We start from the raw sequence: 57,671 nt of genomic DNA, 5'->3' as shown, positions 1-57,671 counted from the left end.
TTAGAGCGGCGGACTGTTAATCCGTAGGTCGTTGGTTCGAGTCCAACTTGGGGAGCCAAAACACTCAATTCAACTGTTTTTTCTGTAAACCGTCGTTAATTATTCCTTTCTTGGTATTTTTTTGATTTAATTAGCTTTCTATTCTTTTTAGCTACACTATATTAAGCGTAAGACAAGGAAGAAGTTTATGTTTGGTGGTCAGGGCTTATGAAGATCTTTAAAACGTTATTGATGGCGCAGTTATTAACTGCTCTGATACTGGCAGTTTTAACAGTGTCAGCGCTTGTGGTATATAGCCAGCAACTGGTCGAAATTCGCGAACGGAATGCGCGTAATACTATAGAACAAATTTTATCCCATCACCTGTCAGGTGATGCAAAAGTACTCAGCCGGCAGTTAGATCGGAGCTTTGTTTTGCAAAGCTTGCGCATCAGCCAGCTTGACGGCACTGTTTTGCACGAGCAAAACAATGCCCGCGCCTCTACCACTGCAGCAATGTGGGCTCTGCAAACTGCTGGCAGTCAGTTCAGGCCGGTATTATTGCGCAGTGAAGAGCATGGCATTCAACTCAGCTATCAGCTTAATCATCAGCCTATGCTGGCCCCATTACAAAAGCTCGGCTTAGTATTATTACTGGCACCTTTTGTTTTTAGCTGGCTTACAGTGATTATTGCTAAAAGCAGCATTAACCGCAGTTATCGTAAAACCTCGCAAGCCGTTAACCAGCTGATTGACGGTTTTATTCAGGATCCGCAAAAAGCAGAACCGAACTGGAATAATATTCCCCCTGAATTTTCTGAGATTAATATTGCATTGCAAAAGCTGGCTAACTTCAGCAAAAAACAATATAGCGAGATGACGTCGGCAGCTTATCAGATAGCTGAAGAAGCCTATAAAGATCCGGTAACCGACTTACCCAATCGCAATCGCTTCGTGCAGTATTATGAAGACCACTGCAAAGTATCTAAAGAAACCGATTTTGGGGTTTTTGCGATTACCCGTTGTACCGAGTTACAAAGCTTAAATCAAACCCGGGGTTATCAGGAGGGTGATCAGTACATAAAAGATGTTGCTGATATTGTGCGAAAAGTTGCCGACGCCTATAAAGATGCGAAATTATTCCGCTTAAACAGCTCTGATTTTGGCATTTTACTGCCCAGAATCACCCCGAAAGAGGCAGAGAACTTCGCCCTGCAATTGCAAAGCCGGTTTAACGAATATCAGAAAAATGCTGAACTTGATTCTATAGCCTATACCGGTCTGGTTACCTACGAAAGCGGCAAAGCGCTGGGCGAGTTACTGGCTGTAGCCGATACCTCGATCAGCCTGGCGCAAACTAAACAGACCAACGCCTGGCACTTACAAAAAGACTCTGCCGGCCTGGAAATGGCAAGCAGTGGCTATGGCAATCAAAACTGGCGCAATGTTATTGAAGATGTCATAAACAACAACCGGATTACCTTACTTGCTCAGCTTATTCAGCCATCAAACCGTTCAGCAAAAGCCTATTCGGAGATCCTGGTTCGCTTTAAAACTCAGGAAAATCAGGTATTGCCGACTGCGTCATTTTTAGCGATGGCGGAAAAGCTCGACAAAATAATAGCCGTAGACCGGCTGATTATTGAAACTGCCCTGACGACTATTAAAAACCGTAATTTGCAGGATCAGTATTTTGGCCTGAACTTGTCTCCACGCTGCGTGCATGACGATCAATTTGTAATCTGGCTGGAGCGCAGACTGTTAAAAGATGCCCATATTGCCGCTAAACTGATCTTTGAAGTATCTGAGTTTGGCTTACAGCAAAACCTGAAAACCAGTAAGCGCTTTATCGATATGGTGCACCGCGCAGGTTCGCGCATTACTGTGGAAAAATTTGGCGTCGGTATCACCTCGTTTAAGTTTTTCCGCGACTTAAAGCCTGACTTTGTCAAAATGGATGGCAGTTACACCCGTCATATCGACGAAGATAAAAATAATCAGTATTTTATGCGTTTGATGATAGACCTGGCACATCGGATTGGGGTTGGTGTTTTTGCTGAAAGTGTTGAAACACAGGAAGAAAAACATATGCTGGAGTCATTGTTTATCGATGGGAATCAGGGTTATTACGTCGGAAAACCCGCTCCAATGTAGTCAGGACAAATATCAGGCAGTTAATCAGCACACCGTAAGCTGGTTAACTGCCAGTAAAACCTGACAAAGCCGTTAGCTGCTGCAATAACCCTACAGTTTGTTTGGTTGTAACCACTTTGACATCATTGCATAATACCCGCCTGTTATCTGTGTTAGCCCTATTACTTAAGCTCAACTATGACCGAATTTTTGCTCTTACTAATCAGTACGGTGTTAGTTAACAACTTTGTGTTGGTTAAGTTTCTCGGGCTGTGCCCATTTATGGGTGTATCTTCAAAGCTGGAAACTGCTATCGGCATGGCGTTGGCAACCACTTTTGTGCTGACCCTGGCCTCCATTTGCAGCTATCTGGTAGACAGCTTTTTATTGGCACCTTTTGATCTCCTTTATTTACGCACCCTGAGCTTTATTCTGGTTATTGCTGTAGTAGTGCAGTTCACCGAAATGGTAGTACATAAAACCAGCCCGACTTTGTACCGCTTGCTTGGTATTTTTTTACCCTTGATCACAACCAATTGCGCGGTACTGGGCGTAGCACTCTTAAACGTTAACGAACGGCACAACTTTATCAACTCAGTGGTATATGGTTTTGGTGCTGCGGCTGGTTTTTCTCTGGTGTTAATTTTATTTGCTGCCATGCGTGAACGATTGGCTGCTGCTGATGTGCCAGTGCCTTTCAAAGGTGCAGCCATTGCCATGGTTACTGCCGGCCTGATGTCGCTGGCATTTATGGGATTTACCGGTTTGGTGAAAGTCTGATGAGCTTACTGACAGCATTATTGATCCTCGGAGGAATGGCTCTGATCTTTGGTGGCTTACTTGGTTTTGCCGCTATACGCTTTAAGGTACAGAGCGACCCACTGGTTGAACAGATAGATGATATTTTGCCGCAAACCCAGTGTGGCCAATGTGGCTATCCGGGATGCCGGCCTTATGCCGAGGCAATAGCTAACGGCGATGACATTAATAAGTGTCCGCCCGGTGGCGACAGTACCATTCGCAAACTTGCCAATTTAATGGGTGTGGAGGCCAAACCGTTACATGCAGCCCAAACCGTTGCAATAAAGCGGGTGGCCTACATTCGCGAGGACGAATGCATTGGTTGTACTAAATGTATTCAGGCTTGCCCGGTTGATGCGATAGTAGGCGCATCAAAGTTGATGCATACCGTTATCGTCGATGAATGCACAGGCTGTGATTTGTGTGTCGAGCCCTGCCCGGTTGACTGTATTGACATGTTGCCCGTGACCCCAACCCCAGAGCGCTGGAAGTGGGATCTGAAGGCTATTCCGATAACCCAGGTGGAGTAACAGGTGCCGAGTTTATTTCAGCAAATTCAGGCCGGAAAATTGTGGGACTTTCACGGAGGGGTTCACCCGCCAACCCGAAAAGCCCAGACCGCGCACAAACCGATAGGCTTACTGCCCCTGCCCGATCGGCTTTATATACCACTGCGTCAGCATATTGGTGTCGCTGGCCATCTGCTGGTCAGTGCCGGTCAACGAGTATTAAAGGGCCAGCCACTTACCAGCGCTGATAACTCGATGGCCGTGCCGGTACATGCGCCTACTTCAGGCACTATTACAGCCATTGGTGAACATACCAGTGCTCATCCCTCTGCCTTACCAGAAACAACCATTACCCTGATACCGGATGGTCTTGATGAATGGCGGCAACAGCATCCGCTCAATCTGAGCAGTAGTGATAACCTCACTTTACTGGAGCGTATTCAGGAAAGCGGTATTGCCGGGATGGGAGGTGCCGGGTTTCCTGCTCATTTAAAAGCAGGGTTAACCCAACCGGTTGACTACCTGATTATTAACGCTGTTGAATGCGAACCTTATATCAGTGCTGACGATGCATTAATTCAGGAAGGTGCCATAACTATTGTTAAAGGCATTGATATTCTGTGTAAGTTGCTGAACCCTAAAGCAGTATTAGTTGGCATTGAGGATGACAAACCACTCGCCAGTGCCGCCTTAAAAGCCGCCTGCAGCCAACGCGATCATTATTACGTGCGTGACGTGCCAACCAAATATCCGTCTGGTGGCGAAAAACAACTGATCCAGCTGCTAACCAATAAAGAGGTGCCCGCGGGCCGCCGGCCAATCGATATTGGTATTGTTATGCTGAATGTCGGTACTGCCTTTGCCATCGCTCAGGCAGTACTTGATGACCATCCCCTGTTGTCACGTATCGTTACGGTGACAGGTGAAACCCTGAGTCAGCCACAAAATGTTCTGGCATTAATTGGTACCCCGGTCAGCGATCTTCTGACATTTTGCGGCTATCAGCAGCAGAAAAACTACAAAGTTATTATGGGTGGACCAATGATGGGCTTTAGCCTGCCCGACCTCGCCGTGCCCATAATAAAAACAACCAATTGCATTCTGGCACCAAGCGAGCACGAATTACCACCGCCGGGTAAAGAAACCGACTGTATTCGTTGTAGCGCCTGCGCCGATGCTTGTCCGGCCAGCCTGCTACCCCAGCAGTTGCTGTGGTACAGCAAAGCCAAAGACCCGGCTAAACTGGCTGAGTATAATTTATTTGACTGTATTGAATGCGGTGCCTGCGCTTATGTTTGCCCCAGCGAAATTCCGCTGGTGCAGTACTACCGGGTGGCTAAAGCAGAAATCAGAGAACAGCAACGCGAAGCGGTAAAAGCCGAACAGGCCAAAGCCCGCTTTGAAGCCCGCAATGCCAGGCTGGAGCGGGAAAAACAACAACGAATGGCACGCAATCAGCAGCTTGCAGAGGCCCGTGAACAGGCTCAGCAAACCGGTGGCAACAGTAACGCCGTAGCAGCTGCATTAGCCCGGATTAAAGCGAAGCAAGCTGAACAAACCGCAGTACCTGCCGAGCGCGAGCAAATTCTGGCCGAGCGGGCAGCTAAGAAACAGCAAGCACGTGAATATCAGGCGGCTAAGGCTGCCGACAGCCAGCAATCAGACTCAGCTCCGGCTCTGGCAACAGCAACACACCAGGCAGCAGCCAGCAGCGCACCGCCGGCTAGTGAGCCAGCAACTGTTGCGCCAACTGGTGCAAAAAACGCTGCAGTAGCAGCCGCCATTGCCAGGGCAAAAGCAAAAAAGGCAGCCCAGGCGCAGGCTGAGCAGCAGGAAAAGGTGGTTGCAGCCGAGCAAACCAAGCAACCTGAAGCAATAGAAGCCGCGCCCCAACAGGCTGAGACAGATCCGCGTAAAGCTGCTATTGCTGCTGCTATTGCCCGGGCTAAAGCTAAAAAACAAGCAGACAGCGAGAAATCATGAGTTTTAAAATTGCCAGCTCGCCGCATAACAGGATCAGCCGCAGTACCTCGGAAATCATGCTGTTAGTGGTCGTGGCCTGTATTCCGGGTATTGCGGTCCAGGCTTTACTATTTGGCTATGGGGTATTGATTCAGTTAGTTCTGGCTATCAGCACCGCCTGGTTGGCTGAGGCACTTATTATGCGGCTGCGGGCTAAACCTGCACTCAGCCGGCTGAAAGATCATAGTGCCCTGCTGACCGGAGTATTGCTGGCAATTTCAATTCCGCCTTACGCGCCCTGGTGGCTGATTGTTATAGGGACATTCTTTGCAATTGTTATTGTTAAGCAGCTATATGGCGGCCTTGGCAACAACCTGTTTAACCCGGCAATGGCCGCTTACGTGATGCTGCTGATTGCTTTTCCGCTGCAAATGACCCAGTGGCTGCCAAGTGTCAGCCTGCAAGCTGAATCGCTCAATGTGCTGGATGCGGTCTGTGCGGTTTTCACTCAGTATAGCTGCAGCGGTTTTAGTATTAGTCAGTTGCAAAGCGGCATCGATGGTGTGTCAATGGCAACGCCTCTGGATACCTTGCGTACTGATCTGGCGGCCGGTTTAACCTTAACAGAGAGCATGCAGCAGCCGGTTTTCTATGGTATCGCCGGCGCGGGCTGGCTATGGGTCAACCTGGCCTATCTTGCCGGTGGCTTAATGTTAATTAAGCTAAGAGTCATTAGCTGGCGCATCCCGGTTGCGGTGCTCGGCAGCCTGTTTCTGATCAGCACGCTGAGCTGGCTGGCAGCAGCAGACAGCAATCCCAGCCCTTTATTTCAGTTGTTCAGTGGTGCAACTATGCTGGCAGCCTTTTTTATCGCCACCGATCCGGTGTCGGCATCGACTACTGATAAAGGCCGCATTCTCTATGGCGTACTAATTGGCTTTATGATTTTTATTATTCGTAAATATGGTGGTTATCCGGACGGTGTGGCCTTTGCAGTACTGCTGGCAAATATGACCGTGCCACTGATAGATTATTACACCCGGCCACGAACTTACGGCCATAAAGCCAGAGGCGCTGATAAATGATATTGCCGGTATCAAAAAATGCTTTGTTGCTGGCGCTGATCGCGCTGGTTTGTGTCACTATACTAGGCTTGGTGAACCAGCTGACCCAACCCAAAATTGCCGAGCAGCAACTTGCCAATAAGTTAGCCATTCTGAATGACGTTCTGCCCGAAAACACTGCCAGCGAGACCTTGCTGGCCGATTGCATTCTGGTAACCAACCCGCAATTACTGGGCCGCCCTACCCCACAAGCGATATACCGCTTGCGTGACGGCGGGCAAATCAGTGCTTTTGTGGTGGAAACCACAGCGCCTGATGGCTACAGCGGCAATATTGATTTAATGGTGGCAGTGACACCAGCGGGCACGGTGTTGGGCAGCCGGGTATTAACGCATCAGGAAACACCTGGCCTGGGCGATAAAATTGAGCGGCGCCGTTCGGCCTGGATTGACAGTTTTAAGGGCGTGCAGATAAGCCCTGACAACAGCGTAGCCTGGGCGGTAAAAAAAGATGGCGGCCAGTTTGATCAATTCACCGGGGCGACTATTACCCCGCGGGCGGTGGTCAGCGCTGTTTATAATGCTGGCTTGCTGATTATTCAGCAGCCCGGGCTTGCCAACCGGCCAGCAAATTGTGGAGCAAGCCAATGAGTGACAATACCAACAGTATCCGTGAGCTGGCCGTACAAGGCTTGTGGCGCAATAACCCGGGGCTGGTGCAGTTACTTGGTTTATGTCCGTTACTGGCCGTTACCGGCACCGTAACAAACGCTCTGGGGCTTGGCCTGGCCACCTTGCTGGTGTTACTTGGCTCGAACGTGGTGGTGTCGCTGGTACGGACCGTAGTGCCATCAGAAATTCGCATTCCGGTGTTTGTATTAATTATTGCCAGCTTTGTTACTGTGGTTCAGTTGCTGATGAACGCTTATACCTTTGGTTTATACCAGTCACTGGGCATTTTTATCCCGTTAATTGTTACCAACTGCGCCATTATTGGCCGCGCCGAAGCTTTTGCCTCGAAAAACGCCGTCTTGCCGTCGGCGGTAGATGCGCTGATGATGGGCCTGGGTTTTCTGCTGGTACTGGTAGCCCTAGGAGCTATGCGTGAGATCCTGGGCCAGGGTACGTTGTTCGATGGCGCTGACTTACTGCTGGGCGACTGGGCAGCGGTGCTGCGGATAGAACTGTTTGCTTTAGATACCCAGTTTTTACTGGCAATGTTGCCACCGGGCGCCTTTATTGGCATGGGACTGTTAATTGCCCTGAAAAACCTGATTGATGCCCGCTTGCAACAACGCCAGCAGCAGGCGGTGGGTATTACCCGGGCCCGGGTTACCACCCAGTAAAATATCAACTGACGCTTTAGCAGCGTTAGTTGATACAGTAAAAGGTCAGGTACGTGAATAAACAAAAACGAATTGAAATGCTAAGCCGCCTGCGAGCGGCCAATCCACAGCCCACCACTGAACTCGAATACAGCTCACCCTTTGAGCTGCTGATAGCCGTGTTGTTATCTGCCCAGGCTACCGATGTAGGTGTTAACAAAGCCACCCGTCATTTATTTCCGGTAGCGCGCACCCCGCAAGCGATGCTGGATTTGGGGGTCGATGGTGTCAAGCATTATATAAAAACCATTGGTTTATTTAATACCAAAGCAGAAAACGTAATTAAAACCTGCCGCATTTTAGTAGAACAGCACGCTGGTGAGGTCCCGGAAAACCGCGAGGCATTAGAAGCCCTGCCCGGTGTCGGCCGTAAAACCGCCAACGTGGTGCTCAATACCGCCTTTCGCTGGCCTACTATTGCCGTTGATACTCATATTTTCCGGGTGTCGAACCGGACTAAACTGGCACCGGGCAAAAATGTTGATTTGGTAGAGCAGAAGTTATTAAAAGTGGTACCAAGCGAGTTTAAGCTGGATGTTCATCACTGGCTTATTCTGCACGGCCGCTATACCTGCATCGCACGTAAACCTAAATGTGGTTCTTGTATCATTGAGGACCTCTGCCAATTTAAAGATAAAACTGAATAATAACAGAAGTAATTCATTTAACTTTGTTACAAAGCCCTCATGTAATCAGGATAAAAACGAACTTAGCACTAGATAAATAAAACAGTCGCAGTCAGTTAAATTGTAGCTGTCTGCAGTAGAGGCAAAATAAGTAGCTGATTCTGCAATTTAAAGAACAAGCCCTGATGATCTTTGCAAATAAGATCGCAAATATAATCGCTTTAATCACACGGTCAATGCCGCTGGCGGTGATATTGCAATTATGTGATTTGCCTTTAATAATCTGTGTTGCCGCTTTTTTCAGGCATAGTCGCTTAACCGGCTAAATATGTTCTATGCTTGCAGAATAATATCCGAAACTCTAAAAAGGGCGTTTATGCAACATCAAGATCAGCTGGCAGTACTTAACAATAATGACAGCTTGATATTAAAATTGACCCACTTGCACAGTTTGATTAAACGGCATCATCCTTTTATCGAGCGGGTAGCTTTGGCCCTGTATGATAATGCAACAGATATTGTCCGGACCTTCGTCTACAGTGGTGAGCAAAGCAGTCTAAACCATTATCAGGCGAAATTAGCCAACTGCTATTCATTACAACAATTAGCAGCGAAACAACAACCCAGGGTCGAAAACGATTTATCAGTATTTAAAGACAGCACCCATCGCCATGCGTTGCAGATTTACAAAGCTGGTTTTCGCTCCAGCTACACCTTGCCAATGCTTTGGAACGGTGAATTGCTCGGCTTCGTGTTTTTTAACGCCAAAAGCGCTGATGTCTTCACTGAACCCTGTATGCAGGAGTTGGATGTTATCGGACATTTGCTCTGTCTGGTGCTGTTAAATGAGATGACTAATGTACGTACTTTACTGGCGACATTACGTTCAGCATTGGATCTTACGCATTCACGTGATCCCGAAACCGGCTATCATTTGGAGCGAATGTCACGTTATTCGCGTCTGATAGCACGAACCACAGCTGAGCATTTTGCGTTAGATGATAACTTCATCGAGCATGTATTCTTGTTTTCGCCATTACATGACCTTGGCAAAATGGCCATCCCGGATAGCGTGTTGCTAAAACCTGGTAAGCTAACAGAGCAAGAATATCACGTTATGAAAGGTCATTCAGAAGCAGGGTTAGCACTGATTGATAAACTGTTAATTAACTATGGCCTGGATGGTGTAGGCTATATAGCCATGCTGCGTAATATCGTATTACATCACCATGAAGCTTGGGATGGTAGTGGTTATCCGTTAGGCTTATCAGGTGAAACTATCCCAGTTGAAGCCAGAATCGTTGCTGTTGCAGATGTATTTGATGCATTAACCAGTGAGCGACCTTATAAAAAAGCCTGGAGTAACGCAGATGCGTTTGCCAAATTACAACAGTTAGCTGCTGTTAGTCTGGACCCGGTATGCGTTGCGGCGTTAATCAGTAATGAAGCTGAAGTATTAGATATTCAACAAAGCTTTAAAGAACGTCAGTTTGGATAGCTATCCGCCTTCTTTTGTCTGATAAGTAATGTTGGGTCTGAATAAGTGTATTGCTGCTAAACCACATCTCGTCAGCTGTATGATTGAAAGTTTTTACAAGTACAAAACCAAATAGAATCTTTTATGCGAATGCTCCATACCATGCTGCGGGTAGCTAACCTGGAATTGGGATGCCGACAACTACGATTTAGGTAATGCTTTTGGCCATATTGCACTGGAGTTAGACAATGTTTATGACACCTGCAGTGTCATAAAGACAAACGCCGTTGGCGTCAATGCTGGAAGATTATCTGTCATTGGCAGGGCTCTGTCTGTTCGCTTGCCAACACGAGCGCGCTAATGTAATACTCTTAAAGCAATAAATAGGAACGGAGGCATCATGTTTATTGATTGGCTATCAAAAAAAGATTTAAAGGATTCGGATAGTTTAATCATCAGGGTCGCAGCAGTTGTTTTGTTTGCAGGCTCAGTCTTCATACTAGATGAAGTCTTAATATGGAACTTAAGCTTATTATCACTAACTGGTATTTCTGTAATTGCTGGAAGTATCGGATTTTTTGTCGCAAAAACCTCTCCCATCGTCATTAAGGCTATTTCACCCGTTGTATTCTTCTGCGTAACAGCACTACTTTCGATAGAGCTTTACGAGAGCTACTCATTCCAAAAAGAGAGATCCGTATTTTTAACTGAAACAGATAATTGTAAAGCGTTAGGCCTGCAGATTGTAAACAAAGGTTCTCGGACTCCTGTATGTATGAAGAGAGATACACTCGCCAACGAAATATATTGTAATTATTTTATGGATAATGAGTGGTTTTGTAAGACATATACCCACTCGGATGTAATAGCCATGCCTGAAGGGCATGAACTTCCCCTGCCTGTAATTATCAAGTAAAAATTGCCACGGTTTTATAGTGCAGCCAGGTTCTTTTATCTGACTCATTTGGGGTTAAACCGCGGTTGTATTGATGCCGCCTCAGCTAACAAAAAAGAGGTATCTGCGAATACAGATACCTCTTGCTGCTGCACTTGTATTACCGGTAAGCTGTGCTGCAACAGCTGTATTATTGAAAAGTTGCGTGAATACAACCAGTAAACTGAAGAGGAAATGCCATGAGAATGCTCCATACCATGCTGCGGGTAGCTAACCTGGAAAAATCCATCGCTTTTTATACTGACGTGTTAGGCATGAAGCTACTGCGTCAGTCAGAAAACACCGAGTATAAATATACCCTGGCGTTTGTTGGCTATGGTGCTGAAAGCGAACATACCGTGTTGGAACTAACCTGGAATTGGGATACCGATAGCTATGATTTGGGTAATGCTTTTGGCCATATTGCACTGGAAGTAGACAATGTTTATGACGCCTGTGAGGCCATCCGGGCTAAAGGTGGGGTGATTAGCCGTGAACCCGGGCCGGTTAAAGGTGGTACTACTGAAATTGCCTTTGTGCGCGATCCCGACAACTACGCTATTGAACTTATTCAAAAGAAAGCCAGCTACCAAACCCTGTAACCAAGCGGAGCCATTATGCCAGATTTGAACATCAGAGCGGCAACAGCCGATGATGCAGCCACCATTTTACAGTTTATTACCGAACTGGCCATTTTCGAGAAAGCTGAGCATGAGGTACTGACTTCAGTTGAGCTGATTAAACAAACCTTGTTCTGCAGTGATGCCAAAGCCCATGCCCTGATTTGTGAACAAGCAGGCAAGCCTATTGGCTTTGCTGTGTACTTTTATAACTACTCTACCTGGCTGGGCAAGTATGGCTTGTATCTGGAAGATTTATATATTACACCGGATGCCAGGCGCAGCGGCGCAGGTAAAGCGCTGTTTAAAGCACTGGCTAAAATTGCCATGGCGAATAATTGCGGTCGCTTTGAGTGGAGTGTGCTGGATTGGAATACCCCGGCAATTAAGTTCTACCAGGCTTTACATGCTCAGGAAAAAACAGAATGGATAGGCTACCGTTTAACTGAACAACAAATCGCCGCCCTGGCAACCCAAACAGATTAAGCTCCCGTTTATCGCGGTTGCGGCAATTATTGCTGCAACCGGTTTTGCTGCAACTGTTTTTGCTTCGCACTGGCAAACTGCTCTAGGCGAGCAATCATTTGTTCGGGGTAAAGCCCCTGATAAAGCCGACGCATGCTGCCATCAAGATAGCTATCTTCCAGCACCCGTTGCCAACGGGCTATAGTGCTGTCATCAATATCCCGGGAAAAAGCCAGATACAACTGCACCTCTGTTAATTGTTGCAACATCACCAGCTGCTGGTCGCTTTGCTGCATTTCTAACTGCAGCTCGCTAAAAGCCGCTTCGTTCAGCACCACTAGATGCACCCGCCCCCGCCTTAACAATTTAAAGCAGTCACCGTGGTTGACCGTCAGAATTAAATTGCGGCCGTCGTTAAAGCCCATTCTTTGCAAATATTTTACATGCACAGACTCGCGGTACACACATGCCAGATGTCTGCTGTTTATACCGGGAGAAAAGTTACCGCCCGGGAAAAAATCACTAAGGCCATACAAACCTATGCTATGCATCTTTAACGGCCCAACCCATTTAAACAGCGCTTCGCGCTCTGGGTTACGTACTGTTTCAAATAAGCCACTATTAGGTTGGGTCTTCGCTAACTCCAGCGCCCGGGCCCATGGCAACAGTTCGATAGTGGCTGGCTGATCAAGCCGTTGCAACAATAACCTGATTAAGTCAACGGTAACCCCAGCCACTTCACCCTGTGCGTTAAGATATTCGCCTGGCGGGCTGTGCTCGGTATACAAATTTAATGGTAGCGGCTCAGATTGCGCAGCAGTTACCAGCAAACTAAGGGGTAAAACCACAACCATAACAAACAAACTAAGCACAAACTGTGGCATACAAGTCACTCCGGTTTGACTTCCCTAAAAATGCATAGCAAATTAGTAACACATTTAACTTTAGAAAAAAACCAATAGAAACGAGTAATTAATCCAGGGTGATCAGCACTTTTTCATTTAGTGACATCGCCAGGTTGTTATCATAGTACGCCGCTTCATTGATAAACGTCGGGTATACCGTCTGCTCGCCTTGGTAATAAATTTCAGTGCCGTCAAATAACATAAAAATCGGGTCACCGGGATTGATCGGCTGGTAGTCTTTGTCCTGCACGTTTTTATGTACCATACCAATCCGTTCGCCCTGCTCGTTCATTGGCAGTTTAATACTGTGTAAATAGCGAAACGCTGCAGTTTGTTTTGGTAGCGCAGGTAAGTTGCCACTGTTATACAGCTCGACAAAATCCAGAATATGGCGGGTCATCCGGTCCATCAGCTCTAAAATATCGTGGCGCAGCACCGATTGCGGCTGTGGCCCCACTTCCACTAACACGCCATAACGGCCAAGCGTACACATCAGCGCATGCTCTGCAGCGGCAAAATGGTCTTCATCGCGTGAAATAATGGCCTCTGGCATCACCATTTTAACGTAGGCTGCCAGCTGATTATAAAATGGCCCGGCCTGAGTCAGAATTAAACAAGCGCCCATATTGCTGGTGGTATTGTGTAAATCGATCAGCAAGTCAGTTTTGGCCGCCCCTTTTGGGCCTAACTCTGCATTAAGCACTTTCGCCCGGCTTTGCTCATAGTTGGTAAGCGCCGGGTTGGCCAAATCAGCATTTTTAAACTGGCGGTTTAAGTCACTGTGCAAATAACGTTTATTAGCATAATGTGCTTCAGGGTTGGCCCAGACACAACGGCAATCAAAGCTGTCTCTGGCAATAAGCTGCGGCCTGGCCAGGTACTGTTTAACTAAATAAATGCCAGAGAACTCATTACCATGCACACCGCCAACAATGGCTACCTGCTTTATCTTATCCATAACCACTCCATCAGAAATACTGTCAACCTTTACTGCTGTTGACTAAGCTTAGCCTATCATCAAAATGGCTATTATGGCGTGACTAAAATGGTGTTAATGACAAGAAAATAACAACGGAACTACGGCAGAAATACCGAATTTATTGCAACAGCCAGCAGCTTAGTCAAAGACAGATAAGTGGTCGCTTCAAAGGCATAATCAGGCTGCGGGTTTAGCCAACTCATCAATATCACGCGGTTGCTTTACCAATTCGTTATGCAAAATAGCACTGGCCTGACATACGCATTTACCACACTGGCTACCAACACCCAGCTCAGCTTTCAATTCGCGCATGGTACAGGCGCCCTTGGCGATGTGTTGCTTTATGGCTTTATCTGACACTGCTTTACATAAACATACGTACATGGCGCTGCCTTTGCTCGACAAATAGTTTAACAAAACAGCGCCATCTTAATCTAACTGCGAATTGTTATCAATACCATTTTGAATAAATGGCTGGTATTTCCAGCCATTTACCAGGCTAAATTTAACGAAACAATACTTTTTCCTGCTGGAACCAGTGTACGCAAAATGCGATAAGTGCTGCAGCCAGCGCAGTGGTAGAGGCAAATATTAATGCCAGTAAGCCATAGTCCGCGGTACCTTTTAGCAGCTCTTTAATGGCCAGCGCGATATTAGTCAGCGGAATTAATGCCGTGGTGACGTCCAGCTCCATACCCGGCGCCATTGCTATCATTAATGGCACTATTACCAGAATCGTCAGCGGGCTCATATAGTTCTGTGCTTCTTTAAAGGTGCGGGCATAGATAGAAATTGCCAGCAACAAGGCAGCAAATATCGCCGCTGTTGGTAACAGTAATGAGAACATCAGCATTAAATCAACAATAGTAATGCTGGCCAGTGCTTCAGATACTTTGGATAAGTCAGCAAAGGCACTGATAATGCCGCCCCACACGCCTAAGCTGACCACCGTTATCAGTGCCGTCATTAGTGCAGTAGTTAATACCGTTAAAAACTTACCTAACACGATAGCGGTGCGGCTAACCGGGCAAATCAGTAAGGTTTCCAGGGTGCCGCGCTCTTTCTCGCCTGCACCCATATCTACCGCCGGATACATGGCACCACTTAGGCAGAGTAACACCAGGGCATAGGCTAAAATCGCGCCCATGCTCTCACCAATATTTTCCCGCTGCTCCGCGGTATTAACCCGGGTCAATTCTACCGGTTTCAATATCGCGGTCAGGTTCGTCGGGTCAACACCTAACTGACTCAAGGTGCCGCGTTGCAACTCCTCAGTATAGGTTTTCAGCATCTCGTCGAAATAGTTGTACATAAAGTCCAGTTGCGACGAGCGGTTATAGATCAGCTGCCATTCTGTTTGCTTCACAGCGGCTTTACGGTTGGCAAAATCAGCAGGAATTACCAGTGCCACGTCAAACTCTTCGTTGCGAATTGCCGCGATCAGTTCTTGCTCAGTGCTTAATGTCGTTTCAACTTTTTTAAAGTTTTTATGGTAAAACAGCGCTTCGGCAAACTCGGGGGCCTGCTGCTCGTTTACAATAACGTAACGATGTTGCTCTTCCATCGCTTTACTGGTGGTGGTTGCCATTACCAGGCCGACAATCCCGAATAACACCGGGAAAATAAGGATTGGCAATAAAATAACAAAGATAAGGGTTTTCTTATCGCGCAATAATTCAGTTAATTCTTTAAAGTAAACCTGCCACATATCAGGCTGCTCCCTGCTCTGGTTGATTAGCAATAACGGCTAAAAATGCCTGACGTAGATCACCATCTGGTGTCAGCTGCTTAAACTGTTCAAGGCTGCCAGAAAAACTGCTTAAGCCTTTATCAATAACTACCACCCGGTCACACAAAGCGCCTACTTCATCCAGATGATGGGTAGAAAAGATCACCGGGGTACCCTGGGTTTTTAATGACTTAATAAAATCCAGCACGGTTTGCACTGTCATAATATCCAGACCAGTGGTGGGCTCATCCAGAATAACGACTTTGGGGGAGTGCACCACAGCGCGGGCAATAGCGGTTTTTTGCTTCATACCGGTCGACATGGTATCCACCCGCCGGTTGGCGAAATTATGCATATCAAGCAGGGTAAACAGCTCATCAATCCGGGTTTTTATCGCGGCTTCTTTCATACCGTGCAAGCGGGCAAAATAGGCAATGTTTTCAAAGGCCGTTAGTTTGCCATACAGCCCGGTATCTGCGGATAAAAAGCCGATTTCTTTGCGGGCCTGAATCGGCTTTTGCAATACATCGATACCATTAATAAACACCGAACCGCTGTCTTGCTTTAAAGCAGTGGATAGCATGCGCAAGGTGGTGGTTTTGCCGGCACCATTAGGCCCGAGCAGCCCGAGCACTTCGCCGGAACCACATTGAAAACTAACGTCCCGCACCGAATGGAATGCTTTCTCGCTGTAGCGCACATCCTGTTTTTCAGTATCCGATAATTTATTGCCTTTGCTGATAGCAAACGCCTTAGCTAACCCTTTTATTTCAATCATGTAAGCTTCCTATCGTTGCGTGGTTTTTCGCTCTCATATTATTTGTACTTATTTTTTTGTACTTATGTTTTTTGTACTTAGCGCCCGGAAATACTCCGTATTTAGGTAAAATTCTGCCCGGCGATTATCATCCCACCAGCCTGGCACCCCAAGTAGTGGCAACGGGGTCAGTTGTTGATTATCAAGAAGTAACCCGCCGTTAGCAATTTGTTGCAGCAGTTTTTGGTCAAGAAAACTGTAAGCATCTGTTAAAGACCACTGGCAAAAGCCTGTTGGCACGTTAATAAACAAGCATTTGGCGGTTAAGCCCAGAAAGGGTGAGGTGGCCATTTCATAGATTGCATGGCCAAAAATAACCGGCCTTACAGTATGCCACCAATCAGCGCGCCGGCTGACAAAACTTTGCTGCCACTGGTGGGTCCGTAACAAGTCGGCATGGTGCGCGGCTTCTGGCTCAAGGCAAATTACCACCCCACACTCATCAAATAAGGTCAGCTTATTGCGCAGTTTACTGCGCTGTTTCAGGCCATGTTGGGTTATTTCAGCCATATGCAGTTGGTTAAGCAAGGTTTTGGTCTTGGGAAACAAACACCAGATTAAAGCACCAAAAAAGTCATGCCAGTTATCTTTACGGGTAGGTATAGTGTTAGTTGCATAAATATATTCTTCATAATAGCGGCCATCCTCCGCCAGCGCGTCGTCAGCCACAAAACGAAAAGGCGCATTACCGGCCCATTGATTCAGCCTGGCGACATCCGGCCATTGATGTTGCTGACTCAGGTCAATATGCTGGCACAGATCAGCAAATATAGTGCTAGCGGCTAACAGCGAGCTGTCCCAGCGAGGGGGTGGCGTAAAACGGGTTTTTAGATCATTTTTTTGCATAACCAGTGTTTTCTGTTGCTGTAGCTGAAGACTATCAGCCTTAATTACTTATCAAAAGCGTGAAAAAGCGCTTGCATTTTTGCCATGGCATGGCACATTCAAGGGGTACGTTTAGACGTACATACTGCCAAAATTACCCTTCGTCTTTCAATATGCACGGGTGTTGGCTGCGCCAGTTTACCCCTGTCACTTAGTACAGCTAAGCTCAAGGGGCCGGGCTGGCGTTCCAGTGGGTTACCTTGCCGCCTACGTGCATCTCGAAATCCATTGGGTAAAAATGTGTTTATTTGAAAATTATTAATAGAGGTTATCATGTGTTCGATATTTGGGGTGCTTGACATCAGTACTGATGTTAAAGCGTTGCGCCAGCAGGCGCTGCAGTTATCTAAGTTATTACGTCATCGCGGTCCTGACTGGTCAGGTATCTGGAATGACGAAAATGCCATTCTGGTGCACGAGCGTCTGGCCATTGTAGATACTGAAAATGGAGCCCAACCTCTTATCAATGATAATCGAAATCACATTCTGGCAGTGAATGGTGAGATCTACAATCATAAGCAACTCGAAAAAGAGCTGGCTACGCCCTACCCATTCAAAACCAAGTCTGATTGCGAGGTGATCCTGCCGCTATATCTGGAGCACGGTGCCGATTTTATTGATCAGTTGCATGGCATGTTTGCTTTTATTTTGTATGACGCAGAGCAAAGCCGTTATCTTATTGCCCGGGACCATATTGGCATTATTCCGCTGTACTATGGCTATGATGAAAATGGCCAGTTATTTGTCGCCTCAGAATTAAAAGCGTTGGTGCCGGTATGTAAGCAAATTAAAGAATTCCCACCCGGCCACTATTTTGACAGTAAAATTGGCGAGTTGCGCAGCTACTATAAGCGCGACTGGCAAAGTTATGACGCCGTGAAAGACAACCCGGCCAGCGAAAGTGAATTAAAAGCCGCACTGGAACATAGCGTCAAAACCCACCTGATGTCAGACGTACCTTATGGCGTATTATTATCTGGTGGTCTGGATTCATCACTTATTTCAGCCATCGCCCAGCAATATGCTAAACGCCGGGTAGAAGACGATGATCAGTCTGAGGCCTGGTGGCCGCGCCTGCACTCTTTTGCGGTTGGCTTACCGGGTTCGCCCGATTTAATTGCCGCCCAGAAAGTGGCCGATGCGATTGGTACCGTGCATCACACAGTGCATTTTACTGTGCAAGAAGCATTAGACGCGCTCAGAGACGTTATTTACTTTCTGGAAACCTATGACGTTACCACCATCCGCGCATCAACCCCGATGTACCTGATGGCCCGTAAAATTAAAGCCATGGGTATTAAAATGGTGTTATCTGGCGAAGGCTCAGATGAACTTTTCGGCGGCTATTTGTATTTTCACAAAGCACCTAACGCCAAAGAGTTTCATGAAGAAACCTTACGTAAGTTAGACCGCTTACATATGTTCGACTGTAACCGGGCCAATAAAGCTATGTCGGCCTGGGGTATTGAAGCACGGGTGCCATTTCTTGATAAAGAGTTTATGGACGTAGCAATGCGCTTAAACCCACAGGCTAAAATGTGCGGTGGCGGCAAAATGGAGAAACATATTCTGCGCCAGGCCTTTGATGGCTTACTGCCGGATGAAATTTTATGGCGGCAAAAAGAGCAATTCTCAGACGGTGTTGGCTACAACTGGATTGACAGCTTAAAAGCCCATGCGGCAAAAGAGGTCAGCGATCAGCAAATGGCCACCGCCAGCTTCCGCTTTCCGGTCAATACCCCGGATAGCAAAGAAGCCTATTACTACCGGGTGATTTTTGAAGAACATTTCCCGCATGCTGGCGCCATCAGCTGTGTACCGGGAGGTAAGTCTGTCGCTTGCTCTACGCCGGAAGCACTGGCCTGGGATGCGAAAATGGCTGAAATGACCGACCCTTCAGGCCGGGCAGTGCGCGACGTTCACTCGCAAGGCTACTAAGTTGTAACTGATTAATCTGGCCACCTGCGGGTGGCCTTTTTTATTTCTGCCGCCTGTATAGGCGATGCCGGAATTAACTGGCACAATAAACTGTAAATATGACTATGATGCAAAGTTATCGCGGCGCGGTCTCTGATAAAGCAACCGTCGATAATTGCCAGGGACAGACAGTATGCACGTTTTATCATTTATTTTATGCACCAGCCTGACGCTGCTCACTTTAAGCCTTTACCCGGCAGCGGTTGCTGGTGAGCTGCATTTGCGTGGCCAGTGGCTGACAGATCTTAGCGGCCAAAATCTGGTTGACCCGCAAAGCTCAGGTTTAACCCTGCGCCACGGCGAGCTTATTCATATAGGCGATAACAGCGCTGCGCTGCCTATGCGTAATATATTGCTCAAAATTAACCCGCAAAACGGGCAGCTGACAGCAGCACCGGTTAAGCTGACAGTAGCCGAGCCGCTGAGCAAAGGCTGTTTTGGCGAATTGTTGACCGGCTATCCGGATTGGGAATCACTGACCTGGGATCGCCAGGACGATACGACCCTTATAACGGTTACCGAAGATTCCTCAGGCTATCAACTTAGCCCAGAGTGTGCTGCACGCTATGCTGATACTCACTCAACCCCCTACCCGACACTATTGGTTAAAATTAAAACGGATAAAGCGCTGACTCAGGCTGAAATTGTTGCAATAAGGCCAGTGCAGTTTCCAGAGTCTGCGCGGGTAGGCAGTTTTAGCAATGATGGAATTGAAGGCCTAGCCTTTGACAACAACGGCAATTTGTATCTGGCACTGGAAAAGAATCGGGCTAATGCACCAATGATCTTTGTCACACCATACTCTGCTGATTTCTGGCAGAGCGACGATTTTATTAAAGTTGCAGACAGCGGTTTTAAGCTGCCGGTGCCGGATGCCAATAACCACCCGATTAACGGCCTTGATTATTTGCCTCATCCTGACAGCAGCCATCCGGGCTATTTAGTCGCCGCGGCGCGCAACGATGACCAGCTCTGGATTATTGATATCAGCCAGCAGCAGGCGCCCTTTGTCCAGCAAATGCATTTCTACGCGCCAACCTACCGCAATAATGCCAGCAATGATTGCCCGGCCTATGAAAAAATGCGCAACACCTCCATTGAAGGCGTTGCAGTAGCCGGCAATCAGCTTTATCTGATCAACGATCCCTGGCAAAGCCAGTATCCTAAAAACATCCGGTGTCAGGCTAATGCGGTTAACTTTAACCAGTTTTCGCCGTTGTTGTTTCAGTTGAACACTGATCCGCGCTGGTTTGTCCAGCCATAACAAAATGCCGGTAACCAGCACTAGGTGGCCCCGCCGCCTTCTGCTATGATTGTCGACCAGCCGCCAGTGCAATTAAGACGGCTGGACATACCGCCTTAACAATAGTGTTGCAGGATTTCATATGATCAACCATTTTCGCGTGCTTGGCGTTAAAACCAATGCCAGCGATGAAGATATTAAAAAGGCCTACAAGCGCCTGGCAAATCGCTATCATCCCGATAAACTGCTGGGGCTGAGTGATGACGAAAAACAACAGGCAGCTATCCAGTTGCAACGGGTTAAGCAGGCCTACGATGTACTTGCTGATCCGAAACAAAAGTCGGCATTTATTAAAGACTTTAACAACGTTATCGTAACTGATCCCGCTGCTGCCATGCAGGAATTATGGGACCAGTATTACTGAGTAACTTGCTATTGTTGCCGGCTTTTATTAATACTTTAATTAACGCTGTATAATCTGGATAAGGTCGTTAGCCTCTTATGACTGCAAAACTGAATTTAAAACGCATTCGCGCTCTGCAAACCGATGCCAGAGAAAATATCGAGTCATACTCAGACCCGGAAACCCCGAAAGCGCTGGAGCAATATACTGCCAAAATGAAAGCAGTATTGCTGCGTGATCCACAGCTGCTGGAGTCATTGCCTGAGTATTTGCCGGTTGCCTTATATGGCCGGGTGAAATTTGTACCAGAAGCTAAAGTGAAATGGCAACAATGGCTTAGCACTGGTATCGCACCAAGCTGGGATGAGTTTAAAACCTCTGCTGCTTTTAATAATGCCGATATTGAACTGGTAAAGGCGATCCGCGCTTTTTCTGAATCATTGCTGATTGAAAGCTGTGCTGTGATATTTCTGATGGAACATGGCGATAGCATGGGTAACGAGGGCCAACGCCGTTCGACTGATGCTAATGACGATAATGATGCCGATGACGACGATTCTGGCAGCGATAACTATAACAGCGATGATTACAGCAGTGATGGTTATAACGACAACGACGACGATTCAGATGAGCCCGGATACGACAACCAGTACGATGACATTCGCTTTAACAGAGAGAAACCTGAATGACCAATTTAATTGAAATTGCGGTTGCCGAGATTAAAGAACTGGCGGTAATTGAGCCCAAACAGGCCAGTAAAAAATTTGAGCTGATTGCTAACACCATGAGCGATGAGCAGTTGGTTGAAGTTATTGAAAATATTGATATCGTTACCCTTACCCAAATGAACAGCCAGCACGATATTTCTTTTCCGTCCATTATCTCTGAACTAATGAGCCCGGAGCGTATTCGCGATATCGTTTGTCAGCAGCCGTTATATTGGGAAGAGAAAATAAAAAATAATGCGGATGAGTTACAGCAACACACGTTCGACTTTTTAACCTATCTTATTCGCAGTCAGGACAGCGAAGACAAGCAAGCTGAAATTTTAGAATGTGTTGCTGATGATCCGGCCGGTTTATTCTATCTATCTATCCCCTTTATAGAATTATATCGCAGTGAAGCCATACCTGATGATGAAGGCCTGCACGATATGCTGCATGATGAAGAGGAAGATTTGGAAGAAGCAGTTCGCTATACCGAGCGGCAGATGAACGAAGATGCCCACGGTTTGGGCATTGATGATCCACGCAGCTTGCTGGCACTGATCCGCCAGTTGGCGCCTGCTGTTGAACAAGCAATTAAAGCCCTTATTCGCAATGAAAACTCAGGTTGGGAAGGTATCATCAATAAATTTGCTACTGAGCTGGTAATGCAGGCTAAAGAGAAAAATCAGGCAAGTGATGAATTTGCCGAAGTAGACGACATGTTTAGTTTTCTCGACTAACTCCCGAAAAAGTGCTTTACCGCTAAATCCGCAGTAAAAGTCCATTAACAGGAAAACATCGATGCAGTTAATAGTTCGTGACGGTAGCACCGGCCCTTTTTTAAGCCAGGTTATCAATAATGCCGTTGCGACTGAGCAGCTAAGTACTGTCCAGTTGCAGCAAATTAAAGGCAAAGCCGTACTGATGAGCCTGAAATTTGCCGATAAGTTTTATAACAAATATAAAATGCACCTGCTGGAGCAAGCCGCGCACGATGTCATTGGCGTAGTTAGCCTGGGGTTGCTGGAACTGACAGATAAAGACCAGCAGCGCGCGCTGGCCCTGCTGCTGGCACCAGAAGGCCTGGTGAAACCCTTTCAGAAAGGCTGGAGCATGCTAAGCACAGTTAGCCTGCAAGGCGGCACTAAATCGCTGTATGGTGAAGTAGACGAACAACTGTTGCAGCAATTGTCGAGCCCACCTGATGCCGAGGACTGGTCAGGCTGGCAGTATTATCAGCAGGCATTAACCGAACACCGGCGCAGCCAGTCGATGCAACTGTTGCAACAACAGTTTTATGCCCGCAGCCATTTTGATGAGTTCGAACATTTCAGTCTGGAAGAAGTATTGGCAGAGGTGGTATTTTATCGCGCCCTGACAGGCGGCGACAAAGTACGGCAAGATTTGAAAAAGCGGCTGGCGCAGATAAAGCTGCAGCCACACTGGTTTAATGAAACCTTTTTTGCTCTGCAAACTGAAGCCACCCTGGCCGAGTTGCCTGCGGCAAATGCCGATGCTATTCGCCACGACTTAGGCCAGCATTTTATTCCGGCACTGGTAAGAACGCTTATTTTTGCCAAAGATTATCAGGCATTAGCAACAAAAGACGCCTCACCGGAAAAGCTTGACGCTTTCGAAGGGAAGCAAGGTTTAACCAACCCGCTACTGGGCTGGCCCCAGTATCTGGAGCTGTAACCAAAGTAACATAGTAGCGATGAGTCAATTAAGCTCACTGGTCGGGCCAAATCAGACGGGAGTGTTGCGACGAGCCCATAGCGTGAACAAAGAGGCACTGCCAAACATCAGCAGGCTGTAAACACTGGGCGCTATCGACATCGCTGAACTTTGTAAAATACCGGTAGTAATTAACAAGGCCAGGGTGCCATTTTGCAAGCCAACCTCCAGGCAAATCGTCCGCGCCTGGCGCTCCTGCTGTAGCAGCCACCTCCCCAGCAGATAACCCAGTAGCATGGTCACCAGATTAAGCGTTATTGCCGCCGGGCCCGCTTTGGCAATATAACGCCATAAATCATCGCCTAAATCGACAGAAATACTAATAATAAGCAGTAAAAGTACGATAATCGAAAAGTTACTGATCACCGGCTCTGCCGCTTTGGCAAACGCCGGAAGTTTGGCCCGCAGCAACATGCCAGCCAGCACTGGCAATACACTGACAATCATCAGGGTTAACCAGGTTTGGATTACCGGCAACTGCAGACTGGATTCAGCGCCACCATAAAAACTGATAGCCCACGAAGCCAGTAACGGAATAGTAAAGGGTGTAATTAAGCCTACCACTGCCGTTAACGATACCGATAAGCCAACATCAGCTTTACTTAAATAGCTGTATAAATTTGACGTGGTACCGCCCGGGCACAGTGCTAAAATAAACAAGCCAATTGCCAACTCTGCCTGGAGCTCAAACAAAGCAATAACCGCTATCGCCACGATTGGCAGCAGCAACAGCTGGGCCAGGGCACCGATAACAAAGCCCCTGGGTGCCGCAAACACCCGGCTAAAATCGGCCAGACGCAGGCTCATACCCACACCAGTCATAATCAGGATCAGCGCCAACGGCAAACCAATCTGGGTTAAGGAATTAAACATCACCGTACCTGTTTTACTAAAAATACCACGTTAAGTTATACCGGCAGTCAGCTCCCTTGCTCTGCCAGTGCTTTTGCCTGAGCTTTTGCTTCGGCTTTGGCTGTCTTCTCTCCCACCAGAATAGCGCCCCAACGGCGCAGCAGCTCAAACCCTGCCAGGCAGGCGGCTACCGCCAGTAAGGCCCAAAGCATGCCACTGATGCCCAGTCGCTGCTGCTCTGAATACAACGTCCAGATAAACTGACCAACGCAAAGTGTCGCCACTACCAATAACGTCGGTTTGCGGCCGATTTTAGCGACAATAAACACCCCCAGCGGCGCACCTATCGCTACCACCGGCGCCGCCGCCAGCCAGTTCTCAAATACCCCCGGGGCCAGACCCTGGCCGGAAACCGTTTTAACGACTACTCCCAAAACCGAGGTAAAAGCCATAATGACTACAGAGGTTGGTATAGCGATTTTCAGATCGGCCCGGCATAGCAGCACCAACGCGGTATACAGCACCATGTCAATGCCTACGCCGGTCACCGCCGCCACTGTAGCGCCAGCCAGCGCACCAATCCACAGCCCCAGCTTAAAGTCCCAGTGCTCGTCAAAGTCGGTCATGCCGGTGTGGCCGGCAATTTCATTTAAGCGAAAAAAATGCAGTAAGCCAAAGCTGGCCCATACCACGACAAACAGCAGCTTAATCCACAGCTCAGGAATATAAGGCGCAATCAGGAAAATACCCAGCGGCGTACCGAATAAGGCTCCAAGCATCGCACCTTTAAGCGTGGCCCAGGCCAGCGGCTGGCGCCGTGCCAGAATAAAAATCGCCGCACTGGTCATGCCGATAGACTGAATGGCAAAACTGAAATCCCGGCCCAGGCTGGCCGGCAGCTCAAACAGCAGCACCAACACCGGAAAGCCGACAGTGCCGCCCCCCATTGGCGTAGAGCCCGCCGCATAGCTGCCAATGGCCATCGCTACCGCCATTGGCCAATGCGCCACAGCAGTAGGCCAATAGCCAAGGCCGGCCACTAAATACAGCCATACCGCGTAAAAGCCTGCCAACCAAAGCAACCAAATCCACAACCGTTGCTTTAATGGTGGGTGTATAGTCATTCTGTACTTCCTGATTAGTTAAATTGCTGACTACTTATAAGATCCGGTTCACAACAGTATTTTTATTGCCCTGGCCAGCCCGTCTAAAGTTAACGGCTGCATTCGGCTGGCCATTATCTTGTTAATCATTTCAATAGAATAATAGTGGCTCCACCACTGCTCTGGCTGGGGGTTCAGCCAAACCGCTTTCGGGTACTGGGCCAGTAAACGCTCTAACCACAGCTTACCCGGTAGCTCATTAAAATGCTCGACACTGCCACCCGGATACTCAATTTCATAGGGGCCCATGGTGGCATCGCCAACAAATATCAGCTTATAGTCGCTGCCGTAGGTATGAATAATATCGTCTACTTTAACCTGCTCGGTATAGCGCCTTTTATTGTCACGCCACACCCCTTCATACACGCAGTTATGAAAGTAGAAAAACTGCAGATGTTTAAACTCGGTTTTAACCGCCGCGAACAGTTTCTGGCACTGCTCGACATGGTCATCCATTGAGCCACCGACATCAAAAAACACCAGCAACTTAATGGCATTGTGCCGTTCACGGATAAAGCGTAAATCCAACCAGCCGGCCTGTTCTGAGGTCGCCTGAATGGTGCCGTGTAAATCCAGCTCAGTTTCCGCACCGCTACGGGCAAATTTACGCAGCTGTTTAAGTGCCAGTTTAATACTGCGGTTATTTAGATCAACGTCGGTATCTAAGTCTTTAAACTCGCGCTTATCCCATACTTTTACCGCACGCCTGGCACCACTGCCCTGCTGGCCAATCCGCACGCCTTCGGGGTTAAAACCATAAGCGCCAAACGGCGAGGTGCCGCCGGTGCCTATCCATTTATTACCGCCAGCGTGCTTTTTTTGCTGCTCTTTTAGGCGCTCACGCAGGGTTTGCAGCAATTTATCCAGGCCGCCGAGCGCCTGCAGCTTGGCCTTATCTTCATCGCTTAACTTACGCAGTACTTCTGGCACTAACCACTCGGGCGGAATACTGGCGGCGATATCCACCTCGGCCACGCCCTCGAAATAGTCAGCAAAGGCGCGGTCGAATTTATCATACTGGGTTTCATCTTTTACCAGGCATAATCTGGCCAGCTGATAAAAGGCTTCAGTATCGGCGAAAATCACTTGCTGCTTTAAGGCATTTATTAAATCCAGCAGTTCGGTAATACTGGTTTTTAAGCCGTATTTGCGCAGGGTGAAAAAGAAATCAATTAGCATAATTCTTTCGTGTTACTCACTAAAGCATCCTAAGAGTAGACCAGAACCTTGTTCTGGTCGGCGCAGAGTGTCTGAGCGCAGGCGCCAGCCGTAGCGAGTTGCTGCGACGAGCCAGAGCAAGTGTTGCGGTCAACTCTTTTGCACTTAGCCTTGAATGCAAACCAGACCGAAACAAGGTTCTGGCCCTTCGCTAACTTCAATCGCAGAGTCGTTACTACTGAAAAAAACATACTTCTCAGCGCCCTTGCCGCTTGGCCAAAAATGCCAGTTTTTCTACCAGTGCTACGTCCTGCTCGTTTTTAAGCAAGGCACCAAACATCGGCATCAGGCCACCTTTTTGCTGCTTATTGGTTAACACCTCGGCCGGAATATCTTCGGCCAGCAATAACTTGAGCCAGTCTAGCAACTCTGAAGTTGATGGCTTTTTCTTTAAACCCGGCAACTCACGCAGCTCAAAGAAGATCTCCAGTGCGGTGCTTAATAGCTGCTGCTGAATATTGGGGTAATGCACCGCCACAATGGCGCGCAGGGTATCGGCATCCGGAAAACGAATATAATGAAAAAAGCAGCGCCGTAAAAAGGCATCAGGCAGCTCTTTTTCATTGTTCGAGGTAATAATCACAATCGGCCGGTCAATAGCGCGAATTTGCTCGCCGGTTTCATGTACATAAAACGCCATCTGATCCAATTCGTGCAGCAAATCGTTCGGGAACTCAATATCGGCCTTATCTATTTCGTCAATCAGCAGCACCGGACGTTTAGCGGCAGTAAAAGCCTGCCATAATTTACCGGGCCGGATATAGTTGCTGATATCCTGCACCTTGTCGCTGCCCAACTGGCTGTCACGCAGCCGCGACACGGCATCGTATTCATACAGGCCATGCTGGGCTTTAGTGGTAGATTTGACATGCCACTGAATGAGTTGTGTATCTAAACTTTGCGCTAACTCTTCTGCCAGACGGGTTTTACCAGTGCCAGGCTCGCCTTTAATCAGTAACGGCTTCTCCAGGATCACAGCGGCATTAACCGCCAGCGCCAGTTCAGTTGATACAATATAATTGTCGGTACTTGCAAAGGCCATCTTAATCCTCTTCGGTCTTTGGTTCAGGCTACAGTTTATGATTAATTGAAATGATATAAGTTATAGCCAAACGCTACTTCACCTTTTATGCTGCTGGCGTATTCTTATAACCAAATTCTTTGTAATTGGAGCTTTTTATGGCAAACGTATTTGCAGACCACTCATTGTCTATCGGCCGCACCCCTCTGGTCAAATTAAACCGGACTGTACCTGGCGGTGCCAATGTGTACGCTAAAATTGAGTCACGCAACCCAAGTTTCAGTGTTAAATGTCGCTTAGGCGCTGCATTAATCTGGGATGCCGAGAAACGCGGCGTGCTGACGGCAGAGAAAGAGATTATCGAACCTACCTCAGGCAACACCGGCATTGCCCTGGCGTTCGTTGCGGCCAGCCGCGGTTACAAGCTAACCCTGACTATGCCGGCAACCATGAGCCTGGAGCGCCGCAAATTATTAAAAGCCCTGGGCGCTAACTTAGTGCTGACCGAAGGCCCGAAAGGTATGAAAGGCGCTATTGAAAAAGCCCATGAAATCCTGGCGTCTGATCCAAACCGCTACGTTTTACTACAACAATTTGAAAACCCGGCCAACCCACAAATTCACGTTGATACCACAGGGCCGGAAATTTATAACGATTTAGACGGTAAAGTAGATATTTTTATCGCCGGTGTTGGCACCGGCGGTACCATTACCGGGGTAAGCCGTTATTTAAAACAGGTTAAAAAGCTGCCACTGCACAGTGTCGCAGTGGAACCAGTAGAGTCACCGGTAATTAGTCAGGCCAAAGCTGGCGAGGAATTAAAACCAGGCCCGCATAAAATTCAGGGTATTGGTGCCGGTTTTATTCCTGGCAACCTGGATTTAGACCTGATAGATGAAGTCGAAACCGTCAGCAGTGATGATGCCATAGCCGCCGCCCATCGCCTAATGCGCGAGGAAGGCATTCTGGCAGGTATTTCGTCAGGTGCAGCGCTGGTCGCCGCGCAACGTCAGGCTGCCAAGCCGGAAAACGCTGGTAAAAATATTGTCGTCATTCTGGCCAGTGCGGCAGAGCGTTACTTATCCAGCCCGTTGTTTGCTAACATTTTTACTGAGCAGGAACTGCAGCCCTAAGCATAATTCTGCAGTTTTTAAGGCCGCATCTGCGGCCTTTTTCCTTTACAGATGCTGAAAAAACTTCCAAACTGCTTGCTTAACTGCTTACTAAAGGTGGCTGCTGATGAAACTAATAGGATCGTTAATAATTAGTGTGTTGCTGCTTGGCGCATGCAGTGAAAAACCGAAAAGCAATGCACACTGGGGTACCCCTGAGCATATTGCCACCGAGTTTTTTCACGCTTTATATAATGAAAAAGATCTGGAAAGAGCTAAAAGCCTCAGCACTGAAGAGTTTGCTGCACTACTCGATTCTTATGTTACGCCGCGTCAGGTTGCCAGAACCTTAATGAATATGTCCTATGATACTGTCACTATCGAAGTAAACCGAAGTGGCCAAAACCTGCGCCAGCAATACGATGACGATGCGGACGTTACCCTGGTGTTTAGTGGCGAGCATGATGGCAAGAAGGTTGATAACTTACGCACCGTAAGTATGGTTAAGAAAAGTGGCAAATGGCTGGTCACTGAAGTAAAAACCGATCCCTTTAGTAGCACCGCCACTTACTAACGGTTTAATGGCGGTTGATTGGAATATCCTAAGCTTATTTTTTTGCAAAGAAGCCCTGGAGTTGCTGCTGACAAGCGTCACTTTTTAGCAGTTCGCCAAAAACCTCAAGTTCAGTCGCAATGACTTTGTCGGCTTCGCGTTTTATTTTGCCCCGGATTAACGCCTTACTTTGTTGTACTGCTGCTGCCGGCAATTTTGCCAGGGCTAATGCTTTATCTGCAGCAAAAGCCATTAATACTGTGCTGGCTACCTGCTGATTAACTAACCCCATGGCCACAGCCTGATCGGTATCAAAAGCCTCACCCAACAGCAAATACTGGGCAGCACGTTGATAACCCACCAACTGCGGCAAGAGTAAACTGGATGCTGCCTCGGGGCATAAGCCCAACTGACTGAACGGCATTTGAAAACGACAGCCTGGTGCGGCGTAAACTAGATCGCAGTGTAATAAAGCCGTAGTACCGATCCCAATTGCCAGCCCAGCCACTGCCGCTACTATTGGTTTGGTAAAGGCATTAAGCTGATATAGAAAAGCAACTGTCGGATGATGAGCATTCAGCTCGCCTGCGGTTAGAAAGTCCTGCAGATCATTACCGCTGGAAAAACAGCTGGCTGAGCCCTGCAATACCACCACTTTTACCGCAGGATCACGCCCGGCTTGCTGCAGTGCCTCAGTCAGCTGACTATACATGGCCAGACTTAGCGCGTTTTTTTTATCTGGCCGATGCAGGGTAAGGGTCAATACTCCCTCTGGATTCTGGCTAATGTTAACAGTCATGTTGGCGTCCCATACTAATACCGGTTCTGTTATAAATTTAATGGCCGGCAGCAGTGCCTTCCCGCCGGGGATCTGCAACACCTTCCAGACCGGCAGCATTAAGTTCAATGGCATGAATGCCAGAATTAAGATCCTGCACCCGCACCTGATAGCCCATAGCTTCCAGCACCGGTGCCAATTCAGCCAATGCTGTGCCAGCCTCTAACGCCAGATAATCATTGCGATGGGTAAAGCGCGGCAGATTTATCGCCTGTTCCAGGTTTAACTGCCAGTCAAGCACTGCCACCAGGTTTTGCGCCACGTAATTAATAATCCGGCTGCCCCCGGGTGAGCCAGTCAGTAGCTTCAGGTTGTTATCCTGGTCAAACACCATCATTGGTGCCATCGAGCTACGTGGCCGCTTGCCACCTTCAACCCGGTTTGCGACCAGTTTACCGTCAACTTCAGCCCGCAAACTAAAATCGGTCAACTGGTTATTTAGCAAATAACCATTAACCATCAGGCCAGAACCAAACACATTTTCGATACTGGTCGTCATGCTGACAGCATTGCCGTACTGGTCGACTACTGAAAAATGACTGGTATTTTCAAACTCCACTGCCCTCGCGTCTGCCAGCGGTTCAGCGCCGTCCGGCTGCCCGGCGGCAACTACTGCCAAGTTACGGACGGGATTAATCAGCTTGGCCCGGCTTGCTAAGTAGGCCGGGTCCAGCAGGCCAGCAACCGGTACCGGGCTAAAATCTGTATCGGCCGCAAACCGCTCCCTGTCGGCAAATGCCAGCCGGGCAGCCTGGCTGATTAAATGTACGGCCTGTGCAGAATCAGGCTGCAGTTTGGCCACGTCAAATGCCGACAAAATACCTAATATTTGTAACACCGCAATACCGCCAGAGCTTGGTGGCGCCATACCACATACCTGATACTGCCGATATGCCTGGCACAAAACCTCCCGCTCTACCGCCTGATAATTGCGCAGGTCTTCAAGCGATATTACCCCAGGGTTAGTTGCAGCGCTGCGCACAGTTTTTACCAATGCTTCGGCATTTTCACCCTGATAAAAGGCGGCAACGCCTTCTTTAGCGATCGCTCTGAGTAATTTACCGTAATCCGGATTAGTGATTGTCTTACCTGCCGGCAATGCCTGGCCATCGGGATAAAAATAATCTTTTGCCGGCGCCAGGGTTTTCACCCCCTCATTCCAGCCCATGGCCAGATGTTTAGCCATCCGCGGTGTTACTTCAAAGCCTTGTTCAGCGGCAGTAATAGCATCTTCAAACAAAACCGGCCACGGCAGGCGGCCATATTGTTGATGGGCCATTGCCAGGGCTTTTAGCACTCCAGGTACCCCAACAGATTTGCCACCAACATATGCAGACCGCCAGTCCAGTGTTTTACCGTTTTCGCTAAAAAGTTTACCATCTGCCATTGCTGGTGCTTGTTCGCGGCCATCAAAACTGGTCAGGCGCTGGCTGGTTTTATGCCAGTGTAAAATAAAAGCGCCACCACCAATGCCTGAACTTTGTGGTTCAACCAGGCCCAGCATAAGTTGAGTTGTAATAGCGGCATCAATTGCGCTGCCACCTTTTGCCAGAATACGCTGGCCAGCCGCTACCGCTATAGGGTGCGCCGCAGCAACCATCGATTTTTTGCTGCGAACCAGTTGCTGCTCGGTCAGGCCGGTGGCCGCTTCAGGCTCCCGGGTTTCCTGCTGTGGCAGCGTGTTAGCATCAGCAGAGTGACTACTGAGCAACAAACCAAAATTAATTATTAACAGATATAATAGCTTCATTTCGTGCTCTCTCCTGCTGCAGCTTTACACCCTAACCAGAAGCGTGCAGCAGATCAAGCATGTTCGGCGGCTTATGCCGTCACGAAGCGAAATACCACTTGATATCAACAACAAATTAGTTTGGGATAGCACTACTTTTAGCCATATTTTTTATAAGCGCTCTGAAGGGAACTTATAGAAGAGATCTTAGCCGGGCAGTTATGCAGACTTTATTTGATTTTAAACGTGGTTATGCGCCATTTTGCATAGTACTGCTGCTGGCGATGTTGATGTTTGTGTTACCAGAGTCAGTGCAGCAGTTGTTTGCTTATCAAAGGGCTGACCTGGCAAATGCTGAACTCTGGCGATTAATCAGTGGCCATTTGCTACATTCAAACTTTTACCATTTATTGTTAAATGCGGGCGGTTTGCTGGTTATTATGTTGCTGCATGCCGGCTACCAGCGGCAACTGGCGCTATGCTGGCAATTGCTGTTTAGTGCACTGTTAATCAGCTGCCTGCTGTACTGGTTACAGCCTGATATCCAGCGGTACCTGGGGTTATCCGGGATCCTGCATAGCTTATTATTTTTCGGGGCACTGCTGGACATTAAAACCGGGAAAACCGGCGGTATTTTGCTGACGCTGGGTATTCTGGCAAAAATTGGCTATGAGCAATATCAGGGGCCTGATGCCGAATTAGGCCGGTTAATCAGTGCAACGGTAGCGATTGACGCTCATTTGTATGGTGTTATTAGCGGCGCACTGTTGTTCGGTTTGCTGGCTGTTAAAGCCTGGCTGATAAAAAAGCCGCTCGCCTGACAACAGCACACTTTAACCAGCCTTCTGACGCTGCCGGGCTTTGCTTACCACTGCTTTGAACAAGTGACGCTGCCGCCGGATAAAAATTAAAAATTCCGGATGCCATTGCACGCCAAGGACAAAATCGCGATTGGGATCTTCGACTGCCTGGACAATGTTATCTAAATCACGACCAACAACCCGCAAACCATCACCTAATTTGTCTATTGCCTGATTGTGTAAACTGTTTATCCGGGCTTTGGGTGTCTGCAAAATAGCCTGTAATCCAGAAGCGGGCTCTGCCAGACACAGCGTTTTTAACGGCAGAACTGTCCAGCGCTTTGACGTCTGTTGCCGCTGCGCGGTAAGTTGCTGCAATAAACTGCCACCGCGGCTGACATTGAGTAGCTGTGCCCCACGGCAAATACCCAACAAGGGTAAACGCTCCGCTTCAGCGCGCTGTATCACTGCCATTTCCAGTTCATCCCGCGCCGGATCATAGTTGGGGTGTACCTCAGACTTTGCCGCATACAGCACCGGATCAACATCATGGCCACCGGTTAGTACCACTCCATCGAACTGTTCGGCTGATAGCGTGCTCGAGGGCCGCAGCTGTAAAGGTATACCGCCGTACCAGCGAACCGCAATTGCCACCAGCAACCTGGGGCCAAATGCGCCGCGCTCAGGCCCGGTTATTGCAATTACCGGCTTAGCCATTGCTGTTCTACCTCACTAATCCAGGCTGCGGTGTTATTCCCCTTATCTGCTAACTGCTGACGGTATGCCGCAATGCAGCGCTTTAGTTTGGCCGGATCAGCCGCCAACATTTCAACCTGCGCCCAGCCAGTCCAGGCCCGTTGTAACCCCCATTCTGCCTGATGGATTTCACAGCTCGGTAAACGATAATGAAAGGTGGGTCTTGCTTTAATTAATTCGTCATCTGTGATCGCCCGCACCCGTTTTTCATCTAAGTGTAAAAACAGCGGCAGGCAATCCAATGCCCGGTTGCGGCTGGGATTAAACTCAAGGTAATGCTCAATAAGCTCTGCCAGGCTGGGTTTGTAGGCGTCATCAATTATCTTCAGTTGATACGCTTTCGGATAAGGGGCGATAAAAGAAGTCAGACTCCTGACAAAGTCAATTTTCTCCTGTTGCCGCAACCAGTCATGCAGACAAACAAAAGCCTGGATTATCGCCAGTAATGTCTCAGCGTCGGTCGCTGGCACTTCCGGATTAAGTTGCAAACCAAAGGCATACTGTAAAGATTCCGAAGAGCCCTTCGCTCCCGCCTGATGCAGTAACATGATTAGTTCAGTAACGTCATGTAAGCGGGAATAAGGCAGCGGTGGGCTAACCAGTTCCAGCGGCACCAAAGGTTTGGCTGCAGCTGCCAGCATAGTCTCCAGTGATGCCTGCAGGTTATCGGCAACCGAATCGGTGTCTATCTTCTGTTCGCCCATTGCCGTTAACAGCTGAAAATCCAGTTCAACTATCCAGTCTCCGGCGGGATCGCCACTCAGCTTATAGCGATAACGGCTGCTGGCTGCAGCAGTCAGGGCTAAATGGCTGGCCACCAGCTGCTGCACATCAGCCAGCTCCAGACCGCTGAATTCTATTTCAATCCCAAAACGTCGTGGTTTATTAGCAAAACTGCGTTGCCAGGGTAAGGCTGTTAACAATGGCTGACTGGACAAAAACACCTCTTGTTCAACTATTTAAATTTAGCCTAAGGTAGCGGCCAGGCCTTGTCAAATAACCAGGCTGATGCAGCAATAACAGCAAGTTTAGGTTAAACTAATGCCGTAGCTGCTCAGAAAAGGATTGTTTTGAAAACCATTTTTCATTCAAGCTGGCCATTATTTCTTGGCGTCGCCATTGTTGGCATGACTACCGGTCTGCAAAATACCCTGTTGGCATTGCGAGCCGAACTGGAAGGCTTTGCCAGTGTGAGTATCGGCCTGATGCTGGCCGGGTACTTTATTGGTTTTTTGCTGGGCTCAATCAGGGCACCGAAAATGATCATGCGGGTCGGACATATCCGGGCCTTCGCGGCGCTGGCAGCAATGGCCTCTATCAGTATTCTGTTGCATGCTATCTGGGTAAATACCTATGCCTGGTTTTTCCTGAGACTATTATCTGGCTTCTGTTTTTCAGCTATTTTTGTTATCGCAGAAAGCTGGATAAATGATAAAGCTGACAACCAGAACCGCGGCACCCTGTTGTCAGTTTATGTCTCGATGCTGTTTGGTGGTATTGGCCTGGGCCAATTCTTAATTACTGTCGGCGACCCCCGTGATTTTATCCAGTTTACGCTGGTATCCGTGCTGATTAGCGCTGCAGTTATTCCGCTGCTTATCACCAAAACACCCGCCCCAACATTTCAGCAAGCTGAGAAAATGCCGGTACGCCAGTTGCTGAAAATGGTGCCGCTGGGCGTGCTTGGCTGCTTTATTCTGCAGTTTGGTTATGCCTCGATGTTTGGTTTTGGCCCGGTCTACTTTTCCCGGCTGGGCTTACCGCTGTTGCAGATCGCCAGTCTGATGGCCATCTTTATTTTCGGTTGCCTTTGTATGCAATTTCAATTGGGCAAGTTATCCGATCGATTCGACCGCAAACTTATTATGACGATTTGTGGTTTTGGGGCCAGTCTGGCCGCATGGTGGCTGGCTCAACTTACCGCCACCAGTGGTTGGCAGCTATTTCTGGCCTGTTATATATTTGGTGCCTTGTTTTTACCGCTATACTCTATGGCCATCGCCCATACTAACGATCATCTGGCAAAACGCCAAATGGTGGCGGCCAGCAGTGTGCTAATTCGAGCCAACGGCTTAGGGGCTATTGGTGGTTTACTGTTATCAGGCGTATTACTGGATAAGTTTGGCAATGCAGTATTTTTTTACTTTATCGGTCTGTTACCCGCAGTTGTCGGGGTGCTGGCGTTTTATTATTACTGTTTCCAGCGCCAAACCAACCAACGGCCACATTCTAATGCCGTGGCTCCGACTCAGGTAACTCAAACCATGATTAACAATGCACTGAATGATGATTAAACGGCTGTGTATTGCAATTCATTGCTAACCCCGTTAGCGTAACGCTATTCAGACAGTATTTAGCAGTCATTGTCTTGTTAAAAAGAGAAAAGATGTTCAGACAGATTTTTTGTTTAGTTGCAGTATTGCTGCTAAGTCTTAAAGGCTTGGCTGTTGCTGAAACTCGCCCAAAATCAGTGTTACCTGCACCTGTCCAACACGTGTTTCGCCTCTCCCCCGACAATGATTTAAGCCAGGGCAATGTATTCAAACTGGCGTTAGATCAGCATAACAAACTCTGGCTTGCTAACGAAGATGGTCTCGACAGCTATGATGGCTATCGGGTTAACCCTGTTCGCTTTGGTTTATTATCAGAAACCACTTCAATTGAAGATTTTATGTTTGTCCGGCCCGGCATTATGCAAGTGGCCTCTGCCAGCCATGGTTTGTTGCAGCTTGATTTGTACGACAATAGCATTACCACATTGCAACAAATTGACGAAAGTTTGTCAGATAAGTACAGCCAGATGATCTATGTTATCAGGCAAGATAAATCAGGGAACATGATTTATGCTAACTTAAACACTGTCTTTCAGCTCAGGAACGAGCAACTTGTCAGCGTGTTTACCTTGCCAAGTGATGACATTTATACGCATTTTATCTGGGACATATTACAAGTTGGCAACCATATTTATATTGCCAGTAGTGAGCAACTCTGGCGGCTGGATTTAGCCAGTGGCCAATACCAACAAATCCATTTTTTAACGGGCAATAGCTCTGCTAAGCAGCGTGAAAATATATCGTTATACATTGACCAACACTTTCTCTATGTCGGTACAAGGGCCGGATTACACAGGATTCCGGTAGAACAACTCGACCAACCGTTTAAAGATCCCCCGTTGAAGGTTGTCAGTGAGAAAATGATAGACGATGCAACTTTCTGGTTGATAAGGCCCGCTCCACAAGGCGGCTTAATGTTGGCAAGCAGCAAAGGCTTAGTGCATTTGGCAGATGACTCAACCATAAACACCTTATTTCAACCCTCACAAACCCCTCAGCCACATTATGACGACACCGTTTACGATTTTGCTCAAGATGAATATGGTAATTTCTGGCTGGCAATACGTGGTGACGGTGCTTACTATTGGCAACCTCGACAACAACGCTTCACCAACATTGGTATTCAACAGCAACTTAGCCACCCAATTATCCTCAGCCTGCTAAGTGACAATGATGTGCTGTGGGCGGGCAGTCAGAATGGTTTAAACCGCATTGAGTTGTCTACCAAGCAAGTTAGTCGCTATCTGGTTAATCTCGATCCTGATGTTGTTGGTTACAACGCAGCCATAAATCATATTCTGCCTGGCAACGAAAACCGGATCTGGTTAATGACAGATGAAAACATCCGGCTATTTAACGGTCAAACTCTGTTGGAAGAATATGTTAAAAGCCCCGAGGTTGCCGTGCAATTAGCTAAGCTTCCTTACAGCATGGCGGCAGATAAACTGGGTAATTTATTTTTACAAAACGACAATGGCTTTTTTAGAATCAGTGCGGATGGTGCTGAGTTAACCCCCCTCTCTGTGCTGAATGACGCCGCAAAAAATGTTAATTACAGCAGTATTTACTCCATCGATCCCCAACACAGCAACGCTCTGATTATCAGCTTTGATGCGGCAATCTGGCGTTATAATTTTGAAACAACTCAACTGCAATTACTGTATAAGCTGCCTGAAGGCATGCAACGAGAATCCAGCTATCTTGAAAGTATGGTAGTACTTGGCGACAGCTTATGGTTGCTATTTTACCAGCAAGCCCTGGTAGAACTAGACCGCGAGACATTAGAAATAAAACAGCAAAAATTCAGCGACGAGTTACCGGCTTACTCTTTGTACGCTATGCAGGCCGACCGCTTGGGATATTTGTGGTTGAGCAGCCACCGTGGCTTATGGCGTTACAATATCGAGGCCGATAACTTCAGACAATTTACAGTCCTCGATGGCTTGGTAGCAAATGAATTCAATGGCATGGTGCACGCGACTCTGCCAAATGGCAAATTAGCATTTGGCTCTATAAAAGGTGTAACCCTGTTCGATCCAATCCAGTTTACCCATCGCCAAAATAAAGTAAGAGAACTTGCGGTAAGTCATCTGAGTTTGATGTCCAGAAAGCTCCCCGACTTGTTGCAACCGCTTAAAAAAGCACATGTTGAGCTTGATCATCAGGACTATGGCCTACAAATTTACTTATCTACCTTTAGTTATAAGCAACAAAATCAAACTCGGTATCGTTTTGAGCTTACCGGCCCATCAGCTATCCCGGCTTTTACCAGCTATCAACCGACTTTATTGCTACCACAGTTAAAAGCAGGTCGGCATTTGTTAACAGTCACAGCTTTCGACCCGTTAAAAGAAAAATATACTACACCAGCATATGTTGAAATTGTGGTAAAAGCAGCGCCCTGGCTCAATAGCCTTGCTAAGAGTTTTTATTTCCTGCTGCTACTGTCTGCTATTAGTTACTGGTTCTACCGCCGCCAGCAACAACGTCAGTTGTTGTTGAATCACAACCAGCAGCTGCAGCAGTCTGAACAACGCTTGATGCTGGCTCTTGATACTGCTGACAGCAATATCTGGCAGTGGCAGGCCGAAAACGATTGCATATTTCATCAGGCCCGTCTGGCCCTGCTTGGCGTCAAGCAACCAGATAACGGTATTGTGTTCAGAGAGTATGTTGAGCTGATCCATCCGGACGATCGCAATGATTTTCAGCGCAGTTGGCTGGAACTGTTACAACAGGAAACAGAGCAATTTGACCTGATTTACAGGATTAAAGATCGACAAGGCAATTGGCTATGGTTTAAAGATGTTGGTAAGGTTACACAGCCCGGTATAAGCTGCGCCAAGCAAATTACCGGCATTTATACTAATATCACCGCTCGTAAGTTAACAGAGCAGGCACTGACGCAGTTAACCCACCACGACAGTTTAACAGGCCTGCCAAACCGCAAACTGCTGTTAACCTTGTTAACGGATGCCTTGCAGGCGCAAGCCATTGTTGCAGTATGTTTTATTGACCTGAACCGGTTTAAACAGATAAACGATTCCCTCGGCCATGAAAAAGGCGACCAGGTATTACAGGTTATAGCCAGCCGCTTAAAAAATGTGCAACGGCCAACTGATATTCTGGCCCACCTCGGTAGCGATGAATTTGTGCTGGTACTGAGCTTGCAGCAGGCTGAGCAACTGGCCGGATTACTACAACAGGTACTGCAGCAACTGGAACAACCTTTAACATTAGATAACGAATTACTTAGTATCAGTTGCAGTATCGGCGTCAGTCGTTATCCGGCCGATAGCAGCACCGCTGCAGAGCTGTTAAAACAGGCAGATATTGCCATGTATCATGCCAAAACCCAGAGCCACCAGCCTTATTTACTGTATCAGGCTACCATGCAGCAACTGGCGCTGCATAACCTGACCCTGGAGCATCAGTTTAAGCAAGCACTCGCTGCTCAGCAGCTGCAAAATTACTATCAGCCGGTTGTAAACATCAACACGACTAAAGTGACTAGTATTGAACTGCTATTGCGATGGAACAACAATGGCAAGATGGTACCGCCTGATCAGTTTATCTTACTGGCCGAACAGTTAGGATTAATTGATCAGCTTACCTGGCAGTCGTTGCGTCAGGCGCTGACCGATTTGCAACAACTGCATAGCAACGGCTATCAGCTTGAATTATCGGTTAATTTATCGGCAGTACAGTTATGCTCAGCTAACTTAGCCAGCAACTTGCAAGCCTTACTGGTTGAGCATCCGGCATTGTTGCCCTGGATTAAACTGGAAATTACTGAAAGTGCCATTATGACTAACCGTAAATTGGCGATCGCTACCATGCATCAGTTAAAAGCTGCAGGATTTAGCCTCTATCTGGACGATTTCGGCACCGGTTACTCGTCACTTACCTACCTGCAGGAATTTCCGATCGATTTGATAAAAATTGACCGGCGTTTTATCCGCGATTTAATACCAACTAAACCTCATGCCATTTTAGATACGATCCTGACTCTGGCTGATAACCTGTCGCTGCAGTGTATTGCTGAAGGCGTAGAAACCCCCGAGCAACTAAGCTATCTGCAACAGCGTGACTGCCAGCTTATTCAGGGATATTTATTCGCCAAGCCTATCCCAGTCGAACAACTTCGGGAGTACCTGAAGGATGCCGGGCAAACTATTGCTGCCATATTGCAGTCTTTGCGCTAACCCGCCAGACCAGATAACTGGCGTATTCGGCAATCAGTTTACTGTACAAATCGTAGTTACTGAGATTAACCGTAACCATGCAATTCCAGCCACAATTAAGAGGCCGGAATGTCTGGCTACTGACAGTGCTCAGTCCAGCGTTTAGCTGGTGATAGTTGATTAAGTTAATCACCCGCCATCCATGAAAATCACTGGTAATAACCTGCAACCGTTGCCGCTGATTCAGGCGCTCGCTTAAACTGTTGAACTCCTGGTAAGTGTTATCACCAGCATCAAAGCAATCAATAACCAGCGGCTGCAGCTGCTGGCTTAACAGGTAATCCTGATACGGCTGACAATAGCGGGTAGTGATAATAACCGGCGCAGTCTGTCCACCCAGGCTTTGTCCAAGCCGGTCCAGCCTCGCCCTGGCACAGGCAGGCAACGCCTCGGCCGAACCACCACACCCCAGCACAACATAGATACTATTGCTTTGTGGTAAACTGCTACCGCTAATTTGCGCAGCATAATGGCTGCGAACCATATTAGCAAAATAAGTATTGCCTGCCAGATAAAAGCCCAGTAACAACAACCACAAACCTTTTTTCCGGTAAACAATACAGGCAACTAACAAGCCATACAGAAAAATATTTTGTGGATACAAAAAAGGTTCAAGCAGATCTTTCATCAGGCCCCCGCGGCACTTCTGCTCTCCCAGCGATCGCAGAAATGGTTAGTCGTTGATTAAACACCGCAGCATTAAGTAAAGCCCATGGCAACCACAGCATGCCAGATGTCATTACATGCCCTGCCAGCATCGCCACACCCAGCAGTAATACGTTAATAAATAACACAGTTGCTGCCAGCGGATGCACTGTTAACTGCGCAAAACTGGTGTAAAAAAACCGGCCAAACGTCAGGCTGAAAATAAGCACACCGGCCAGGCCATAAAATACCATTAAATCGAACAGGTCAATTTCAATAAAGTATTTTTTCAGCAGGACACTGACCCCGGCAACACCTACCCCGAACACCCGGTGGATCAGCTGATAATGCTGTTCAGTTTGCTGCCAGATAACGCTTAAATATAAGTCTCTGGATGACAACAGAATTCCCAGCACACCGCGTTGCTGATAAGCATAAGCCAGTTTATCGTACAAACCGGCTGCCCGTAACAGTGGCTCAGCGTACCAGACAAATAGTAGCAGAGCAGTCAGCGCCAGTAGCAGGCAAACTAACAGTTGCCTGTAGTATTGGCGGTAAAAGCCTGGCCTGGCCGACAGTAATGGTATTAAGGCTACCAGCAGCAAGCTACCCAGCAAGCCGGTTTTGGTCAGCAGCAACAATGCACTGCCAATAGTTAACAGGCTAAGCAGCAAATAGCGGGCTTTATGCTCTGGCCAACAGCGCCACAATAACCAGCCGCTGACGACCAGCAACACCACTGCCAGCTCGTTAGTCGAATAAAAAAAGCCTTTTACCCCTAAAAAAGGCTGGTCAACATTGTCCATTGGCTGATAAGCCGTGTAACCAAAACCAAGCAACCCTAACGCCAGGTTAAGTAAAATAACAGCGTAACTGAGCAGCATCAGCCGATCGGTCATTATCAGAAAAGCATCGGGGTAACGCCGGCAAAACTGCAGGAAAAAGCTGAACGCCAGCAGCGGCGCCAACGTTTTTAATAGCAATGGCAATTCACTGCCAATAAAACCAGCCGCTCCACGCCCGCTAAGGGCCGGGATAGTCAGATGGCTGTAAGCTGGCCCGCCGAGCCCCAACAGCAGTATGCCAAGCAATAGCAGCAGGCTTTTACAACGCCAGAGCACCAGTTGCCACAGCAGCAGACTGAGCAACAATGCTTTAAACAATAAAGACCATGGCAATACCAGCGGCGCCTGTTGCAGGCCACCACTAATACTGTCGATAAGCAAAAACCACGGCGCCAGATAAAACAGCAGAAAAGCGGGCCAGCTGACAGAAGTCAGTTTGGGTACCAGACCGGCAGAAATTGAGTTGGGTAATAGCGCTGACAACATTATTTTTTAAATAACCCCGCCAGGCCTTTACTAAACAGTCGGATCCGTAAATTACTTAACCAGGCCATTTTTTGTTTCAGATAATAGCGCCATTTTAATTTCTGTAAGCCATAGCGGCACTGCCCCAGTAACTCCAGCAAACCCAGCGGCTGTTTTTCCATCATCAGCCGGTAAAACATCTGATTTTGCAAGTTGCGCTCACTCATCAAAGGCCGGTGTTTGGCAACAAACTGTTTATGGGCATCCAGTCGTTTGGGCGAGTTGGTGATCCGGCCCAGTTCATGGCCAACATTTACCTTATAACTGGCATTGCTTATCCGCCGGGCGGGCCCGAATGCTGCCACTACCCTTACCCACATATCGTAGTCCTGAAAAGCGGCCAGGCTTTCATCGAACCCTTGCAGCTGCAGCATCCTATCACGCTGCACCAAAGCCTGATTCGATAACGAGTGCAAATCGAGTAAGCTGCTTAACGTCACCACTTCATCTACCGCAAATAAGGTTTTCCGGAAGCTGCCATAATCCCAGATATAACCCGAGCAAACGCAGCTGTACTGAGGATCGTATGCCTGGTATAAACTGCTCAGGCGCTGAGGTAAAAACTCATCGTCATCATCAATGCCGGTAACAAATTCGCCCTTCGCTTCGCTAATCGCCCGGTTACGGGCAGCACAGGCGCCCTTGCCTTCAGGCTGGCGGAAAAAGCGTACCCGCTCATCATTAACGTATTTATTGGTAAGGCTGGGCCAGGTATCATCCGTAGACGAGTCATCGACCACCAGTAATTCAAGGTTGGGATAATCCTGCGCCAGCACTGAATCAATGGCCCGGGTAGCCATGGCCACCCGGTTAAATGTTGGCATATATACGCTGATTAACGGCCAGTTTTGTTGTGAATTCATGCTTGTCATCCTGTTACACCTTGCCAGTCCAGTACCACCACAAATAGCGCAATAAGCCGAGTTGACGAGCAATCCTGCTTGGCTGCAATAGCAGCCGGTATGCCCATTCCAGATTCAGTTTACACCACAGTGCCGGCGCGCGTTTCACATTCCCGGTGTAAACGTCGTAAGTGCCTCCTACTCCCATATAAAAACAACTGGGGTGAGCCTGACGCAGCCGCTGGATCAATAACTCCTGTCTGGGCGAGCCCATGGCAACGCTGATAATCCGCGGCTCAGTTTGTTTAATTTGGGCTATCAGCGCTGCTTCGTCACTGAAATAACCATCTACCGCCCCTACCAGCTTAGTACCTGCGGCGCTAAGCTTATCGCGGGTTTGCGCCAGCACCTCTGGCTTAGCCCCAATAATAAATACCGGTACCTGAAAACGCGCCGCCCGTAGCATAAGTTCCTGCCATAACTCACAGCCTGGGATCCGCTCTACATGCCGGCCTAAGCGCCGGCGCATGGCCTTAACCACACCGATGCCATCAGCGTACCGAATATCGGCAGCCTCAATAACCTCGCGTAACTGTGGGTTACGGCTGGCCGCCAACACTTTTTCAGGATTAACGGCGATAGCAGAGCCGGCAAATACCGGGCCTTTCGCCGGGACAATATACTCAAGTAGCGCAGCCATATTTTTAAAAGCGGCGACGTCTATTACACCAACTGTTACCTGCTCTGGCATTTTGGTTTGGGTTGCTTCTGGCATAAATCAGATGTCCTGATAAAGATTAATTAGTTTAGCGGCAACGTCGCTGACTAAACATTGCTCTGCCCACGCTCTTGCTGCCAACTGCATCTGCTGATAGTGCGCTGGTGACAATTGCCACACTCTGGTTAATGCACGTTGTAAATCAGCAATAAGCAACTGTTCATTCAGCGGTGTTTGTTGACTGTTTTGTGCCACCAGAAAGCCATTTGTTCCACTTCGCAGCTGCGCCGCGGCACCATCAGTGAAGGTGGCCACTACCGGGGTATAACATGCCATTGCTTCGGCCATCACCAGGCCGAACGATTCATTGCGCGATAAGCTGATAAAACAACGGGCTTGCTGATATAAACCAGCAAGCTCGCTGGCTGTTTGCGGGCCACGGATCCTGACATCAGGGTATGGCTCTGCGGCCTCAGCTAACAGCTTGAGCATAGGGCCAGCGCCCGCGATAACCACTTTCTTACCCGCTAAAAAAGGTAATAATGCAATCAGGCGGTCAATACCCTTGTTATGGTCAAGGCTGCCGACATAAAGTAAATCTATTGTTTTAGCGCTGATATCAAGTTGCGACACCGTAGCAAAGCTATCGGCAATACCGGCTGACAGTACCGTGCTTTGCGGGCAATCCAGACTAAAGCGGTTTTTCAGAGCGTTACTGGTAAAAATCCAATGCTGTACCTTAGCGGCACACCAGCGATACCAGAAGCCGGGCGGCTGATATTTATAAATATCACTGCCATGGCAGGTAACAATAATTTTTGCCGCGGGGTTGCGCAGCGCCTTGTACAGTAGTGCCAGCCAGATAGTCGGATAAAAGAAATGTACATGCAGTATCATGTACTTATGCCGGCTAAACAGAAAACGCCAAATAAAGTCAGCAAAAAATACCGGATATTTTAATAGCCGGTTCAGCCTTGAGTCAGTATGCCAACGCATAAAATGGTAACCAGGCTTAAGTCCGGTAAGCGCATCAACCTGCTGGCGGACAAACAAGCCCTGAAACGGTGCCGTCGGTTTCGGCCCCATATTGGTGATAATTAACACCCTGAGTTTGCTATTCAAAGTTGTGCTATCCAAAAGCCAGTATTCCTGACTACAATAAGCGCAATGGCTATTAAAAACACTTAGTTTATAGCTAATTAGCTGCAACTAACCAGTTAAGTATGTATTAAACCAGATTATAAGCCGATAGCAGCTGACGACAGGCTGAATAAAGTAGATACGGAATGAGTATGCCGATACCTGAATCAACTTACAGCGTATTGTTGGCAACAATAGCCAGCTTGCTTGCTATCTTGCTGTTAAGGCCGTTAGCGCCAAAACTTGGTTTGCTGGACATTCCGCAGGGTCGTAAACAGCACAGTGGTGCCGTGCCGTTAATTGGCGGCCTGGCAATATATCTGACGCTGTTACTGGTACTTGGTAATCATATCTCATCAGATGTGATGCTGGGCTATTATCTGGCCTGTGCGGCGCTTATTGTTATTCTTGGCGCTTTTGATGATGCCCTGGATTTAAGTGTCAAAATTCGCCTGGCTGTGCAGCTTATTGTCGGCCTGGCCATGATTTACAGCCTCGATTTACATATTAATAATCTGGGTAATATTTTTGGTTTTGGTGCAGTAGAGTTAGGTATTCTTGGCATTCCTTTTACGCTGATTGCGGTAATTGCCGCCATTAATGCCTTTAATATGACCGATGGTATTGATGGTTTGGCCGGCCTGCTCAGTATGGTCAGTTTTGGCAGCATCGCGGTCTTTATGCTGCTGTGGGGCCAGGCAGAACAGGCGTTGTTACCACTGGTATTTATTGCAGCCCTGGTGCCCTATCTGGCCTTTAACCTGGGTTGGCTTAAAAATAAAAAAATTTTTATGGGTGATGCCGGCAGTATGTTAATTGGTCTGTCAGTGATCTGGCTGTTACTGATTAGCACCCAAAGTGAAACAGCCAGTTTCCGGCCCGTTACCGCACTTTGGTTAATTGCCATTCCTTTAATGGATATGGTTGCCATCATGTTGCGACGGATCTTAAAAGGTCAGTCGCCCTTCCAGGCAGACCGTGAACATCTGCATCATATTTCATTACGGCTCGGTCTTAACTCAGGCGAGTCACTGATTTTGATCACTGCCCTGGCCTCTGTTTTTGCCTGTGTTGGCATTATTGGCGAGTATTTGCTGGTACCGGAAGTGGCGATGCTATTGCTGTTTATCCTGGTGTTTGCGGTGTATATTGGCCTGCTGCAAAATATCTGGCGAATTATCTCTGCGCTACGTCACAACTTAGCCAACCGGCGAAAATCATAATGTCAGTTAATCGTTCCTCAATGAGCACTCTATGCTAAAGAAACTATTAGTTGCCAGAGCAACCGCGATGCTGGGCGACCGCCTGGTTAAGCTGCTGGCTGCGGCCATACTAACTATTTTTGTGGCCAGAGTATTAGGTGCCAGCGAGCTGGGTATCTATTCCATCGTTATGGCCTGGAGCGCATTTTTAGTACCGTTAACCAGCATGGGCCTGAACAATAATGTGATCCGGCGGATGGTTCAGCAGCAAACTGGGCAGCAAGCGATGACCCTGCTATACAGTGCAGTCAGCGTCAGGCTGGCGCTGGGTTTGCTCGGTGGTAGCCTGATGCTGCTGGGCTTTTATCTGCTCTACCCCGATATACTCAGCGGCAATACCGGTATTGCCATTCCGGTGCTGTTTTTACTGCAAAGTTTTTTTGGCTTTTTGCTGTTTGAATTTTATCTGAACTATCAGGGAACGTTTCGCAGCACCGCCTATCTGAAAACCGCCATAACCCTGGTCAGCTTTGGCGCCAAACTGGCCTTACTATACAGCGGCTTTGGCATTGCCAGTTTACTCCTGATAACCGGCATCGAATTTTTACTGGTAGCTACTGGCCAATACCTGCTGTTCCGCTATAAACAGCAACCCTTTATGCCGGGGGAAACCCGCTGGCCACCATACCATCCCCGCTGGTTTAATAAGGCACAGATAACATCGTTACTAAAGCGGTCCAGTTGGCTATGGCTGTCGGGAATTGTCACAGTCATTTACCTGAAAATTGACATAGTGATGCTGGGTGCGATAGCCGGCACTGAGCAGGCAGGTATCTATGCCGCTGCCAGCAGGTTATCGGAGCTATGGTATGTATTCCCGGCCACTTTAGCGACCCGCTACTACCCTGATATGTTAAAAGCCTATCAACAGGGTTTAACCCCCTATTACTTAAAGTTGCGCCGGTTTGCCCTGCTATTTTTCAGTGCAGCGCTCAGTATCGCGGTGCTAATGACTGTTGCCGCACCCTGGCTGATTGGCTTATTGTTCGGGGAAGATTTCAGCGCGGCAGTTGAAGTGCTGCGTATTCATATCTGGGCCGGTTGCTTTATCTTTATCCGCTATCTGATCAGTCAGCATCTGGTCATTACCGAGCAGGAGCCATTGTCATTGCTCAGCCATGGTATTGGCGCCCTGCTGAATGTTGGTCTTAACCTGTGGCTAATTCCTACTATGGGGATTGTTGGTGCAGCCTGGGCAACCCTGGTGTCTTATGCCTTCGCTTCCTTTTTCTTCTTATTTATTTTCGCCAGCACCCGCGCGCAACTATGGCAACTTATTACCGCGCGCGGAGCCGGCCGCCACTGAAAGGGTTTTACATGAACAAACCACCATTTATCGAAATTAAAGGTGTGCAATTCCGGAATAAAGGCGCTTACCTGATGTTACTGGCCTGTCTTGATGGTTTAAAAAGCCTGCCGGATTATCAGTTAGTTTTATCGCCCGGGCCTAATTTACCTTACCCGGAACGGGCCAGGCTTGGCGCCTGGCAAAAACTGGCGTTCCGGCGCAAAGGCATTGATTTAACCGGCCTGATTGGTAAGTTACCCGGAAGCATTCAACGGTTGTTTAAGCGCTACGGGATGGTTACCGAGCGCGATGTAGACATTGTATTGGAAGCCAGCGGCTTTGCTTATGGCGACCAGTGGCCGCTGCAGTTTTTGCAAAATACTGCCAGGGAAGTAAAACGTTTTAATGCAGCCGGTAAACCCTTTATCTTTATGCCGCAAGCATTTGGACCTTTTGCCAGCGAGCAAAGTAAAGCGGCTATGCGGGACATTATTCAGCATGCCAGGCTTATCTTTGTCCGCGACCCTGTGTCGCTGAGCCATTTGCAAAGCTGTGTCAGCCCGCTGCCAGCAAGCGTGGTACTTACCCCAGATTTTACCGTAGGGCTAACCCCTCAGGCTAACCATGAGGTACCCGATATCGCCACGCCTTACGCTGCCCTTATTCCGAATTCTAAAGTAGTATCAAAGTATAACCACGCCGATGCCGAAACTATGCGGGCGGGCTATGTCGGCGCTTTCGCCGCAGCAGCGGATAAACTTACCGTGCTGGGCTATCAGGTGGTGCTGGTAAATCACGAAGGGCGGGAAGACGCTGAACTGTGCGCTGAAATTGCCAAATTATCACCTTGCGGTTTAGTGCAAATTGAAGACCCGCTGGCGGTAAAAGCTTTTATTGGTGGTGCCGAACTGGTTATCAGCTCACGTTTTCATGGTGCCGTAAACGCCTTAAGCCAGGGAGTGCCTTGCATTGCCACCAGCTGGAGTCATAAATACCATGCCATGATGAGCGACTTCGCCATGGCCGATTTTTGTGTCGAGGAGCTTACCGCTGACAGCCTGTGCCTGCGAATTGATCTGCTGCTGGCAACCAAAGCCGACATTCTGCCCCAGCTGGCCGAGCGGGCTGCTCAGTTAAAGCAGCGCAATCAGCAGATGTGGCAGCAATTACAGCAACACCTTCCCACGGTAAGCCGCGATTAGCGGGTCAAGTGTTTAATCACCAGTGCGGCTGAAATGGATGGCTACGTTTAGGGTGTTGTCCACTTTTTCCGGGCCGCCGCACATTTCGTCGTAAGCTGACTGGTGTACCAGAAATGCCTGGCGCACCACGCACTCTGTCAAAGCCTGTTTTACTTCTTCGACACTATGAAATTGCTGGGGCCGGTTGCTATCGTCAACGATAAAACCTTTGCGGCTGTCGAATACTACCTCAACCAGATACACTCCCATTTCAAAGGAATGGATAGCGATTTCATCAATCCGCACATCCTGCCGGTTCAGGTGGGCAACGCGATGGTAATGCATGGCAACGCTCCGTTGTTATTGGTTATTTACCAGTTGTTATTAATGCATGTCAGCAGTTAACCATTTACGTTACGTAGCAGGATAAAAATCAGATTATTTTTTCTGCTGTTAAGCCATTGCCAGCAGAACCAAGCCACGCAGCTCTCATTACATTCATTACTTTACCTGTGCCTTTAAATAACGCTACTATCAGAAAAATTTTTCGCCTTTTGCGATAACACGCCGCCACTGAGTGCTACCATGGATGCCAGTTTTTTTCGTTGTAAGCAGGTTCTTGTTATTGAAGACAGTGCACCCGTGCGTGCTTCAGTCAAAGCAATGTTGCAAACAATTGGTTTTGAGGCCATTCACTTAAGTCGCGATGCCAACGATGCGCTAAGCCGCTGCCATAATATTCCTTACGATTTTATACTTTGCGACTTTAACCTTGGCGAAGGCAAAGACGGCTATCAGTTATTTGAAACCCTGAAGCAGCAGGCACTGATGCCACCACTATGCTGCTTTATTATGATCAGCGCCGAAAGCCAACGCCAGCTGGTGCATGGCGTTATTGAATTACAACCCGATGATTACATTTTAAAGCCCTTTACCTTTCCTATATTAAACGAGCGGTTAATCCGGTCCGTTAAGCAAAAAATTGCTTTGAGAAAAGTCTATTTGAATTTGTTTGAACACAACTTCACTGATGCCATTAGAGAATGCGACAGCGTGGTGCGTAACAAACCCGAATTCACTTTTCAGGCTTTGCGGATTAAAGGTGAATTACTGCTTAAAACCGGCCAGTATCAGCAAGCCGAGCGTTTCTATAAAAGTGTGTTAACGGACAAAGCCCTGCCCTGGGCCAGGCTGGGCGCCGCTATTGCTGCGTTTTATCTTGAGCGTTGGGATGATACTGAGCTGCAACTGGCTGATTTAACGCAGTATGATATTACTAAGGTAGAAGCGCTCGACTGGTTGTCGCATCTGATGGTCAAATATGGCCGTTATGAGGCTGCGCAGCAAACCTTATATCAGGCAGTATTATTGTCACCGAAAAATATCAGGCGGCAACGCACGCTTAGTAACCTGAATGTTATCATTGGTGACAAGGAAACCGCGGCCCGTATTAATGGTAAGTTGCTGGCCGCAGCCCGTTATTCTGTTGAAGATACTGCTGAGAATTACCTGAATCATGCCCGCAGTTTAATAGATGTTGCTTACAGCAAAAACCCGCTGGAGCGCACCGTTATTCTGCAAAATGCCAGTCAGTTACTGGATAGTGTCATTAAACGTTTCGCCGACACAGACTGGCAAAAAGCCATTAATGTGGTGCGCAGTCGGATCCTGGCAGCAAAAGGCCTGTTAATCGAAGCCCGCCAGCCATTACTGGACAATGGTGTCGCCGACAAAGCAGAGAAAATGACCATCGACAGTTGCATGGATGCTGCCAAAGCCTATTTTGAACTGGGAGATATTCACAGCAGTCAGTTTTATATTGATAAACTGGCCAGTTATCTGGTCAACGATGATTATCTGACTGAAACCCAGAAAATTATGCTGAAGATGGAAAAAATCAGGCATGAGGAGTTAAAAGCAACCATTAAACAGATTAGCGCTGAAGCAGCCGAAGCCTACGAAAATGGCTTTTTTATTCAGGCCGTAAGCCTGTTTTGTGAAACCTTTGATCATATGCCAACAAATACCATCATCGCCCTGAATATTCTGCAAACGGCCAGTAAATGTGACAAGCTGCCGGTCAAATATCTGCGTTACTGCAAGCAAGCGATTAAGTTGCTTAAAGCTTGTGTGCTTGAGAAGTCGAGCAAGGTTAAATTTCAGCACTATGTCGCGATACTGTGTGAGCATTATCCGCAGCTTGTGGTGCGAACCCCGCGACCTAAAGCAAATAGTTAGCTCCAAAAGAGTGGTGATTGTCCGTTTCAGCCCGGCAAGAAAAAATGCAACACAGCCGCACGGCGGCTATGTCAGGTAATCTGAAATATTATAGAGAGGCTAAAAAGCGTTCGCGCCGTGGCAGGTAGTAGTTATCATAATCCAGAGAGAACAACACCTTGCCAGCACGGCCAACAATTTCGTGGCGCGGCACAAAGCCAATTACCCGCGAGTCGGCGCTGTTGTCGCGATTATCGCCCAGTACCAGATAATGCCCTTCAGGCACCCGCACCGGGGCAAAGTTAGCCAAACCACTCGATAGCGGTGCTAACTTAACGGCATGACGGATACCACCCAGTTGCTCGGTTAACAGTACTTCGTTGCCAGGCTCTGATTCCGCGGCTTCAGTTGCCGGATCTGACTCGGTGTACGCCAATCGTTCGCCATTAATACTCAGCACATTATGTTGCATGGCCACCACATCGCCCGGCATACCAACAACTCTTTTCACTAGGCGGTTATCGGCGGCTTCTGAGGCAAAGATCACAATATCGCCGCGCTTCGGGTCAGCCAATTTCAGCATTGACAATGTGCTAAACGGCAGGCGTAAGTCGTAAGCCATTTTATTAACTAAAATCCGGTCACCAATTTCAATGGTGGGCTGCATCGAGCCGGTCGGTACGTCATTCCAATCTGCTACCGCACTTCGAAACACAAACATCAAACTGATAAAAACGATAAGGCCGCGGTTATCGCGCCACAGTTGTTTAAGTTTATTCATAACTTCCCTTGTTGATTACGTAACGCCCAGTATGACCAAAAGCCTGCGACCAAGTTCAGGCCTGCTCACATAAGGCTTTCAGTTTTTGTAGTGCTACAGGCCAGCAGCGTGACATAAACTCATCATACGAAGGGTCAATTTCCTGCTCTACTTTTACTTCAGTGCCCTCTGGCAGCGTTTTAAAATAGTAATTTTCAAAGGCCGGCGCCCAGCTGCTAACCTGCTCACTGCTTAAGTCATCTTTACCGCCAACCACAAAGCCCAGGTGTTTAATCGAGACAAACTTAAGCGGTTCCAGCTCAGCAATGGTGGCCACCATGCCATCACCAGACGGCGACAAAAACCGCATTGGATCGCCCTGCTGCCACTTACCCTCATAGTATGAACCTTCGCAAAAGGCCGCCGTCCAGATCCGAAAACCGGTATCATCAAACATCCGCTGCCATACCAACTCTATTGGCGCGTTAATCACAGTACTGAAGTTTATTTGTTTAACCTTGCGCATATGTCCTCCTTCGCTTTTCAGCGGGTTAAACTGGCAATTTGCTTAAATATGGCCCGAGCCAGAACAACAACAGCAATTAACCCCAGGCCGAAAAAAATGATTAACTGCACGGTGTTAAACTGCTCCCGTGCCAAAAAGATAAAAACCAGGTAAGCAATCGTCATAGCTGCCAGGAAAAAATCGCTTATCCAGCCGACGTATTTTAATAGATGAGATTTCATTATAGTGTCTGTTTTGCTTTGCAAATTAACTCTGACGTTACTTTCAATTGAAAGCCAATACAATAGTCTATGTGGCACTTTGGGCGTCAATCTTACTGGTATATCTCATTACTAAAAATGCGAATTGTGATTAATTAGTTTATTAACAGTTAATATTTATTGATGAATTGAAATACTTTGCCTAAAATTCCGCGTAAAGCTGAAAATAAGGATATTGATATGGCCGAGTTTTATATTGCAACCCGGGCGCAGCGCGCCAGTGACATTTTTGCGTCAGATCCCGACTTACTGGCCCGCTTTAATGAGTTTAACCGCACCAGTACTATGGATATGCTGGTTCCGGGCAAACCTTATTTAACCTCTTGCGGCCCAAACGATACCTTTATTTCCGGGCATATGTCGGCCATGCCTCTCGCCGCGCAGCAGCGTATTGCCCAAACCTATTCTCATTATGAAGAATACACCTTACCCATTGCGCAAACCGTTGATGAACATATTAAACCAGTAATGGAGCGGATTGAGCTACATGGTTTACCAGCTGCCGCGGCTGCAATCAGCTTAGCAGGTGAGCAAAGCAGTGCTTTGCAAAAGGCATTAATAAAATATCAGGTTGCGCTGGAAGATTTACATCAAGCCAGTCAGGCCAAAAGCGCTGTTAGCGGCGCACGTGCCAGAGGCGCCCATAACCCGCTAATTGCTGCCAAAGAGGCGGCAGTTCGTGCGGCGCATGCAGATCTGATTATGCGCTTCCAGGCCCAGTTAAAGCGCTATGCAGCACTTAACAAAGCCAGCAGCACTAAAACAACCTTAGCGAATGTTGATCGCAGTATTAATGTCGCCAAAAGTGGCCGCAATATGCATGGTAATTCAGCGGGTAGCCAGCGCACCGCCAATACCTTGCAGGTCAGCACCTCACAGCAAGTTGTCGCCCTGAATAACTACGCGCGATATAGCCGTATTCTGGGTAATGGCGCTATCCTTGTAGATATTGGTTTCCGGGCAAATAGAGTTAAAGGCGTAAGTGCAAATGGCGGCGATGGTACCAGAGAATTTGTGGTTCAAAGTGCAGGACTAACTGCATCCGTATTAACCGGTATTGGTGTTGGTAAACTCGCAGTTGGCATAGGCATTAAGCTTATTCTGGGGCCAGTAGGCTGGGTCTGCTTAATAGGGGCTGGTCTATATGCCGGTTATAATTTATCGAAGCATGCTGATGAATCAGCACAAGACTTTTTTGGTAAGCGATATGATCAAATTACGAGAACCCGGTTGTGACAGAGAACGAAATTGAGTTTTCACTGCTAAGTAATCTTTTCGGGCTAATGTTGGTTTCATCTGTGATTTCCTGGCTGGTTTTTGCAATGTTCAGCATGCGGCCAATAGAGCGAAAGATGAGGGCCGCGCAGAAAGATACAATTAGTAAGTGGGACGGCCCAGGCTGGCGGGTAATGTGGTACGCCTGGGCGATATTTCTGCCTATTTGCGGTTTTAATAACTCCCGAGATCCGTTTTTAAATCCGGTAGAAGTTAAGAAATACGCCAGCCGCAAAGACTGGTGGCTGGCGGCATGGGTATTTCTATCTGTTTACCTGATGATTAGCACTGTAATTGTTGACTTTATTTTCAGCTAGGAAACTTTCAAAGCCTTAGTCCGCTATGAGCGAATTGCGGACATTGGTCTGGACATTAATTTTGTTAAAGTTCACATTTCGAGTATTACAATCCAACGGTGTTTGCTGGCTTGCCGCCAACTCACTTATCTTTACTCATCTTGATACTCGTACATATCTCGATGATACTCACGCGCAATCTCTTCTGGATCAACATAATCATGAGGGTTTATATTAAAGTGTTCTAGAGGATCGACGTCATCAAATGAACGGTACTCATGAGAAAATCCAGCGGCCATAAGTTCGTCCAATCCTTTTATATCAAGGTTGCAGCATTTACAGGTGAACTGCATAGGGATAACCCTAACCTCTTGAACAAGCTCATCTCCCCTCAGAATTGGAGCACTTCTGCCTACTGGTGTGGCGACAAGTTGTCCAGTTTGTGCACACGCTGGACATTTGACATATATAAGATGATGACCGCTAGCTAAGACTGCGGATATCACTTGTGTCTTTGAGGACTCTCTCATCTGACTCTGTTGTTCATTAGTCAGGGAGAAAAAACGATCCTTACATACTTTTATAAGGTCTCTAACTCGTGTTGTGCGATCTTTAGTTATGGCGTTGGCCGTTTGTTGGGCAAGCTGTGCATCCTCAGGCCCTAACAGTGCAGCTAGACTCTGATCGGCAAACTTTGCGGCCTTAACGAAGAATGAATAGATGCTCGGCATAATACTGTCTGGGTTGATCTGATTCATTCCAGTCTTATCGCCATGAAGCTCTCCATTTCGGATATCAATAAGCGTTCTTACCTTTTGAAGTTCAATTTCTGTTAAATCTGGGACCAACCTTTGCAGTCGCTTGATGACATCGAAGAAATCAATCGTTTTTATAGGTGCTCTGGGTTCTTGCCCACACGCGAAAAGGATACTCTCTAAATCCGTGGCAGCATTTAGCGCGGGATTGACATGACAAATAGTTCCACGGGCAACAAACTCTACTGCAAAGGCTACGTTCAATAGGAAGTCCTCGTTTGCTCGGTCCCTAGATGTAGCCTTCGTCCAGTAAACATAAGCTTTTGCATAATAGCTTTCAGCAGTCCAAGTCATTTTTATTCCTTCCAAATGGCGAATCTATATAATCCAATCCTATCGGGGTCTTTGTAAGTGCTACGAGAATGAAACGTACCCCAGTTATCGATTAACGCAACTCGATGCTGATGCCAGTTTATTCGGCATAAAGGTAAACCTCCAGAATTAATGTAATTGGCTACCTCCTGAGCCTCAGGGTTCTGTGGCGTCATCACTACTTTGTTATAACGGAAACACAGACGACCATCTTTTAAAGTTAGCATTCGGCAGTAGCGAGGAGTAGTCCCATGTAGGAGAAATAAACACCTCGAAAGATAATCATGACCATACTGTTCGATTAATCGACGTGCATCAAATAAAAGTGTCTCGGTGTCGCGTGGGCGAGGCGCAACCAATAAGATATATTTTGGCGGTACTGTTACACTGGCAAAATCGGTGTGTAATGGAAACTCCCCAAGACCAAAGCGAGATGATAATGTATTAGTTCTTGCGGCATCTTTAGTAGTAGGACTCAAACGATGGAAAAGTAACTTCGTAGGTTGCATTAACCTCACAAGATGCTTAACATTTAGTTCATTTCGCCCGCAGCTACGTGGAAAAAGCTTCCATTTTGTCTCATCAGCAAACTGCTCCGATTCATATCCATTAAATAACTTAGAAAAGATGTCGTCTTTCAAGTGAATATCCTAACCTCAATCAATATCAGGGGCTGTATGCCCAGATAGTAATATAGCTATGTGTGACCAACGAGAAAGTTGCTGACAGGCCTTGTTAATCACTGATTGATCGAAGTTTATTCTCAAGCGCCTTTTCCAAGGAATTCAAGCCTTCACCATTTTTAAGGTAGATTAACGCCCGGTGATGAACCATGTCAGATGGGATATCCTGAATAACTTGTGCTAAAGGGACTACTACCTTACCCAAGGTATGAGCTATACCTGTTTCGTACATTACGTTTGGATTTTTGCCAGAAAAGTCAACGACAACAATTTTTGCTCTAAAGATTAAGCTAAAAATGTCCTGAATAATGGATGAACTGTCCCAGATATCATCGGCCCTTAAGCATCTATAGCCAGCAGACGCACAGGCATTTTTAATCGAGTCATATACATTATCGAAACCTGCAAATGGCATCATTACGGCAACTAAATCTTCCTCTATTTCGCCATCAGGTATTGTAAAAACACTTGGTGAAAACGTAATTTTTTTCTCAGAAGGCTTTGCAGAAATATAAGTAATATTCTGGTCTGGATACCATTTATCCAAAAACTCTTCAACCGAAGTAAGAGCATTGGGATTATGATCGTGCATCGCTCTGAGAACACTTATGATATTTCCGCCATAGTCTTCGTCTCCAAAATGCAAACTGCGCAAAAGCCTAGAATGTCCGGAAATTAGATGTGAACAATCAGTGAGAAGCCCAATCTCTTCCCAATTACTTGAAGTGAAGTCTTCTTCAATCCTGCGCTTTAAGTCAAGAATCAACTGTCCATTGTAATTTTTCATTTTATCCTTACCTCAACAGAGGACGAACTCATTAGAAGTTGAAGCGTATTCGCTGAGCCGTTCCGTAATTAAGTATTTATTGATCCGTTTTTGCAAATTTAATGTGTTGAACAATACCCCCCATTTCTAAAACTTACAATAAGTTACAGGTACAACAGATACATTAGTTTGAGACAAATGCGGGGGGGTAAGAGGCTACTAAACATAAAGTAGTATTAAAATCACTGTCTGAGGTTTTCTCGGACATCACATAGCGGCTAATAATTATGTACAATTAATGTCCGATTTTGGCAGCCAGCAGTCAGAACCGCTGTGAGCGTGAAGCGGACGTACAATCAACATCATTTATTTAAAATAAAGTTTGCTTTACCTTGTTAAATTAGCAACGCTCACCATCGCCTAATGGCCTAGGCGCGCCCCCACCAATCAATGTCCGGTGCTTACCAAGCGTACATGGTAGTCGTTAAACTTACTATTGTTGTAAACATTGCCATTGCCGAAACCGACGACCCATGCGACACCACTATCTTCAGCGTACGACGACGATGACCAATACCAAATTGTAGGCGTATTTGGAAAAGCCCACCGGTTAATCGTCGGCAGGGGATTGGAGCCTGGGCACTTTCCATTTGTTTCGCGAGCGAACTTTCCATTGGGACGGACAGAGGGTGTGCGTTGGCCGTTACTGCATAATACCAGCGTATCCAGCTCATCGACCGTTGGTAGCCGCCAGCCGTCTTTAGCCTGCTGCATGGCATCATCCCAAGTAAAGAAAGTCGGCTCGCCGATGCAGGTTTCCTCTGTCCAAAGCTGGCCAACACTGCAACGTTGCCAGGTAAGGTTGGTTTGGATATCTGTTACCGTACCATCACCATTATCGAAATAAGGCACAGGAGTAAACTGTTTAGACTGCGTCGCAGAATGGCAGGAGCTTAATAGGAGGGTTAACGCGCCCAGCTTCATGATTTTCCCGATCCTATTAACAAGCATACAAAACTCCTTTTTAAACTAAAATAACTCAGGCAATTACTGGTTCTATACTAGATGATGGCTCTCGGAAACTTTGATCTGTACCAGCAACAGTGGACACTTCACTAAGCACTGTTCTTCAATTCAAAATTCTCTGGGCTGAGATAGCCAAGAGCACTATGCCTTCTGGTCTTGTTGTAATCAACCTCAATGTATTCAAAAACGTGCTGTCGCATTGTTTCCCTATCCATTATCGGCTCGTCCTGGATTGCTTCAACTTTCAATGAGTGGAAGAAGCTTTCCGCGCAGGCATTGTCCCAGCAGTTACCTTTGCGGCTCATGCTTTGCACCAACTGGTGCTTTTTAATCAAGT

Annotated in this window: 57 protein-coding genes and 1 tRNA gene (1 of these 58 running past the window's edge); 30 read left to right on the top strand and 28 right to left on the bottom strand. The window is 47.5% G+C overall.

The window, feature by feature from the left end:
- The 13 genes from H141_RS0107030 to H141_RS0106965 all read left to right on the top strand — a co-directional run.
- A tRNA-Asn gene (locus H141_RS0107030) sits at nt 1-58 on the top strand (it extends 19 nt beyond the left edge of the window).
- Nucleotides 59-207: 149 nt separating this feature from the next.
- A complete protein-coding gene (locus H141_RS0107025; RefSeq protein ID WP_019675545.1) occupies nt 208-2,133 on the top strand; it encodes an EAL domain-containing protein in 1,926 nt (641 codons plus the stop codon).
- Between the two features lie 177 nt (nt 2,134-2,310).
- Nucleotides 2,311-2,892 (top strand): electron transport complex subunit RsxA, encoded by a 582-nt coding sequence (gene rsxA / locus H141_RS0107020; RefSeq protein ID WP_019675544.1) that lies wholly within the window; start codon nt 2,311-2,313, stop codon nt 2,890-2,892.
- Complete coding sequence (gene rsxB / locus H141_RS0107015; RefSeq protein WP_026349290.1) at nt 2,892-3,443, top strand: electron transport complex subunit RsxB; 552 nt, start codon at nt 2,892-2,894, stop codon at nt 3,441-3,443. Before rsxA ends, rsxB begins: the two co-directional genes overlap by 1 nt.
- 3 nt (nt 3,444-3,446) lie before the next feature.
- A complete protein-coding gene (gene rsxC / locus H141_RS0107010; protein ID WP_019675542.1) occupies nt 3,447-5,405 on the top strand; it encodes an electron transport complex subunit RsxC in 1,959 nt (652 codons plus the stop codon).
- Nucleotides 5,402-6,469, top strand: a complete 1,068-nt coding sequence (gene rsxD / locus H141_RS0107005) for an electron transport complex subunit RsxD (RefSeq protein WP_019675541.1) — start codon at nt 5,402-5,404, stop codon at nt 6,467-6,469. The genes rsxC and rsxD overlap by 4 nt, the downstream gene beginning before the upstream one ends.
- Entirely contained in the window at nt 6,466-7,098 is a 633-nt protein-coding gene (rsxG, locus tag H141_RS0107000; protein ID WP_019675540.1) for an electron transport complex subunit RsxG, read from the top strand. The genes rsxD and rsxG overlap by 4 nt, the downstream gene beginning before the upstream one ends.
- Nucleotides 7,095-7,793, top strand: a complete 699-nt coding sequence (locus H141_RS0106995; protein WP_019675539.1) for an electron transport complex subunit E — start codon at nt 7,095-7,097, stop codon at nt 7,791-7,793. Before rsxG ends, H141_RS0106995 begins: the two co-directional genes overlap by 4 nt.
- 53 nt (nt 7,794-7,846) lie before the next feature.
- A complete protein-coding gene (nth, locus tag H141_RS0106990; RefSeq protein ID WP_026349289.1) occupies nt 7,847-8,479 on the top strand; it encodes an endonuclease III in 633 nt (210 codons plus the stop codon).
- 355 nt (nt 8,480-8,834) lie between these two features.
- Nucleotides 8,835-9,956: an HD domain-containing phosphohydrolase gene (locus tag H141_RS0106985; protein ID WP_019675537.1), complete on the top strand. Its 1,122-nt coding sequence runs from the start codon at nt 8,835-8,837 to the stop codon at nt 9,954-9,956.
- Nucleotides 9,957-10,335: 379 nt separating this feature from the next.
- On the top strand, nt 10,336-10,851 hold the full coding sequence (locus H141_RS0106980; RefSeq protein ID WP_019675536.1) for a hypothetical protein: 516 nt from the start codon (nt 10,336-10,338) through the stop codon (nt 10,849-10,851).
- A 218-nt stretch (nt 10,852-11,069) separates the two neighbouring features.
- Complete coding sequence (gloA, locus tag H141_RS0106970) at nt 11,070-11,471, top strand: lactoylglutathione lyase (RefSeq protein WP_026349288.1); 402 nt, start codon at nt 11,070-11,072, stop codon at nt 11,469-11,471.
- A gap of 15 nt (nt 11,472-11,486) precedes the next feature.
- Nucleotides 11,487-11,975 carry a GNAT family N-acetyltransferase gene (locus H141_RS0106965; protein ID WP_019675533.1) on the top strand — a complete coding sequence of 163 codons (489 nt, stop codon included), beginning with the start codon at nt 11,487-11,489 and terminating at the stop codon, nt 11,973-11,975.
- Nucleotides 11,976-12,001: 26 nt separating this feature from the next.
- Here H141_RS0106965 and H141_RS19955 read toward each other — a convergent pair whose 3' ends face one another.
- From H141_RS19955 to H141_RS0106930, 6 genes are all read right to left on the bottom strand, one after another.
- Nucleotides 12,002-12,838, bottom strand: a complete 837-nt coding sequence (locus H141_RS19955) for a substrate-binding periplasmic protein (RefSeq protein WP_019675532.1) — start codon at nt 12,836-12,838, stop codon at nt 12,002-12,004.
- 88 nt (nt 12,839-12,926) lie between these two features.
- Nucleotides 12,927-13,817: an aspartoacylase gene (locus tag H141_RS0106955; RefSeq protein WP_019675531.1), complete on the bottom strand. Its 891-nt coding sequence runs from the start codon at nt 13,815-13,817 to the stop codon at nt 12,927-12,929.
- A 198-nt stretch (nt 13,818-14,015) separates the two neighbouring features.
- Entirely contained in the window at nt 14,016-14,222 is a 207-nt protein-coding gene (locus H141_RS0106945; protein WP_019675529.1) for a bacterioferritin-associated ferredoxin, read from the bottom strand.
- 121 nt (nt 14,223-14,343) lie between these two features.
- Nucleotides 14,344-15,546, bottom strand: a complete 1,203-nt coding sequence (locus tag H141_RS0106940) for an ABC transporter permease (RefSeq protein WP_019675528.1) — start codon at nt 15,544-15,546, stop codon at nt 14,344-14,346.
- Between the two features lies 1 nt (nt 15,547).
- Nucleotides 15,548-16,345 (bottom strand): ABC transporter ATP-binding protein, encoded by a 798-nt coding sequence (locus H141_RS0106935; RefSeq protein ID WP_019675527.1) that lies wholly within the window; start codon nt 16,343-16,345, stop codon nt 15,548-15,550.
- Between the two features lie 48 nt (nt 16,346-16,393).
- The gene (locus tag H141_RS0106930) at nt 16,394-17,230 is read right to left on the bottom strand and encodes a DUF3025 domain-containing protein (RefSeq protein WP_019675526.1); all 837 of its coding nucleotides are present in this window, start codon (nt 17,228-17,230) and stop codon (nt 16,394-16,396) included.
- Nucleotides 17,231-17,542: 312 nt separating this feature from the next.
- On the opposite strand from H141_RS0106930, the gene asnB reads away from it, so the two are divergent.
- The 6 genes from asnB (at nt 17,543) to atcC (ending at nt 23,294) form a co-directional block, all read left to right on the top strand.
- On the top strand, nt 17,543-19,207 hold the full coding sequence (gene asnB / locus H141_RS0106925) for an asparagine synthase B (RefSeq protein WP_019675525.1): 1,665 nt from the start codon (nt 17,543-17,545) through the stop codon (nt 19,205-19,207).
- Between the two features lie 172 nt (nt 19,208-19,379).
- Nucleotides 19,380-20,510, top strand: a complete 1,131-nt coding sequence (locus H141_RS0106920) for a hypothetical protein (protein WP_019675524.1) — start codon at nt 19,380-19,382, stop codon at nt 20,508-20,510.
- Between the two features lie 121 nt (nt 20,511-20,631).
- The gene (atcJ, locus tag H141_RS0106915; RefSeq protein ID WP_019675523.1) at nt 20,632-20,913 is read left to right on the top strand and encodes a cold adaptation protein ActJcold adaptation protein ActJ; all 282 of its coding nucleotides are present in this window, start codon (nt 20,632-20,634) and stop codon (nt 20,911-20,913) included.
- A 77-nt stretch (nt 20,914-20,990) separates the two neighbouring features.
- The gene (gene atcA / locus H141_RS0106910; protein ID WP_019675522.1) at nt 20,991-21,581 is read left to right on the top strand and encodes a cold adaptation protein AtcA; all 591 of its coding nucleotides are present in this window, start codon (nt 20,991-20,993) and stop codon (nt 21,579-21,581) included.
- Nucleotides 21,578-22,339 (top strand): cold adaptation protein AtcB, encoded by a 762-nt coding sequence (atcB, locus tag H141_RS0106905; RefSeq protein WP_019675521.1) that lies wholly within the window; start codon nt 21,578-21,580, stop codon nt 22,337-22,339. Before atcA ends, atcB begins: the two co-directional genes overlap by 4 nt.
- A gap of 61 nt (nt 22,340-22,400) precedes the next feature.
- Nucleotides 22,401-23,294 carry a cold adaptation protein AtcC gene (atcC, locus tag H141_RS0106900; protein WP_019675520.1) on the top strand — a complete coding sequence of 298 codons (894 nt, stop codon included), beginning with the start codon at nt 22,401-22,403 and terminating at the stop codon, nt 23,292-23,294.
- 51 nt (nt 23,295-23,345) lie between these two features.
- Here atcC and H141_RS0106895 read toward each other — a convergent pair whose 3' ends face one another.
- The 4 genes from H141_RS0106895 to H141_RS0106880 form a co-directional block, all read right to left on the bottom strand.
- Nucleotides 23,346-24,206 carry a bile acid:sodium symporter family protein gene (locus H141_RS0106895; protein ID WP_019675519.1) on the bottom strand — a complete coding sequence of 287 codons (861 nt, stop codon included), beginning with the start codon at nt 24,204-24,206 and terminating at the stop codon, nt 23,346-23,348.
- Between the two features lie 47 nt (nt 24,207-24,253).
- Nucleotides 24,254-25,309, bottom strand: a complete 1,056-nt coding sequence (locus tag H141_RS0106890) for a sulfite exporter TauE/SafE family protein (protein WP_019675518.1) — start codon at nt 25,307-25,309, stop codon at nt 24,254-24,256.
- 48 nt (nt 25,310-25,357) lie between these two features.
- Complete coding sequence (locus H141_RS0106885; protein ID WP_019675517.1) at nt 25,358-26,527, bottom strand: vWA domain-containing protein; 1,170 nt, start codon at nt 26,525-26,527, stop codon at nt 25,358-25,360.
- Between the two features lie 235 nt (nt 26,528-26,762).
- Nucleotides 26,763-27,608, bottom strand: a complete 846-nt coding sequence (locus H141_RS0106880) for an AAA family ATPase (protein ID WP_019675516.1) — start codon at nt 27,606-27,608, stop codon at nt 26,763-26,765.
- A 137-nt stretch (nt 27,609-27,745) separates the two neighbouring features.
- On the opposite strand from H141_RS0106880, the gene cysK reads away from it, so the two are divergent.
- On the top strand, nt 27,746-28,720 hold the full coding sequence (cysK, locus tag H141_RS0106875; protein WP_019675515.1) for a cysteine synthase A: 975 nt from the start codon (nt 27,746-27,748) through the stop codon (nt 28,718-28,720).
- Nucleotides 28,721-28,826: 106 nt separating this feature from the next.
- On the top strand, nt 28,827-29,273 hold the full coding sequence (locus H141_RS0106870; RefSeq protein ID WP_019675514.1) for a hypothetical protein: 447 nt from the start codon (nt 28,827-28,829) through the stop codon (nt 29,271-29,273).
- 34 nt (nt 29,274-29,307) lie between these two features.
- On the opposite strand, the gene H141_RS0106865 is transcribed toward H141_RS0106870, so the two are convergent.
- Both H141_RS0106865 and ggt read right to left on the bottom strand, forming a co-directional pair.
- On the bottom strand, nt 29,308-30,051 hold the full coding sequence (locus H141_RS0106865; RefSeq protein WP_026349287.1) for an enoyl-CoA hydratase-related protein: 744 nt from the start codon (nt 30,049-30,051) through the stop codon (nt 29,308-29,310).
- A gap of 37 nt (nt 30,052-30,088) precedes the next feature.
- Nucleotides 30,089-31,840, bottom strand: a complete 1,752-nt coding sequence (gene ggt / locus H141_RS0106860; RefSeq protein ID WP_019675512.1) for a gamma-glutamyltransferase — start codon at nt 31,838-31,840, stop codon at nt 30,089-30,091.
- Between the two features lie 200 nt (nt 31,841-32,040).
- Between ggt and rrtA the strand changes: the two genes are divergently transcribed.
- Entirely contained in the window at nt 32,041-32,640 is a 600-nt protein-coding gene (rrtA, locus tag H141_RS0106855; protein ID WP_019675511.1) for a rhombosortase, read from the top strand.
- 12 nt (nt 32,641-32,652) lie between these two features.
- Here rrtA and H141_RS0106850 read toward each other — a convergent pair whose 3' ends face one another.
- Both H141_RS0106850 and H141_RS19950 read right to left on the bottom strand, forming a co-directional pair.
- On the bottom strand, nt 32,653-33,336 hold the full coding sequence (locus H141_RS0106850) for a gamma-glutamyl-gamma-aminobutyrate hydrolase family protein (RefSeq protein WP_019675510.1): 684 nt from the start codon (nt 33,334-33,336) through the stop codon (nt 32,653-32,655).
- Nucleotides 33,321-34,313 carry an amidoligase family protein gene (locus H141_RS19950; RefSeq protein WP_169337167.1) on the bottom strand — a complete coding sequence of 331 codons (993 nt, stop codon included), beginning with the start codon at nt 34,311-34,313 and terminating at the stop codon, nt 33,321-33,323. Before H141_RS19950 ends, H141_RS0106850 begins: the two co-directional genes overlap by 16 nt.
- 132 nt (nt 34,314-34,445) lie before the next feature.
- Here H141_RS19950 and H141_RS19945 point away from each other — a divergent pair, with 132 nt between their 5' ends.
- Both H141_RS19945 and H141_RS0106835 read left to right on the top strand, forming a co-directional pair.
- A complete protein-coding gene (locus tag H141_RS19945; protein ID WP_019675508.1) occupies nt 34,446-35,669 on the top strand; it encodes an MFS transporter in 1,224 nt (407 codons plus the stop codon).
- Nucleotides 35,670-35,761: 92 nt separating this feature from the next.
- The gene (locus tag H141_RS0106835) at nt 35,762-39,913 is read left to right on the top strand and encodes an EAL domain-containing protein (RefSeq protein ID WP_019675507.1); all 4,152 of its coding nucleotides are present in this window, start codon (nt 35,762-35,764) and stop codon (nt 39,911-39,913) included.
- On the opposite strand, the gene H141_RS0106830 is transcribed toward H141_RS0106835, so the two are convergent.
- The 5 genes from H141_RS0106830 to H141_RS0106810 are packed head-to-tail and all read right to left on the bottom strand — an operon-like array spanning nt 39,882 to nt 44,664.
- Entirely contained in the window at nt 39,882-40,580 is a 699-nt protein-coding gene (locus H141_RS0106830) for a YdcF family protein (RefSeq protein ID WP_019675506.1), read from the bottom strand. The genes H141_RS0106835 and H141_RS0106830 overlap by 32 nt on opposite strands.
- Nucleotides 40,564-41,928: an O-antigen ligase family protein gene (locus H141_RS19940; RefSeq protein ID WP_019675505.1), complete on the bottom strand. Its 1,365-nt coding sequence runs from the start codon at nt 41,926-41,928 to the stop codon at nt 40,564-40,566. Before H141_RS19940 ends, H141_RS0106830 begins: the two co-directional genes overlap by 17 nt.
- Complete coding sequence (locus H141_RS0106820) at nt 41,928-42,830, bottom strand: glycosyltransferase (RefSeq protein ID WP_019675504.1); 903 nt, start codon at nt 42,828-42,830, stop codon at nt 41,928-41,930. Before H141_RS0106820 ends, H141_RS19940 begins: the two co-directional genes overlap by 1 nt.
- A 13-nt stretch (nt 42,831-42,843) precedes the next feature.
- Nucleotides 42,844-43,584, bottom strand: coding sequence for a WecB/TagA/CpsF family glycosyltransferase (locus tag H141_RS0106815; RefSeq protein ID WP_019675503.1), 741 nt, complete (start codon nt 43,582-43,584; stop codon nt 42,844-42,846).
- A gap of 3 nt (nt 43,585-43,587) precedes the next feature.
- Nucleotides 43,588-44,664, bottom strand: a complete 1,077-nt coding sequence (locus H141_RS0106810) for a glycosyltransferase family 4 protein (RefSeq protein WP_240473105.1) — start codon at nt 44,662-44,664, stop codon at nt 43,588-43,590.
- Between the two features lie 155 nt (nt 44,665-44,819).
- Between H141_RS0106810 and wecA the strand changes: the two genes are divergently transcribed.
- From wecA to H141_RS0106795, 3 genes are read left to right on the top strand one after another with little or no spacing between them, the layout of a single operon-like run.
- Nucleotides 44,820-45,890, top strand: coding sequence for a UDP-N-acetylglucosamine--undecaprenyl-phosphate N-acetylglucosaminephosphotransferase (wecA, locus tag H141_RS0106805; RefSeq protein WP_019675501.1), 1,071 nt, complete (start codon nt 44,820-44,822; stop codon nt 45,888-45,890).
- Between the two features lie 31 nt (nt 45,891-45,921).
- Nucleotides 45,922-47,235, top strand: a complete 1,314-nt coding sequence (locus H141_RS0106800; RefSeq protein WP_026349284.1) for a flippase — start codon at nt 45,922-45,924, stop codon at nt 47,233-47,235.
- An 11-nt stretch (nt 47,236-47,246) separates the two neighbouring features.
- Nucleotides 47,247-48,419: a polysaccharide pyruvyl transferase family protein gene (locus tag H141_RS0106795; protein WP_019675499.1), complete on the top strand. Its 1,173-nt coding sequence runs from the start codon at nt 47,247-47,249 to the stop codon at nt 48,417-48,419.
- 12 nt (nt 48,420-48,431) lie between these two features.
- On the opposite strand, the gene H141_RS0106790 is transcribed toward H141_RS0106795, so the two are convergent.
- Nucleotides 48,432-48,743, bottom strand: a complete 312-nt coding sequence (locus tag H141_RS0106790) for a DUF6482 family protein (protein WP_019675498.1) — start codon at nt 48,741-48,743, stop codon at nt 48,432-48,434.
- 240 nt (nt 48,744-48,983) lie between these two features.
- Here H141_RS0106790 and H141_RS0106785 point away from each other — a divergent pair, with 240 nt between their 5' ends.
- Entirely contained in the window at nt 48,984-50,636 is a 1,653-nt protein-coding gene (locus H141_RS0106785; RefSeq protein WP_019675497.1) for a tetratricopeptide repeat-containing response regulator, read from the top strand.
- 88 nt (nt 50,637-50,724) lie between these two features.
- On the opposite strand, the gene lepB is transcribed toward H141_RS0106785, so the two are convergent.
- The 3 genes from lepB to H141_RS0106770 are packed head-to-tail and all read right to left on the bottom strand — an operon-like array spanning nt 50,725 to nt 52,122.
- Nucleotides 50,725-51,396, bottom strand: coding sequence for a signal peptidase I (gene lepB / locus H141_RS0106780; RefSeq protein ID WP_019675496.1), 672 nt, complete (start codon nt 51,394-51,396; stop codon nt 50,725-50,727).
- A 55-nt stretch (nt 51,397-51,451) separates the two neighbouring features.
- Nucleotides 51,452-51,901, bottom strand: coding sequence for an SRPBCC family protein (locus tag H141_RS0106775; protein ID WP_019675495.1), 450 nt, complete (start codon nt 51,899-51,901; stop codon nt 51,452-51,454).
- Between the two features lie 17 nt (nt 51,902-51,918).
- Entirely contained in the window at nt 51,919-52,122 is a 204-nt protein-coding gene (locus tag H141_RS0106770; RefSeq protein WP_019675494.1) for a hypothetical protein, read from the bottom strand.
- Nucleotides 52,123-52,341: 219 nt separating this feature from the next.
- Between H141_RS0106770 and H141_RS0106765 the strand changes: the two genes are divergently transcribed.
- Both H141_RS0106765 and H141_RS0106760 read left to right on the top strand, forming a co-directional pair.
- Complete coding sequence (locus H141_RS0106765; RefSeq protein WP_019675493.1) at nt 52,342-53,397, top strand: hypothetical protein; 1,056 nt, start codon at nt 52,342-52,344, stop codon at nt 53,395-53,397.
- Between the two features lie 116 nt (nt 53,398-53,513).
- Nucleotides 53,514-53,753, top strand: a complete 240-nt coding sequence (locus H141_RS0106760) for a hypothetical protein (protein WP_019675492.1) — start codon at nt 53,514-53,516, stop codon at nt 53,751-53,753.
- 131 nt (nt 53,754-53,884) lie between these two features.
- On the opposite strand, the gene H141_RS0106755 is transcribed toward H141_RS0106760, so the two are convergent.
- The 5 genes from H141_RS0106755 to H141_RS19930 all read right to left on the bottom strand — a co-directional run.
- The gene (locus tag H141_RS0106755; RefSeq protein WP_019675491.1) at nt 53,885-54,841 is read right to left on the bottom strand and encodes a hypothetical protein; all 957 of its coding nucleotides are present in this window, start codon (nt 54,839-54,841) and stop codon (nt 53,885-53,887) included.
- Between the two features lie 2 nt (nt 54,842-54,843).
- Complete coding sequence (locus tag H141_RS21410; RefSeq protein WP_157610798.1) at nt 54,844-55,500, bottom strand: Fe(II)-2OG oxygenase family protein; 657 nt, start codon at nt 55,498-55,500, stop codon at nt 54,844-54,846.
- A 94-nt stretch (nt 55,501-55,594) separates the two neighbouring features.
- The gene (locus H141_RS0106750; RefSeq protein ID WP_019675490.1) at nt 55,595-56,329 is read right to left on the bottom strand and encodes a hypothetical protein; all 735 of its coding nucleotides are present in this window, start codon (nt 56,327-56,329) and stop codon (nt 55,595-55,597) included.
- A 426-nt stretch (nt 56,330-56,755) separates the two neighbouring features.
- Nucleotides 56,756-57,319: an Lcl C-terminal domain-containing protein gene (locus H141_RS19935; RefSeq protein WP_019675489.1), complete on the bottom strand. Its 564-nt coding sequence runs from the start codon at nt 57,317-57,319 to the stop codon at nt 56,756-56,758.
- Nucleotides 57,320-57,423: 104 nt separating this feature from the next.
- Nucleotides 57,424-57,671, bottom strand: a 248-nt coding sequence (locus H141_RS19930) for an IS3 family transposase (protein ID WP_019675488.1), incomplete at its 5' end; no start/stop codon positions are given.

Origin of the sequence: Arsukibacterium perlucidum DSM 18276, from assembly GCF_000382165.1 — a bacterium.
Classification (GTDB): Bacteria; Pseudomonadota; Gammaproteobacteria; order Enterobacterales; family Alteromonadaceae; genus Alishewanella; species Alishewanella perlucidum.
Note: the sequence above shows the minus strand (reverse complement) of the source record. Positions and strands in the feature narration are given on the sequence as shown.

Excerpts from the sequence above, each read along its gene's own strand:
- H141_RS0107025 (WP_019675545.1), top strand. The coding sequence starts at position 208 with ATGAAGATCTTTAAAACGTTATTGATGGCGCAGTTATTAACTGCTCTG.
- rsxA (WP_019675544.1), top strand. The coding sequence starts at position 2,311 with ATGACCGAATTTTTGCTCTTACTAATCAGTACGGTGTTAGTTAACAAC.
- rsxB (WP_026349290.1), top strand. The coding sequence starts at position 2,892 with ATGAGCTTACTGACAGCATTATTGATCCTCGGAGGAATGGCTCTGATC.
- rsxD (WP_019675541.1), top strand. The coding sequence starts at position 5,402 with ATGAGTTTTAAAATTGCCAGCTCGCCGCATAACAGGATCAGCCGCAGT.
- rsxG (WP_019675540.1), top strand. The coding sequence starts at position 6,466 with ATGATATTGCCGGTATCAAAAAATGCTTTGTTGCTGGCGCTGATCGCG.
- H141_RS0106995 (WP_019675539.1), top strand. The coding sequence starts at position 7,095 with ATGAGTGACAATACCAACAGTATCCGTGAGCTGGCCGTACAAGGCTTG.
- H141_RS0106985 (WP_019675537.1), top strand. The coding sequence starts at position 8,835 with ATGCAACATCAAGATCAGCTGGCAGTACTTAACAATAATGACAGCTTG.
- H141_RS0106980 (WP_019675536.1), top strand. The coding sequence starts at position 10,336 with ATGTTTATTGATTGGCTATCAAAAAAAGATTTAAAGGATTCGGATAGT.
- gloA (WP_026349288.1), top strand. The coding sequence starts at position 11,070 with ATGAGAATGCTCCATACCATGCTGCGGGTAGCTAACCTGGAAAAATCC.
- H141_RS0106965 (WP_019675533.1), top strand. The coding sequence starts at position 11,487 with ATGCCAGATTTGAACATCAGAGCGGCAACAGCCGATGATGCAGCCACC.
- H141_RS19955 (WP_019675532.1), bottom strand. The coding sequence starts at position 12,838 with ATGCCACAGTTTGTGCTTAGTTTGTTTGTTATGGTTGTGGTTTTACCC.
- H141_RS0106955 (WP_019675531.1), bottom strand. The coding sequence starts at position 13,817 with ATGGATAAGATAAAGCAGGTAGCCATTGTTGGCGGTGTGCATGGTAAT.
- H141_RS0106945 (WP_019675529.1), bottom strand. The coding sequence starts at position 14,222 with ATGTACGTATGTTTATGTAAAGCAGTGTCAGATAAAGCCATAAAGCAA.
- H141_RS0106940 (WP_019675528.1), bottom strand. The coding sequence starts at position 15,546 with ATGTGGCAGGTTTACTTTAAAGAATTAACTGAATTATTGCGCGATAAG.
- H141_RS0106935 (WP_019675527.1), bottom strand. The coding sequence starts at position 16,345 with ATGATTGAAATAAAAGGGTTAGCTAAGGCGTTTGCTATCAGCAAAGGC.
- H141_RS0106930 (WP_019675526.1), bottom strand. The coding sequence starts at position 17,230 with ATGCAAAAAAATGATCTAAAAACCCGTTTTACGCCACCCCCTCGCTGG.
- asnB (WP_019675525.1), top strand. The coding sequence starts at position 17,543 with ATGTGTTCGATATTTGGGGTGCTTGACATCAGTACTGATGTTAAAGCG.
- H141_RS0106920 (WP_019675524.1), top strand. The coding sequence starts at position 19,380 with ATGCACGTTTTATCATTTATTTTATGCACCAGCCTGACGCTGCTCACT.
- atcJ (WP_019675523.1), top strand. The coding sequence starts at position 20,632 with ATGATCAACCATTTTCGCGTGCTTGGCGTTAAAACCAATGCCAGCGAT.
- atcA (WP_019675522.1), top strand. The coding sequence starts at position 20,991 with ATGACTGCAAAACTGAATTTAAAACGCATTCGCGCTCTGCAAACCGAT.
- atcB (WP_019675521.1), top strand. The coding sequence starts at position 21,578 with ATGACCAATTTAATTGAAATTGCGGTTGCCGAGATTAAAGAACTGGCG.
- atcC (WP_019675520.1), top strand. The coding sequence starts at position 22,401 with ATGCAGTTAATAGTTCGTGACGGTAGCACCGGCCCTTTTTTAAGCCAG.
- H141_RS0106895 (WP_019675519.1), bottom strand. The coding sequence starts at position 24,206 with ATGTTTAATTCCTTAACCCAGATTGGTTTGCCGTTGGCGCTGATCCTG.
- H141_RS0106890 (WP_019675518.1), bottom strand. The coding sequence starts at position 25,309 with ATGACTATACACCCACCATTAAAGCAACGGTTGTGGATTTGGTTGCTT.
- H141_RS0106885 (WP_019675517.1), bottom strand. The coding sequence starts at position 26,527 with ATGCTAATTGATTTCTTTTTCACCCTGCGCAAATACGGCTTAAAAACC.
- H141_RS0106880 (WP_019675516.1), bottom strand. The coding sequence starts at position 27,608 with ATGGCCTTTGCAAGTACCGACAATTATATTGTATCAACTGAACTGGCG.
- cysK (WP_019675515.1), top strand. The coding sequence starts at position 27,746 with ATGGCAAACGTATTTGCAGACCACTCATTGTCTATCGGCCGCACCCCT.
- H141_RS0106870 (WP_019675514.1), top strand. The coding sequence starts at position 28,827 with ATGAAACTAATAGGATCGTTAATAATTAGTGTGTTGCTGCTTGGCGCA.
- H141_RS0106865 (WP_026349287.1), bottom strand. The coding sequence starts at position 30,051 with ATGACTGTTAACATTAGCCAGAATCCAGAGGGAGTATTGACCCTTACC.
- ggt (WP_019675512.1), bottom strand. The coding sequence starts at position 31,840 with ATGAAGCTATTATATCTGTTAATAATTAATTTTGGTTTGTTGCTCAGT.
- rrtA (WP_019675511.1), top strand. The coding sequence starts at position 32,041 with ATGCAGACTTTATTTGATTTTAAACGTGGTTATGCGCCATTTTGCATA.
- H141_RS0106850 (WP_019675510.1), bottom strand. The coding sequence starts at position 33,336 with ATGGCTAAGCCGGTAATTGCAATAACCGGGCCTGAGCGCGGCGCATTT.
- H141_RS0106835 (WP_019675507.1), top strand. The coding sequence starts at position 35,762 with ATGTTCAGACAGATTTTTTGTTTAGTTGCAGTATTGCTGCTAAGTCTT.
- H141_RS0106830 (WP_019675506.1), bottom strand. The coding sequence starts at position 40,580 with ATGAAAGATCTGCTTGAACCTTTTTTGTATCCACAAAATATTTTTCTG.
- H141_RS19940 (WP_019675505.1), bottom strand. The coding sequence starts at position 41,928 with ATGTTGTCAGCGCTATTACCCAACTCAATTTCTGCCGGTCTGGTACCC.
- H141_RS0106820 (WP_019675504.1), bottom strand. The coding sequence starts at position 42,830 with ATGAATTCACAACAAAACTGGCCGTTAATCAGCGTATATATGCCAACA.
- H141_RS0106815 (WP_019675503.1), bottom strand. The coding sequence starts at position 43,584 with ATGCCAGAAGCAACCCAAACCAAAATGCCAGAGCAGGTAACAGTTGGT.
- wecA (WP_019675501.1), top strand. The coding sequence starts at position 44,820 with ATGCCGATACCTGAATCAACTTACAGCGTATTGTTGGCAACAATAGCC.
- H141_RS0106800 (WP_026349284.1), top strand. The coding sequence starts at position 45,922 with ATGCTAAAGAAACTATTAGTTGCCAGAGCAACCGCGATGCTGGGCGAC.
- H141_RS0106795 (WP_019675499.1), top strand. The coding sequence starts at position 47,247 with ATGAACAAACCACCATTTATCGAAATTAAAGGTGTGCAATTCCGGAAT.
- H141_RS0106790 (WP_019675498.1), bottom strand. The coding sequence starts at position 48,743 with ATGCATTACCATCGCGTTGCCCACCTGAACCGGCAGGATGTGCGGATT.
- H141_RS0106785 (WP_019675497.1), top strand. The coding sequence starts at position 48,984 with ATGGATGCCAGTTTTTTTCGTTGTAAGCAGGTTCTTGTTATTGAAGAC.
- lepB (WP_019675496.1), bottom strand. The coding sequence starts at position 51,396 with ATGAATAAACTTAAACAACTGTGGCGCGATAACCGCGGCCTTATCGTT.
- H141_RS0106775 (WP_019675495.1), bottom strand. The coding sequence starts at position 51,901 with ATGCGCAAGGTTAAACAAATAAACTTCAGTACTGTGATTAACGCGCCA.
- H141_RS0106770 (WP_019675494.1), bottom strand. The coding sequence starts at position 52,122 with ATGAAATCTCATCTATTAAAATACGTCGGCTGGATAAGCGATTTTTTC.
- H141_RS0106765 (WP_019675493.1), top strand. The coding sequence starts at position 52,342 with ATGGCCGAGTTTTATATTGCAACCCGGGCGCAGCGCGCCAGTGACATT.
- H141_RS0106760 (WP_019675492.1), top strand. The coding sequence starts at position 53,514 with ATGAGGGCCGCGCAGAAAGATACAATTAGTAAGTGGGACGGCCCAGGC.
- H141_RS0106755 (WP_019675491.1), bottom strand. The coding sequence starts at position 54,841 with ATGACTTGGACTGCTGAAAGCTATTATGCAAAAGCTTATGTTTACTGG.
- H141_RS0106750 (WP_019675490.1), bottom strand. The coding sequence starts at position 56,329 with ATGAAAAATTACAATGGACAGTTGATTCTTGACTTAAAGCGCAGGATT.
- H141_RS19935 (WP_019675489.1), bottom strand. The coding sequence starts at position 57,319 with ATGCTTGTTAATAGGATCGGGAAAATCATGAAGCTGGGCGCGTTAACC.